The sequence below is a fragment of the Streptomyces sp. NPDC042259 genome (assembly GCF_055582085.1).
In genome coordinates, this window is the sequence record NZ_JBVJDW010000001.1 from 54372 (window position 1) to 109914 (window position 55543).

The following is a 55543-nucleotide window of genomic DNA, read 5'->3' on the forward strand; positions in this document are numbered from 1 at the left end:
GCGGCGGCCCGACACTTCGGACGGGCTGGAATGGTGGGGCCCAGCCGCGTCAAACCCTGGGGTCCTCCCAGCGGTAGCCGGGGAGGTGAGGGACGGCCCGCAGGGCGCCCCGCCGCCGCGAGCGACACGACGGCCAGATGCTCCGCACGGGCTGGAATGGCTGAGCCCAGCCACATCGAGATGAGGACGCGCCCGCAGGGCGCCCCACCGCCGGTCCCGGTCTACTCGCCCAGCCCCGCGAGGTCGCGCAGTCGGCGGGCCTGGGACGCCCGCTCCGCCGTGCGCTGCTCGTCGTAGGTGCGGCCGGCGGCGTCCCGCAGGAGTGCCTTGGTCTCGACGACCGCGTCACGCGGTGCCGCGAGGAGGGCCGCGGCCAGGTCCTGGGCCGCGGCGTCGAGGTCGGCGGCCGGGACGACGAGGTTGGCCAGGCCCGTGCGCTCGGCCTCTTCGGCGTGCACGAAGCGGCCCGTGGCACAGATCTCCAGGGCGCGGGCGTAGCCGACCAGCGACAGCAGCGGGTGCGTGCCGGTGAGGTCGGGCACCAGGCCCAGGCTGGTCTCGCGCATGGCGAACTGCGCGTCGTCCGCGCAGATCCGCAGGTCGCAGGCGAGGGCGAGCTGGAAGCCCGCACCGATGGCGTGGCCCTGCACGGCCGCGATGGAGACGATGTCGTTCCGCCGCCACCAGGTGAACGCCTCCTGGTAGGTGGCGATCTCGGCGTCCAGCGCCTCGTCCGAGCCGCGGGCCAGGTCGAGGAACGACGGCTCACCGTCGAAGCCCTCGGGCGTGAAGGCCTGCCGGTCGAGGCCCGCGGAGAAGGATTTGCCCTCACCGCGAAGCACCACGACCCGCACGCTGCCCGGCAGCAGCCGTCCCGCCTCGGCCAGTGCCCGCCACAGCGCGGGCGACTGGGCGTTGCGCTTGGCGGGATTGGCGAGCGTGACGGTGGCAACCGCGTCATCGACGGTGAGCTGTACGCCGTCTTGGTCGAGCAGAGTCTTGGGGGCAGTCATGGGGGCCTCCGAACCAGCCGCAGTCACATTTAAGTTGACTGCACAGTAACCACCCGGTCGACTGCTCGACCGACCGGGTGGCACTGCCCACAACGACGGTGCCCCATGGTGCGTGGCTCAGGCCGAGGCGGCCTTCTTGCCGCGCGTCGCTCCGCCGCGACCCCGCAGGATCACGCCGGACTCACTGAGCATCCGGTGCACGAACCCGTAGGAGCGACCGGTCTCTTCGGCCAGCGCCCTGATACTCGCACCGGAGTCGTACTTCTTCTTCAGGTCTGCCGCGAGCTTTTCGCGCGCGGCGCCGGTTACCCGGCTGCCCTTCTTCAGAGTCTCGGCCACCCGTGCCTCCTCATGGGAGATGCGCTCTTGTCTCTCATGATCACCCCTAGGCGGCGTCCTGGCCACCCATTCGGCAAGGTCGATGCCAGGAGGTTTGCGCGATTTCCGGCTCCGGCGGGCCTCGGAACAGCCAATTCCGAACATGTGCGCCCGTACGACCGTACGGGTGGTGCGAAGAACAGGCAGGTCAGAAGGGGCTTCATCACCACCGGCGCGAACGGCGCCCGACACCCGGCGCAGCGCGTGCGCCGGAGTGCCGGGCGCCGTGGTGGTACGAGCCCTACTCACTCAGATGAAGGATCACGTGTCGGCCGAATGATCCATACCAGTGGATCAGGCCAGCGCGACCAGGTCGCGGTAGTCCGGACCCCACAGGTCCTCGACGCCGTCCGGCAGGAGGATGATCCGCTCGGGCTCCAGGGCCTCGACGGCGCCCTCGTCGTGGGTGACGAGGATGACCGCGCCCTTGTAGGTGCGCAGGGCGCCGAGGATCTCCTCGCGGCTGGCGGGGTCGAGGTTGTTGGTCGGCTCGTCGAGGAGCAGCACGTTGGCGGACGAGACGACGAGGGTCGCCAGCGCGAGCCGGGTCTTCTCACCGCCGGAGAGCACCCCGGCCGGCTTGTCGACGTCGTCGCCGGAGAAGAGGAACGAACCGAGCGTCTTGCGGACCTCGACGAGATCCAGGTCGGGCGCGGAGGAACGCATGTTCTCCAGGACGGTGCGCTCCGGGTCGAGCGTCTCGTGCTCCTGGGCGTAGTAGCCCATCTTCAGGCCGTGGCCCTCGATGACCTGCCCGGTGTCGGGCTTCTCGGCGCGGGCCAGCAGCCGCAGCAGCGTGGTCTTGCCGGCGCCGTTGAGGCCGAGGATGACGACGCGGGAGCCCTTGTCGATGGCCAGGTCGACGTCGGTGAAGATCTCCAGGGAGCCGTAGGACTTGGAGAGGCCCTCGGCCATCAGCGGGGTCTTGCCGCAGGGCGCGGGCTCCGGGAAGCGCAGCTTGGCGACCTTGTCGGAGACCCGCACCGCCTCCAGGCCGGACAGCAGCCGCTCGGCGCGCTTGGCCATGTTCTGCGCGGCGACGGTCTTGGTGGCCTTGGCGCGCATCTTGTCGGCCTGCGAATTGAGGGCCGCGGCCTTCTTCTCGGCGTTCTGGCGCTCGCGCTTGCGGCGCTTCTCGTCGGCCTCGCGCTGCTGCTGGTAGAGCTTCCAGCCCATGTTGTAGACGTCGATCTGCGAGCGGTTCGCGTCCAGGTAGAAGACCTTGTTGACGACGGTCTCGACGAGGTCGACGTCGTGCGAGATGACGATGAAGCCACCGCGGTAGGTCTTGAGGTAGTCGCGCAGCCAGACGATGGAGTCGGCGTCGAGGTGGTTGGTCGGCTCGTCGAGGAGCAGGGTGTCGGCGTCCGAGAAGAGGATCCGGGCCAGCTCGACGCGGCGGCGCTGACCACCGGAGAGGGTGTGCAGCGGCTGGCCGAGCACCCGGTCGGGCAGCCCGAGCGCGGCAGCGATGGTCGCGGCCTCCGCCTCGGCGGCGTATCCGCCCTTGGTCAGGAACTCCGTCTCCAGGCGCTCGTACTTCTTCATCGCCTTCTCACGGGTGGCGCCCTTGCCGTTCGCCATCCGCTCCTCGTTCTCCCGCATCTTGCGCAGGACCGAGTCCAGCTCACGCGCCGAGAGGATGCGGTCGCGGGCCAGGACGTCGAGGTCACCGGTGCGCGGGTCCTGCGGGAGGTAGCCGACCTCGCCGGAGCGGGTGATGGTGCCGGCGGCGGGGATGCCCTCACCCGCGAGGCACTTGGTGAGGGTGGTCTTGCCGGCGCCGTTGCGGCCGACGAGGCCGATGCGGTCGCCCTTGGCGATACGGAAGGAGGCGGACTCGATGAGGATGCGTGCGCCGGCGCGCAGCTCGATGCCGGAGGCGGTGATCACGGGGGACTACTCCAGGGCAGATGGGACGGCGGTGGGGACGGGCTGGGTCGCTATGACGCCGTCTAATGCACGAGGAGGAAAGCCATACGACCAGTCTAGCGGTGTCGCGCAAGCCGATTTTCTCCGCCGACCGGGCTGCGTACCGCCGCACCCCCACGGGCCGTCTTGCCGCCTGCGGCGGCTTGGCGCCCTGCGGGCGCGTCCTCAATCGCCGGACGGGCTTGATGTGGCTGGGCTTAGCCAGAACCAGCCCGTTCGGCGATTGAGGACATAGCACAGCAGCCCGTCCGGCGCAGTGCGGGCCCCGCATAAGGCGCCGGACCGGCCTACGCCCCGCCCCGGTGGACCTGGAACGCGGCCCGGCGGACCGCCTTGGCGAGGGCGGGGTCCGGGTGGGCCGCGGCGAGGGCGACCAGCACCTGGACGGTGCGGGGGTGGCCGACGGCGCGGATCTCCTCCAGCAGGCCCGGCACGGTGCCCTGCACGGCCGAGTCCAGATGACGGACGAGCAGCCGGCTCTCGCCGTGGTCGGCGACGGCGGCGGCGGTGTCCACCCACAGCCAGGTCGCCTCCTCCCGGGTGAGGACCTCGGCGGCCGCCTCCTCCGGGTCGTGCCCCTCGTGCTCCGCGAGCCACAGCAGGGCGTACGGGCGGACACACGGCTCCAGGGCCGCCGCCCGCACCGCGGGCTCGGCGGGCGAGCCCACCGCGCGCAGCGCCTCGAAGGCGAGCCCGCGGACCAGCGCGTCGTCCCCGCGGGCCGCCTCCAGCAGCTCGTGGACGGCGCTGCGCACGGGCCGGGCGGCGAGCCAGGCCCGGTATTCGGTACGGGCGGGGCCGGGGGTGAGGTCGGCGCAGCCGCGCAGCATGGCCTCGGCGGACAGCTCGATGTTGCCGGCGGGGCTCTGGGCGGCGACGCAGATCCGTTCGAGCTTGACCCAGACCGCCCAGTTTCCGAGGGGGGTCAGGAGGGCCTCGCGGGTGTCGCCGACGACGGCACCGGCTCCTGGTCCGGCCGGTGTGTCGGGTCCGTCCCGCATGACCAGCGCGCCGACCGAGGCGAGCCCTTCGAGGGCCCAGTCGAGCAGCCCGGCCAGCGGGTCCGCCGCCCCCGGTGCGGGCGGGACCGACGGGACTGCCGGGACCGACGGGACTGCCGGGACTGCCGGGACGGCCGGGGCGGCGGCGTTGCCGTAGGGGACCTCGCAGCGCTCGGCGCGGATCTCGGCGACGCGCTGCTGGAGGATGTCGAGGAGCATCGCCACGGGGACCGGGCCCGCCGAGAGGTGCATGACGGACAGCAGCTGCGGCGCGGCCTCGACGACCTCGGCGGCGATGGTCGGGTCCGTGCCGGCGGGTTCGGGGTGGGCGAGGGACCAGGCGTCGAAGAGCGCGACCCAGCCGCGCAGCACGGCGCTGTCGTCGCGGTCCCAGGCCTGGAGCCGCCAGCCGGGGCGGGCGGTGTCGCCGTGGAGTTCGACGAGCCCGGCGAGGCGGGCCCGGTCCCAGTCGGCCCGCACCTGCCGGGCGGTGAGCCGTAGGGCGTCGGCGGCCCGTCGGGCCGTGTCGTCGCAGAGTCCGCCGGCCTCGCCGGGGCGCAGCGAGGTGCCGCGGCCGCATTCGGTGGCCACCCAGCGGGCCAGCCGGACGGCGCCGGTGAGGCCGCCTCTGGCCTGCCGGGCGAGTTCCGTCGCCGCGGGTGTGCCCGCGGGCGGGCGGGGCGCCGGTCGGGAGCCGCGATTCGCCACGGCCCGGCGGGCAGCGGCGATCGGCTGTCGGGGGACCAGTCTGAGCCGGGAGTCGCGCGGAGTACGGGACGTCACAGGAGCAGTCTTGCCGTTGACGCTCCGAAAACCCAATCGGGATCAACTATCCGGCCGTTCAGCGACGGTAACCGGCGGTACGGAATCCTTTCGTCCGGTCACGGCGGCCCCTCGGGGCGCTCGCGTACTCCCGGTTCACCTCCGGTTTCGGCCGGTTTTCGACCCCCTCTTTCGGCCTGTTCCCGGCCTGTTCCCGACCTGTTCCCCGCCTTGCCGGGCCGCGCGTCACGGGCCTCACATCAGCGGGGTCAGGAAGCGCCGCAGCGCTTCCTCGTAGCGTGCGGGGTCCGCGTTCCATATCGCGGCGTGCGGGGCGTGCGCGACGGTATACGGGTGGATCAGCTCCGGCCGGCGCGCGAGGAGCTTTCGGGAGTGCTCCCAGGGCGCCAGCGGGTCTCCGGGACCGTGTGCGAGCAGGGCCGGAACGGTCAGCCGGGCGGGGTCGGCGGCGGTCATGAGCCCGTCGGGAGCCAGGCCGGTGCGGCCCTCGGCGGCGCGTACGGCGAGCGGGAGCAGCGCGGCCGGGACCCGGCGGTCGGCGGCGCAGGAACGCACCAGCAGGGGCCAGTCGAGGACGGGCGAGTCCATGACGAGCCCCACGACGCGGTGGCACAGCGCGGAGTCCATGGCGGCCAGCAGGGCCATGGTGGCGCCGGTGGACCAGCCGTGCAGGACGACGCGGCGCGCGCCGTAGCGCAGGGCGTAGCGGATGGCCGCGTCGAGATCGCGCCATTCCGCGGCGCCGAATCGGCTGATTCCGTCCGTCGGCCGGGGGGCGCCGGGGTCGCCCCGGTAGGCGATGTCCAGGACGGGGAGCCGCAGGCTCCGCAGGAACGGCATGACGACCATGGGGTGTTCCCGGGTGGTGCCGATGCCGTGCACGGTGATCACCCAGGTGTCGCGGGCACCGGGCACGAACCAGGCGGGCAGCGGTCCCAGCTCGCCGGGCACCTCGACGTCGGCGTGGTCGAGGCCGAGGGCGTCCCGCGGATTGCCCGAGTAGACCTGCGGCGTGAGCCACACCCGGGCCCCCGGCAGCAGCATGCCGTGCGTGACGCGCTCCAGGCGGCGTACGACGCAGTCGGCGGGGTGCCCCTCGCCGGCGGCGCCCCCGACGACGGGGCCGACCACCGCGTGCAGCCCCGGCGCGATCAGCCCGTACGTCCCCGGGCGCTCGCTGGCGAGGCCGCGGGTGAGGGTGACCGTGCCGTCGCCGGTGGCGTGCACCGTGAGGCGTGGTTCGCCGGGCGGCGGACGGCCCGGCGCGGGCTTGAGGGCGGCGTCGCCCGCGTACCGTCCGGCCGCCAGGAGGGCCGCTCCGGCACCGAGTACGGTCGTGGCGGCCGTGACGAGAGGGGCCGCCGCTGTACGCGGGCGCATCCCCTCCAGTGTGGGCGGCCCCGGCGTCCGCGGCCAGTGGGCGGGCCCGGTCCCGGACGCCGGGGCCGGCTCAGCGCTGTCCGTAGCCGCGGAGTTTGCCGGCGACCTCGGCCACCTGGGCTTCGCTCAGGAGCGTCGGGGTACGGCCGGGGACGGCGGCGGCGGTCAGCCAGAGGCGGCACATCCATTCCAGCTGGGCGGTGCGGTCGTACGCCTGGTCGAGGGTGGTGCCGTAGGTGACGGTGCCGTGGTTGCGCAGCAGCGCGCCCGTGCGCCCGGCGAGGGCGTCCAGCAGATGGCCGGCCAGTTCCTCGGTGCCGTAGAGGGCGTAGGGGGCCACGCGGACCGGCCCGCCCAGGTCCGCCGCCATGTAATGCACCAGCGGTAGGGCATCCACGAGGGTGGAGACGGCGGTGGCGTGGACGGCGTGCGTATGCACGATCGCGCCGGCGTCCGTGGCGCGGTAGACGGCCAGGTGCATGGGCAGTTCGCTGGTAGGGGTCAGCCCGCCGAGGACGCGGCGGCCGTCGAGGTCGACGCCGACGGCGTCCTCGGGGCCGAGCCGGTCGTAGGGAACGCCCGAGGGAGTGACAAGGACGACATCGCCGACCCGGGCGGAGACATTGCCGGAGGTGCCCACGACCAGGCCCTCCGAGGTGGTGCGACGGGCCGTGGCGACCACGTCCGCCCATGTCCGCCTGATCTCCTCGGGTCCGGCTATCCGCTCTCCGGTCGCTGTCATCGTCGTCCGCCTCCGGTTCTCGTCACTGCTCGGTCCGGCCCAGTTCACCTTCCGTTCACCCGGGGTCCCTACGGTCGCCGCGTACTGACCATCGAGCTGATTGCCTGGGTGAATGGAAAACATCACGCTTCTCATCGGGATCGTGATCGTCACGGCCTTGGTGTTCGACTTCACGAACGGCTTCCACGACACGGCCAACGCCATGGCCACGACCATCTCCACCGGGGCTCTCAAGCCCAAGGTCGCGGTGGCCATGTCCGCCGCCTTGAACCTCGTCGGCGCGTTCCTGTCCGTGGAGGTCGCCAAGACGATCTCCGGGGGCATCATCGACGAGAGCGCGGGGATCCGGCCAGAGGTCATCTTCGCGGGTCTGGTCGGCGCGATCGTGTGGAACCTGCTGACCTGGCTGGCGGGCCTGCCCTCCAGTTCGTCGCACGCCCTGTTCGGCGGCCTGATCGGCGCGACCGTCGTGTCCGTCGGCTTCGACGCGGTCAACGCCGACAAGGTCGTCATGAAGGTCCTCATCCCGGCGGTCGCGGCCCCGCTGGTGGCCGGCGTCGCCGCCCTCGTCGCGACCCGGCTCACCTACCGGCTCGCCAAGGGCCGCGACGAGAAGGACACCGCCAAGGGCTACCGCGCCGGGCAGATCGCCTCGGCCGCCCTGGTCTCCCTCGCCCACGGCACCAACGACGCCCAGAAGACGATGGGTGTGATCACCCTCGCGCTCGTCACGGGCGGCGTCGTCGCCCCGCACGCCGACCCGCCGATGTGGGTCATCGTCTCCGCCGGTCTGGCCATCGCGCTCGGTACCTACCTGGGCGGCTGGCGCATCATCCGCACCATGGGCAAGGGCCTCACCGACATCCAGCCGCCGCAGGGCTTCGCCGCCCAGACCGGTGCCGCGACCGTCATCCTCGCCTCCTCCCACCTCGGCTTCGCGCTCTCCACCACCCAGGTCTGCTCCGGCTCGGTCATGGGCTCCGGCCTCGGCCGCAAGGGCGGCGTGGTGCGCTGGTCCACCGCCGGCCGCATGGTCGTCGCCTGGGGTCTGACGCTGCCGGCCGCCGGTCTCGTCGCCGGTGCCGCCGCCCTCCTCGCCGACCAGGGCGACTGGGGTGTCGCCACGGTCGCCGTGCTCGCCCTCGCCGCCTGTGGCGCGATCTGGCTGGCCTCGCGCCGCAAGCCCGTGACGCACGACAACGTCAACGAGCTCGACACCCCGGCCGCCGAGCCCGCCGGTGTCGTCACCACCGCCCTCCAGGCCGTCGCCCCGCCGCCGGCCGGGCTCGTCACGGCCCCGGCCGCCCTGGCTCCCCGCGAGCCCGAGCGGACCCCGGCCGCCGCGACCGGCTGACGCCGGACCAGCCAGCCTTAAGGAAGAACGCAATGAACATCGACTGGGCAGCTCTCGGCCAGGTCTTCGGCGTCAGCCTCGTCGTGACCGTCGCGCTGGTGGGCGTCTTCACCCTCGGCATCGTCGGCACGTCCCGCAAGCCACAGGGGCGGCCCGACGCCGCCGGCGCGGCGGCGGTCACCACGGCGCCGACCACGATGGCGCGCACCGGCGCGTACGCCTGCTTCGCGCTGTGCGCGGCGGCCGTCGCCTACGGCATCTACCTCATCGTCACCTGACCGTCCGCCGACGGCAGTCCACCGGCACGGCCCGGGCGGCTTCGGCCGCAGGTCAAACGTGAGTTGACGGCCGTTCCCGGGCCGTGGTGGACTTCCGGGGCCAAACGGCGACAGCAAGAGGAAGCCGGTGCGAGTCCGGCGCGGTCCCGCCACTGTCACCGGGGAGCGCTCCCCCACCCCGTGGGTCCACAGGGGTCACGGCTCACCACGAGCTGGAAGACCGGGGGCGGCGCCGATCCGGGAGCCAGGAGACTCTGGTCGCCGGTCACGTCGAACCAGGGCGCGGACCCTGAGTGAGGACACATCGCCATGCCCGGCTGCCGCCCCACGCCCCCACCCTCCGTCCGCTGTGCACCCCTTCGAGGCATGACGGCGGTCTGATCCGATGCGTGCCGATCACGTCGGTTTCGCGTCCGGTGCCGCACTCGGCTTCCTCGGCGACCTCCTGGTGGGCGACCCGCGCCGCGGTCACCCCGTGGCCGCCTTCGGGCGCGCCGCGCAGGGCGTCGAGAAGAGGCTGTGGCGCGACCACCGCGGTTACGGCGCCCTGCACACGCTGGTGTGCGCGGGCGGCACCGTCGCCGCCGCCGGGCTGCTGACCCGTGCCGTGCGAAGCTCCCCCCGCGCGCGTCTCGCGCTGACCGCCGCCGCCACCTGGGCGGTGCTCGGCGGCACGTCCCTGGGCCGCGAGGCCCGGGCCGTCGGCGGCGCCCTGGCCGCCGGGGACCTGGACGTCGCCCGGGAGCGGCTGCCGCACCTGTGCGGCCGTGACCCGCAGGCGCTGGACGCGCAGGCGATCGCGCGGGCCGTCGTCGAGTCCGTCGCCGAGAACACCTCCGACGCCGTGGTGGGCGCCCTCGTCTGGGGCGCCCTCGGCGGCGTGCCCGGGCTCGTCGGCTTCCGCGCGGTCAACACCCTGGACGCGATGGTCGGGCACAAGTCCGCGCGCTACCGGCGGTTCGGCTGGGCCTCGGCCCGGCTCGACGACGTCGTCGGCTGGCCCGGCGCCCGGCTCACCGCCGCCCTCGCCGTCCTGGCCGGCCCCGATCCGCGCGGCGCGTGGCGGGTGGCCCGGCGGGACGCCGCCCGGCACCCCAGCCCCAACGCCGGCCCGGTGGAGGCCGCCTTCGCCGGTGCGCTCGGCGTCCGTCTGGGCGGCACCCTCGCCTACGCGGGCCGCGTCGAACACCGTCCCGTCCTGGGCGCGGAGCTGCGCCCGGTCCGGGCCGCCGACATCGAGCGCGCGGTACGGCTCTCGCGCCGGGTGTCGCTGCTGGCCCTCGGGGTCGCGATCGCCGGGCGGTACGCCGTCACCGGCGCGCGGGCCGCGGCACGCTCCACGAGCGGTGCGCCGGCCGGCCGCGTCCTGGGCAGACTTCCGGCAACCGCCTGGGCCGTACGGACGGCACTACGGATCCCACGACGGACCATCGCTCCCACGCAGCACAGGAGGAACCGGTGACAGCGGACAGGAGCGGGCCCGGGGGCCCGCTGGGCGGGGGCCTGCTGGTGGCCGGGACCACCTCGGACGCGGGCAAGAGCGTGGTCACCGCCGGGATCTGCCGATGGCTGGTCCGCAAGGGCGTCAAGGTCGCGCCCTTCAAGGCGCAGAACATGTCGCTGAACTCGTTCGTGACGCGCGAGGGCGCCGAGATCGGCCGGGCGCAGGCCATGCAGGCGGCCGCCGCCCGCGTCGAGCCGACGGCGCTGATGAACCCGGTGCTCCTCAAGCCCGGCGGCGACCGCAGCAGTCAGATCGTCCTCATGGGCAAGCCGGTGGGTGAACTCAGCGCCCGCGGCTACCACTCCGGGCGTCAGGAGCAGCTGTTCGGTACGGTCACGGAGTGCCTGGAGGAGCTGCGGCGCACGCACGACGCGGTGATCTGCGAGGGGGCCGGCAGCCCGGCCGAGATCAATCTGCGGCGCACCGACATCGTCAACATGGGCATCGCGCGGGCGGCACGGCTGCCGGTCGTGGTGGTCGGCGACATCGACCGGGGCGGTGTGTTCGCGTCGTTCTTCGGGACGACCGCGCTGCTCTCCCCCGAGGACCAGGCGCACATAGCGGGCTATATCGTCAACAAGTTCCGGGGCGACGTGAGCCTTCTGGAGCCGGGCCTGGAGATGCTGCGCGGCCTCACCGGCCGCCCCACGGTGGGCGTCCTGCCGTTCGCGCACGGCCTCGGCATCGACGAGGAGGACGGGCTGCGGGTCTCGATGCGCGGCGCGGTGCGCGAGTCGGTGGTGGCCCCGCCGCACGGCGCGGACATCCTGCGGGTCGCGGTCTGCGCGGTGCCGCTGATGTCCAACTTCACGGATGTGGACGCGCTGGCGTCCGAGCCGGGGGTCGTGGTCCGTTTCGTCGACCGCCCCGAGGAACTGGCCGACGCCGACCTGGTGATCGTGCCGGGCACCCGGGGGACGGTGAAGGCGCTGGCGTGGCTGCGCGAGCGCGGGCTCGCGGACGCCCTCGCGCGCCGGGCGGCGGAGGGCAGGCCGGTGCTGGGCATCTGCGGCGGCTTCCAACTGCTGGGCGAGCGCGTGGAGGACGACGTCGAGTCCAAGGCGGGCATCGTCGAGGGGCTGGGACTGCTGCCGGTACGGGTGCGGTTCGCGGTGGAGAAGACCTTGGCGAGGCCGGTGGGCACCGCCCTGGACGAACGGGTGGAGGGCTACGAGATCCACCACGGCGTCGCGGACGTACGAGGCGGCGAACCGTTCCTGGACGGCTGCCGGGTGGGGCCGGTGTGGGGGACGCACTGGCACGGCTCGCTGGAGAGCGACGGCTTCCGCCGGGCGTTCCTGCGCGAGGTCGCGCGCGCGGCGGGGCGGGCGTTCGTCCCGGCGCCGGATACGTCGTTCGCGGCCCTGCGCGAGGAGCAATTGGACCGCCTCGGCGATCTGATCGAGGAGCACGCGGACACGGACGCGCTGCTGCGGCTCATCGAGGGCGGGGTGCCGGGCGGATACCCGTTCATACCGCCGGGGGCGCCGCCTCTGCCCGCGCAGCGCCACCAGGGCCCCCCTCCCGCGCGGGGCAGCGACACAGCGCCGGGTCCGGCGGCCGCCGACGTGCCCGGTCCGATCGATTCCCTCGAAGGGGGTACCACCTGATGGCCTCGGCCACCTATCCGTTCACCGCGATCGTCGGCATGGACGACATGCGGCTGGGCCTGTTGCTCAACGCCCTCTCGCCGTCGATCGGCGGCGTGCTCGTACGCGGCGAGAAGGGCACCGCGAAGACGACGACGGTCCGCGGTCTGACGGCCCTCCTGCCACGGGTCGCGACGGTGCCCGGCTGCCGGTTCTCCTGCGACCCGGCGTCCCCCGACCCCGACTGCCCGGACGGGCCGCACGAGGCCGCGCCCGGCGAGTCCCGCCCCGCCCGCATGGTCGAGCTGCCCGTCGGTGCCTCCGAGGACCGGCTCGTGGGGGCGCTCGACATCGAGCGGGCCCTCGGCGAGGGCGTCAAGGCGTTCGAGCCGGGCCTGCTGGCGGCCGCGCACCGCGGCGTGCTGTACGTCGACGAGGTCAATCTCCTGGGCGACCACCTGGTGGACTCACTCCTCGACGCGGCGGCCACCGGCTCCTCCTCCGTCGAGCGCGAGGGCGTCTCCGTCCGTCACGCGTCCCGCTTCCTCCTCGTCGGCACCATGAACCCCGAGGAGGGGGAGCTGCGCCCGCAGCTCCTCGACCGGTTCGGGCTGACCGTGGAGGTCGCCGCCTCCCGGGAGACCGAGGAGCGCGTCGAGGTCGTGCGCCGTCGGCTGGCCTACGACGAGGACCCGGCGGCGTTCGCCGCCAAGTGGGCCGCCGAGGAGGACGCGCTGCGGGAGCGCATCGCCGCCGCGCGCGCCCTCCTGCCCAGCGTGCGGCTCGGTGACGGTGCCCTGCGCCGGATCGCCGCGGTGTGCGCCGGGTTCGAGGTCGACGGCATGCGCGCGGACATCGTCACCGCGCGCGCCGCGTCCGCGCTGGCCGCGTGGGCGGGGCGTACGGACGTGACGACGGCGGACATCCGGCAGGCGGCGCTGCTGTCGCTGCCGCACCGGCGTCGCCGCAACCCGTTCGACGCCCCCGGCCTCGACGAGGACAAACTCGACGAGATCCTGCGGCGGTTCGAGGACGAGGAGCCGGAGCCCGACCCGGAACCGGAGGGCCCTCACGACGGCCCTGAGGGCCCCGGGGGCGACGGCGGCCCGGACGGCGGGGGCGGCGAGCCCCCGCACGATCCCGGGCTGCCCCCGCAGCGGGAGGAGAACGCGCCCGCCCCGCAGGACGCGCGGCAGGACTCCGGGGAGAGTTCGCGGGAGCCGGCCGGGGAGACCCCGGCGGAGAGCGCTCCCGAGGCCGCGCCCGGCGGCGCCGCGCCCGAGGCGCCGGCCGTCGCCGCCGCGGACCCCTTCCGCACCCGGAAGTTCGACGTCCCCGGCCTCGGCGAGGGCGCGGACGGGCGCCGCTCCCGCGCGCGCACCGCGCACGGCCGGACGACGGGGGCGCGCCGCCCCCGGGGCGCCCTGTCCAAGCTGCACCTGGCGGCGACCGTGCGGGCGGCGGCGCCGCACCAGCGGGCGCGCGGGCGCAGCGGCGCCGGTCTGCTGGTCCGGCGCGACGACCTGCGCGAGGCGGTGCGCGAGGGCCGCGAGGGCAATCTGGTGCTGTTCGTCGTGGACGCCTCCGGGTCGATGGCGGCCCGTAAACGGATGGGCGCGGTCAAGGGCGCGGTGCTGTCGCTGCTGCTCGACGCGTACCAGCGCCGCGACAAGATCGGCATGATCACCTTCCGGGGCTCGGACGCGGTACTGGCGCTGCCGCCGACGTCGTCGGTGGACACGGGCGCCGCCCGGCTGGAGCAGTTGCCGACGGGTGGCCGCACGCCACTGGCGGCGGGGCTGCTGCGGGCGCACGAGGTGCTGCGCGTGGAGCGGCTGCGTGACCCCTCGCGCCGCCCGCTGCTGGTCGTGGTGACCGACGGGCGGGCCACCGGTGGCCCCGAGCCGCTGGTGCGTGCGTCGCGGGCGGCCCGGTTGCTGGCGGCCGGGGGCACGGCGTCGGTGGTCGTCGACTGCGAGTCGGGGCCGGTGCGGCTCGGGCTGGCGGGCGAGCTGGGCCGTGAGCTGCGCGGACCGGTCGTCACCCTCGACGAGCTGCGCGCGGACAGCGTCTCCACGCTGGTCAGGACCGTAACCAACAAGAACTCCAGGAGGGCCGCCTAATGCCACAGGGACAGCCGAGCGTCGTACCCGATGACGGGCTCACCACGCGTCAGCGCCGCAACCGGCCGCTGGTCTTCGTCCACACCGGTATCGGCAAGGGCAAGTCGACGGCCGCGTTCGGGCTGGCGCTGCGGGCGTGGAACCAGGGCTGGCCCATCGGGGTGTTCCAGTTCGTGAAGTCGGCGAAGTGGAAGGTCGGCGAGGAGAACGCGCTGCGGGTGCTCGGTGCCTCGGGCGAGGGCGGCACCGTCGACTGGCACAAGATGGGCGAGGGCTGGTCGTGGATCCAGCGCGACGCCAAGGAAGGCGAACTCGGCAACGAGGAGAAGGCCCGCGAGGGCTGGGAGCAGGTCAAGCGGGACCTGGCGGCGGAGACCTACAAGCTGTACGTGCTGGACGAGTTCGCCTACCCGCTGCACTGGGGGTGGATCGACACCGACGAGGTGGTCTCGGTGCTGCGTGACCGCCCCGGCACCCAGCACGTCGTGATCACCGGCCGGAACGCTCCGCAGGCGCTGGTGGACTTCGCGGACCTGGTGACCGACATGTCGAAGGTCAAGCACCCGATGGACGCCGGTCAGAAGGGCCAGCGGGGCATCGAGTGGTGAGTACGCGCGTCCCCCGTCTGGTCATCGCCGCCCCGTCCTCCGGCAGCGGCAAGACGACCGTCGCCACCGGACTGATGCGGGCCTTCGCGGACGCCGGGCTGGCGGTGTCCGCGCACAAGGTCGGACCCGACTACATCGACCCCGGCTATCACACGCTCGCCACGGGCCGCCCGGGCCGCAACCTGGACGCCTATATGTGCGGTCCCCAGCGGGTGGAGCCGCTGTTCCTGCACGGGGCGGCGGGTTGTGACCTGGCGATCGTCGAGGGCGTGATGGGCCTGTACGACGGGGCCGCCGGGCAGGGCGAGCTGGCGTCGACGGCCCATGTGGCGAAGTTGCTGCGGGCACCGGTGGTGCTGGTCGTGGACGCGTCGTCGCAGTCGCGTTCGGTGGCGGCGCTGGTGCACGGCTTCGCGTCCTGGGACCCGCAGGTGCGGGTCGCGGGCGTGATCCTCAACAAGGTCGCCTCGGACCGTCACGAGCGGTTGCTGCGCGAGGCGCTGGAGGAGTCCGGCGTCCCGGTGCTGGGTGCGCTGCGGCGCGTCGCGACCGTGCACACCCCCAGCCGCCATCTGGGCCTGGTGCCGGTCGCCGAGCGCAGCGCGGAGGCCCTCGACGCGGTGGCCGCGCAGGCGGCCCAGGTCCGCGCGGGCTGTGACCTGGAAGGCTTGCTGGCACTGGCGCGCAGCGCGCCGGATCTGCGGGCGGAGGCGTGGGATCCGGGCGGGCCCGGCCCGGCCGCCGCCGCGCGTCCGGTCGTGGCCGTGGCGGGCGGCGCGGCGTTCACCTTCTCGTACGCGGAGCACACGGAGTTGCTGACCGCCGCGGGCGCGGACGTGGTGACGTTCGATCCCCTCCACGACGAGGCGCTCCCCGAGGGCACGGCGGGCATCGTCATCGGCGGTGGCTTTCCCGAGATGTACGCCCCGGAGCTGTCCGCGAACGAACCCTTGCGCAAGGCCGTGGCCGAGCTGGCGGCGAGCGGGGCGCCGGTGGCCGCCGAGTGCGCGGGGCTGCTGTACCTCTCCCGTTCCCTCGACGGCAGGCCCATGTGCGGGGTGCTCGCGGCGGAGGCACGGATGTCGGAGCGGCTGACCCTCGGCTACCGGGAGGCCGTGGCGATCGCGGACACCCCGCTGGCGGCGGCCGGGACGCGGGTGCGCGGGCACGAGTTCCACCGCACGGTGCTCGAGCCGGGCGCCGGCGCCACGCCCGCCTGGGGGTTCACCCACCCGGAGCGCCGCGTGGAGGGCTTCGTGCGGGGCGGGGTCCACGCCTCGTACCTGCATGTGCACTGGGCGGGCGCGCCCGGCACGGCCGAACGGTTCGTGGCGGGGCTGCCGCGCCCGTGACACCGGCGCGCGAGGGCCGTGCCGTACCCGCCCCCGGCCCGTTGTTCGTGGGTGTCGGGGCGCGCCGGGGGGCCGGTGCCGAGGAGGTGGTCGCGCTGATCGCGCGCACGCTGGCCGAGGCGGGGCGGGAGCCGGACGGTGTCGTCGCGCTGGCGACGGCGGACGCCAAGGCCGGCGAGGCGGGGCTGATCGCGGCGGCGGCGCGGCTGGGGGTGCCGCTGCTGACGTACGGGGCCGGGGAGTTGGCCGCCGTCCCGGTGCCGGATCCGTCGGCGGCGGTGCTCGCCGCCGTGGGGGCGCCGGGGGTGGCCGAGGCCGCCGCGCTGCTGGCCGCCGGCCCCGGCGGGGTGCTGGTCGTGGGCAAACGGAAGTCGGCGCGGGTCACGTGCGCGCTCGCCGGCCCGGGTGGCCGCGAGCACAGCCGTAGTGACCGGTAAGCGCTGGTCAGCGGGTGGCCGAGCGCGGACCGGCCGGCTCCTCCGGCACGGGCAGGCACTCGGCGAGCAGGTCGACGACGTCGCGCCAGGCTCGTTGCGCGTGCCGGGGGTGGTAGCCGACGCCGGGGACCGTGGGGTGGTCGACCGGCGGGTGGTGGAAGGCGTGCAAGGCGCCGCCGTAGACCGCGAGGCGCCAGTCGACGCCCGCGGCCTGCATCTCGGCGGTGAACGCGTCCCGTTGCGCGGGCGCCATGATCGGGTCTTCCGACCCGACCCCGGCCCACACCGGGCAGCCAATGCGCGCCGCCTCGCCCGGTCGGCCCGTGGTGGTCGCGTTGACCGTCCCGATCGCACGCAGGTCGACGCCGTCGCGCCCGAGTTCCAGCGCGATGGCGCCCCCGGTGCCATAGCCGACGGCGGCTATCCGGTCGGGGTCGGTCCGCGGTTCGGCGCACAGCACGTCGAGCGCCGCGTGGCCGATGCCCCGCATCCGGTCGGGGTCGGCGAGCAGCGGCAGGCAACGGGCCAGCATCTCCTCGGGGTCGCCCAAGTAGCGCCCCCCGTGCAGGTCGAAGGCCAGCGCTACGTATCCCAGCTCGGCGAGGGCATCGGCCCGGCGGCGCTCGACGTCGCTGAGCCCCATGCCCTCCGGCCCGAGCAGCACCGCGGGCCGGCGGTCGGCACCGGCCGGGAGCGCGAGGTGCCCGATCATCGTCAGACCGTCGGCCGGGTACGCGACCGTGCGCGTGGTGATCGTCGTCATGAGGCTGGACTGTAGTGATCGTCGAGCCCGGTCGGGCGGGCGTTCACCGCCGGCGGAACAGCGCGAGTGCCGCTCTGGGATATCCCGTTGCCCGGGCCGGGTGAGGGCGTTCGGCCGACGCCGGTAACGTTTTCGGACGGTAATGTTTTCGGACGGCCCGTACCAGTCGGTACCGGCCGGAGCCCCTCGCGTCTCCCTTACCGATCCGCACCCAGGCGAAAAGGTGGCCCAAGGCCATGCACACATCCACGGAACCCGATCTGCGGCACCACGGTGATGCCGAAGTGCGGGGCGGCGGGGCGGAACTGACGGACCTCGCGGTCAACGTGCGTTCCGGTACGCCCCCGTTGTGGCTGCGGGAGCACCTGGTCGCGTCGCTGGACGGGCTTGCCGCGTACCCGGACGGGCGGGCGGCGCGGCGCGCGGTGGCCGCGCGGCACGGGCTGCCGGAGGAGCGGGTGCTGCTGACGGCGGGTGCGGCGGAGGCGTTCGTGCTGCTCGCCCGGGCGCTGGAAGTGCGCCGACCCGTCGTGGTGCACCCGCAGTTCACCGAGCCGGAGGCCGCGCTGCGCGACGCCGGGCACACGGTCGAACGGGTACTGCTGGACCCGGACGACGGCTTCCGGCTCGATCCACGCGCGGTGCCGGGGGACGCGGACCTGGTGGTGGTCGGCAATCCCACCAATCCCACCTCCGTGCTGCACCCGGCGCAGGCCCTGGCCCAGCTCGCGCGTCCGGGGCGGACGCTGGTGGTGGACGAGGCGTTCATGGACGCGGTGCCCGACGAGGAGGAATCCCTGGCGTCCCGCACGGACCTGCCGGGGCTGATCGTGCTGCGCAGCCTCACCAAGACCTGGGGTCTGGCGGGGCTGCGCATCGGCTATGTACTGGCGTCGCCCGGCACCATAGCCAGGCTGGAGCGGGCACAGCCGCTGTGGCCGGTGTCGTCACCGGCGCTGGCGGCGGCGGAGGCGTGCAGTGCCGCTCCGGCGCTGGCCGAGGCGGCCCGGGCGGCACACCGGATCGCCACCGACCGCGCCTACCTGGAAGGGCGGCTGGCGAAGTTCACGGAGGTCTCCGTGTACGGCCCGGCGGCCGGCCCGTTCCTGCTGCTGCGACTGCCGGACGCGGCGGGCGTCCGGTCCCGGCTGCGGGGGCTGGGCTTCGCGGTCAGACGCGGCGACACGTTCCCCGGGCTGGGGCCGGACTATGTACGCCTGGCGGTCCGGGACCGCACGACCACGGACCGCTTCATGGAAGCGTTGTCGATGGCTCTGGCCGACGGATAGTGGGGCCCTTCCGCTGCGCGGGCTGGCGGTGGTGTTGTCCTCAAACGCCGGACAGGCTTGATGGGCTGAGCCCAGCCATATACAGCCCGTCCGGCGATTGAGGACGCGCCCGCAGGGCGCCCGCCGCCGCAGGCGGCACGACGGCCCGCAGCCGAAGGAGACGCCGGCCAGGCGAAAGGCACCACCGGCCCGTAGCCAAAGATCCGCCGGCCAGGCGAAAGGTCAGACCTCCCCGCGAGCAGCGGCCCGGCGTCGGGTGGCGATCAGCGTGCCGCCGCCCGCGACGACGAGGAGCCCCGCCGCGCCCGCGACATACGGCGTGGCGGAACTGCCCCCCGTCTCGGCCAGGTCATGCGCGGCCGGGACCGCCGCACCGGCCCCGGTCTGCGTCTTCGTGCCCGTACCGCCATGCCCCGCCCCCTTGGGCGTCCGGCACCCGGCCCGCGCCAGCGTCACCCGTCCTTCGACCTCGGCGACGTTCAGCTTCAGGGGGTTGACGGACACCTTCAGCTCCAAAGCCGTCGCGGCAGCCGTGCGAGACGTGGTCACGGTCCTGGACAGATCGAGCCGCACCTCGCCGACGCCCGGCACCACGACCTTGGTCGTACCGGCCGGGCGCACCGTGACCCGCTTGCCGAGGACCGTGACGCCGCCGAGCACGTTCGACGTGGCGACCGGCTTCTTCCCCGTCTCGCACACGGCCTTCGACGTGACCTGCTGGACCTCGACGAGGGAGAGCAGCGGCAGCCCCGGGACGTGTACCCGGGCGCGCAGGACGTTGGCGTAGCCCTGCGCGGCGCGCCCGTCGGCGGTGGCGCGGGCGGTGGCCACGTCGGCGCGCGCGATGTTGACGGGCCTGCCCTGCTCGATGCCGGCCAGGGTGACGTCGAGCGCGGTCTTCGACGCGTTGCCGGGTGCGCGGACCTCGTTGAGCGAGGCCGTCAGCGGCGCGTGGACCGTCTTGTCGAGCAGGGCCACGTCGAGCGCGGTACGCAAGACGGCCGCGTCGGCCGTGCCGTCGCCGGTGATGGTGCGGGTGAGCGCGGCCTCAGGGCCGGTGGCGTACGCGGGTGCCGCGCCGAGCAGGGCGGAGCCCACGGTCAGGGCGGTGGCGGCGACCGTCGCGGCGAGCCCGCGTGCGGGCACGCCGAAGGAGGAGCTGGTGGTGCTGGACACGTGTGTGGAACCCCCACGGGAGAATGGAGCCGTCGGCGCGCCAATGGGGGACATCGCGCGTCGACGGCCTCGACTCCGTCATGGTTGTCGCACCGGAGGGTGAACGGACAGTCACCAGACGTCAGTTCAACCGAACGAGTGCACTTCGCTATCGCGTTCGGTTCTGTGACGATCTGCGGGGCGTCATGCCGCCTGCGGCGGTGAGCGCCCTGCGGGCGCGTCCTCAAGCGCCGCGCAGCGGAGGCGCACAGACCTACCGGACCACGCGCCCCCGCAGGATCACCCGGCTCGGCGTTCCCAGCACCCGGACGTCCGCGCGCGGGTCCGCGTCGTAGACGACGAGGTCCGCCGGCGCGCCTTCCGTCAGCCCGGGCCTGCCCAGCCATTCGCGGGCGCCCCAGGAGGCCGCCGAGAGCGCGGCGGAGGCCGGGATGCCCGCCTTGACGAGTTCGGCGACCTCCCGGCCCACCAGGCCGTGGGCGAGCGAACCGCCCGCGTCCGTACCGACGTAGACGGGGATGCCCGCGTCGTAGGCCGCGCGGACCGTCTCGTAGCGGCGCGCGTGCAGTCGGCGCATGTGGTCGGCCCAGCGCGGGAACTTGCGCTCGCCGCCCTCGGCGAGACGCGGGAAGGTCGCGATGTTGACCAGGGTCGGCACGATCGCGACGCCCCGCTCGGCGAAGAGCGGGATCGTCTCCTCGGTCAGCCCGGTCGCGTGCTCGATACAGTCGATGCCCGCCTCCACCAGCGGGGCGAGCGACTCCTCGGCGAAGCAGTGCGCGGTGACCCGCGCTCCCAGCCGGTGCGCCTCGGCGATGGCGGCCTCGACCTCGCCGCGCGGCCAGCACGACGACAGATCGCCCGTCTCCCGGTCGATCCAGTCCCCGACGAGCTTGACCCAGCCGTCGCCGCGCCGCGCCTCGCGCGCCACGTACGCCACGAGGTCGGCGGGCTCGATCTCATGGGCGTAGTTGCGAATGTAACGGCGCGTACGGGCGATGTGGCGGCCCGCCCGGATGATGCGGGGCAGGTCCTCGCGGTCGTCGATCCAGCGGGTGTCGGACGGGGAGCCGGCGTCACGCAGCAGCAGGGCGCCCGCGTCGCGGTCGGTCAACGCCTGTTTCTCGCTGGTGGGTCCGTCGACCGGGCCGTGCGCGTCGAGCCCCACGTGGCAGTGCGCGTCCACGAGGCCGGGCAGCGCCCAGCCCCGCACCGTGGTGACGTCCCGCGCCCCCGCCGGCCGGTCGAAGGTGATCCTTCCGCCGACCACCCACAGCTCGTCGCGCACCCCGATCCCGGGGTCCGCTCCGACCAGCACCCGCCCCTTGATGTGCAGCACATCGCCGTCGCTCATGGACCGCACTGTACGAGCCGGGGGCCGCCCCACGCCGACCGGGGGCGGCCGGGCACGGGTATGGTGCCGCACCGCTTCCGGGGCGAGCCGCATAACGCTTCCCGAATTCTTGGATACATCTCGCGAATTCCCTTTACGCTATGTTCCCGCCATTCTCATGCCCGCTCTCGGCGACCCTAAACTCAGAGATTTAATTCGCATCTCCAACGCGAATGGGAGCGCACTCCGACATGACCCCAGCCGTTGTGACAGACCCCACAATCTGCCCGTCTTGTCCGGATACTTCGGGGCAAACAGGCCAGCTATCGGGGGTCTCGTGCGCGCCCGCGCCCCGCGCGATAACACGACCACCCCCTTTCGGGTAACCCCCTCCCCCGATGCATTTTTTGATTTACCTGGGTAAATTCGATCCCCATGACCGCCGCACATGCAGCCCCGCAAACAGCTCCCGCACACAGTCCCGGCGAATTCAGGGAAATGCCGGAGGGCCTGGTTCTCGACGCGCCGCGCCTCGAGGACGGAGCCGCGATCTGGCGCATCGCCCGCGACTCCGAGGCCCTGGACCTCAACTCCTCGTACAGCTATCTGCTGTGGTGCCGCGACTTCGCGGCCACCTCCGTCGTGGCGCGGGACCGGGGCGGCGAGCCCGTCGGCTTCATCACCGGCTATCTGCGCCCCGACCGCCCGCACACGCTGGTGGTCTGGCAGGTGGCGGTGGACGGGCCGTACCGGGGCAGGGGGCTGGCCGCCGCACTGCTGGACGGGCTCGTCGCCCGGGCCGCCACCCGGCTGAACGTGCGTGCCGTCGAGACCACGATCACGCCCGGCAACACCGCCTCGAACCGCTTGTTCGGCTCGTTCGCCGAGCGGCACGGCACGGGCATCGAGCGGGAGGTCCTCTTCGACGACGGCCTCTTCCCGGGCGCCGGGCACGAGCCCGAAGTGCTGCACCGCATCGGCCCGCTCGACGGCTCGTTCGCCGGTCCGCTCGCCGCCTGAGAAGCCCCGCCCGCACATCCCCTCACCCCCGCTTGGAGTACGCCGTGACCATCACCCCGCCCGCACTCAGTGTCTTCGAGACCCTGGAGTCGGAGGTCCGCAGCTATTGCCGCAGCTGGCCCGCCGTCTTCGACCGCGCCCAGGGCAGTTACCTGTTCGACGAGGACGGGCACCGGTACCTGGACTTCTTCGCCGGTGCCGGGGCACTGAACTACGGCCACAACAACCCCGTCCTGAAACGGGCGTTGATCGACTACCTGGAACGGGACGGCATCACCCACGGCCTCGACATGGGCACGACGGCGAAACGGGCCTTCCTGGAGTCGTTCCAGGACAACATCCTGCGACCGCGTGACCTGCCGTACAAGGTCATGTTCCCCGGCCCGACGGGCACCAACGCCGTGGAGGCGGCGCTGAAGCTGGCCCGGAAGGTCAAGGGCCGCGAGGCGATCGTGTCCTTCACCAACGCCTTCCACGGCATGTCCCTCGGCTCGCTGGCGGTGACCGGCAACGCCTTCAAGCGGGCGGGAGCGGGCATCCCGCTGGTGCACGGCACGCCGATGCCGTTCGACAACTACCTCGACGGCCAGGTCCCGGACTTCCTGTGGTTCGAACGCCTGCTGGAGGACCAGGGTTCGGGCCTGAACACCCCCGCCGCCGTGATCGTCGAGACCGTGCAGGGCGAGGGCGGCATCAACGTCGCCCGCCCGGAGTGGCTGCGCGCGCTGTCCGACCTGTGCAAGCGCCGCGACATGCTGCTGATCGTCGACGACATCCAGATGGGCTGCGGCCGCACCGGTGCCTTCTTCTCCTTCGAGGAGGCGGGCATCACCCCGGACATCGTGACCCTGTCGAAGTCGATCGGCGGCTACGGACTGCCGATGTCGCTCACCCTGTTCCGCCCGGAGCTGGACGTGTGGGAGCCGGGCGAGCACAACGGCACCTTCCGCGGCAACAACCCCGCCTTCGTCACCGCCGCCGCGGCCCTGGACACCTACTGGGCCGACGGGCAGCTGGAGAAGCAGACCCTCGTCCGGGGTGAGCAGATCGAGCAGGCGCTGATCGCGATCCGCGCCGAACACCCCGAACTTCCCACCGACCACCGCGGCCGCGGCCTGGTCTGGGGCCTGGAGTTCGGCGACCCCCAGCGCGCCTCGGCCGTCGCGGCCCGCGCCTTCGAGCTGGGGCTGCTCATCGAGACGTCCGGCCCCCGCAGCGAGGTCGTCAAGCTCCTGCCCGCCCTGACCGTCTCGCCCGACGAGCTGGACGAGGGGCTGCGCATCCTCGCCCGGGCGGTCCGCGAGACGGCCTGACCCCCTCCCTTCCCGTACACCGGGGAACCCCGCACACCCGAGAGAAAGGCAGCACCCACCGTGATCGTCCGATCCTTCAAGGACATCGAGGGCACCGACCGGCACGTCAAGGCCGCGTCCGGTACCTGGGAGAGCAAGCGCATCGTCCTCGCCAAGGAGCGCGTGGGCTTCTCCCTGCACGAGACCACGCTCTACGCGGGCACCGAGACGTCCATGTGGTACGCCAACCACATCGAGGCCGTGCTCTGTGTGGAGGGCGAAGCCGAACTCACCAACGACGAGACGGGTGAGCGGCACTGGATCACGCCGGGCACGATGTACCTGCTCGACGGCCACGAGCGGCACACGATGCGCCCGAAGACCGACTTCCGCTGCGTCTGTGTCTTCAACCCCCCGGTCACCGGGCGGGAGGACCACGACGAGAACGGCGTCTACCCGCTGCTGACGGAGGAGGGCTGAACCATGACGACGGTCACCGACCGCTACCCCACCCGCGGCGCCCGAGAGGTGTCGACCCCGCGTCTCGACCCGGTGGTGTGGTCCGCGCCCGACGCCCCCGGCCCGCTCCTCCCCGGCGAGCTGCGGGACTACGACCGCGACGGCTTCCTGACGATGGACCGGCTCGTCGAGCCCGACGAGGTGGCGGTCCTCCGCGCCGAACTCGACCGGCTCATCGCCGACCCGGCGATACGGGCCGATGAGCGGTCCATCGTCGAGCCGAAGTCCCAGGAGATCCGGTCGGTCTTCGAGGTCCACCGGATCAGCCAGGTCTTCGCCGATCTGGTGCGCGACCCCCGCGTGGTGGACAGAGCCCGACAGATCCTCGGTTCGGACGTCTACGTCCACCAGTCGCGGATCAACGTCAAGCCCGGCTTCGGTGCCTCCGGCTTCTACTGGCACTCGGACTTCGAGACCTGGCACGCCGAGGACGGACTGCCGGGCATGCGGACCGTGTCGGTGTCGATCGCGCTGACGGAGAACCACGACACCAACGGCGGGCTGATGATCATGCCCGGTTCGCACCGGACGTTCGTCGGCTGCGCGGGGGCGACGCCCGAGGACAACTACAAGCAGTCGCTGCGGATGCAGGAGGCGGGCACACCGTCCGACGAGGCCCTGACGGACCTCGCCGCGCGGCACGGCATCAAGCTCTTCACGGGCCCGGCCGGCTCGGCGACGTGGTTCGACTGCAACTGCATGCACGGCTCCGGCGACAACATCACGCCGTTCCCGCGCAGCAACGTCTTCATCGTCTTCAACAGCGTGGAGAACGCGGCGGGGCCGCCCTTCGCCGCACCGGCACCCCGGCCGGGGTTCATCGGGGCCCGGGAGTTCACGCCGGTGCGCTGAGCGAACGCGGGCATCTCGTGCGCACCACCGCTGCGCGGCGGCCGTCCTCAATCGCCGGACGGGCTCTTGAGCCCGTCCGGCGATTGAGGACGCGCCCTAATACCGGGCGAGTGCCTCCAGCAGCCGATCGACGTCCGCACCGGAGTTGTAGAGGTGGAAGGCGGCCCGGAGGTTGCCCGCCCGGTCGCTGACCGGGACACCCTCGTCGGTGAGGGGCTCGGCGGCGTGGCCGAGCCCGGGGACGGCGACGATCGCGGAGCCCTCGGCGTGCACGGCCCGGTGGCCGAGCGCGTCCAGCCCGGCGCGGAAACGGTCGGCGAGGGCCCGGTTGTGGCCGTGGATCCGCTCGACGCCCAGCTCCTCGATGAGAGCGAGGCTGCTGCCGGCGGCGACGTAGGAGAAGAGGCTGGGACTCTCGTCGTACCGCCGCGCGGAGTCGGCCAGCCGCTCCACCGGCCCGTAACAGCTGTTCCAGGGCTCCTCCCCCGCGACCCACCCGGCGAAGACGGGCGTGAGGCCGCCGAGGTCCTCGGGGACGGCGAGGAAGGCGACGCCGCGCGGGCACAGCAGCCACTTGAAGCCGACGCCGACGGTGAAGTCGTGCACGCTCGCGTCGTACGGCAGCCAGCCGAGTGCCTGGCTGACGTCGATGAGCGTCCGGGCCCCGTGCGCCCGGGCGGCCGCGCCGATCCCGTCGAGGTCGGCGATGCGCCCGTCCGCCGACTGGACCGCGCTGACGGCGACGAGCGCCGTATCCGGCCGGACCTCGGTGGCGAGCTTCTCCAGGGGCGCGGTGCGCAGCCGCAGGTCGCGGCGGACGTGGAAGGGATTGACGAGCGAAGCGAAGTCGCCCTCGGCGACGAGCACTTCGGCTCCGGACGGCAGGGACTGGGCGATCAGCCCGCAATAGACCGCGGCCGATCCGCCGGCCGCGACCTGCCGGGCGGGCACGCCGACGAGCCGGGCGAAGGAACCCCGGGCGTCCTCCACCGCCGCGAATCCCTCCCCGACGACGGGCCGCCCGATGGCGGCGGCCTCGACGGCGGAGGTCATGGCGGTGACGGCCCGGGCGGGGACGAGACCGGTGGACGCGGTGTTGAGATAGGTCGTCTCGGGTGAGAAGTGGGCACTTGCCAAGCTTTCCATCCACCCACTATGCGGCGTGCCGATCTGCCCGTCCATGGGCTGTACGCGGGGTTTGGCCACCGGATCCCCACACCCCCGCACATGTCAACTCCGCGCCCACACACGGCCGGTGGCCGCCCTGACGGGATCGCGGAGCCGGATCGCGGGTGCGGATGGCGGGCGGTTCTCGGCGCCCGCCATCCGCACCCGTCGTCCCTACAGGGCTTCGGCGGCGGGCTTGACCAGGTCGCGGACCGTGCGCGACTTCACGTACTCGCCGATGGCCGTCATCTCCCACTCGCCGGAGAACTGGCGGATGAACTTGCACATCAGCACACCGGTCTTCGGCTCCGCGCCGGTCAGGTCGAAGCGCACCAGTTCCTCGCCGGTCTGGGCGTCCATCAGCCGGCAGTAGGCCTTGGCGACCTGGGTGAACTTCTGGCCGTTGAAGGAGCTGACCGTGAAGACCAGACCGGAGACCTCGGCGGGCAGACCGCCCATGTGCACGGTGATGACCTCGTCGTCGCCCGAGCCCTCACCGGTGAGGTTGTCGCCGGAGTGCTGGATCGCGCCGTTGAGGATCTGGAGCTTGCCGAAGTAGCAGGCGTCGATCATGTTGCGGCTGGGGCCGTAGGCGATGACGGACGCGTCGAGGTCGATGGCCTTGCTGCCGTAGGCGGGCTCCCAGCCGAGGCCCATCTTGACGGACTGGGTGAGCGGGCGGCCGCCCTTGACGAGGGAGACCGTCTGGTTCTTCTGGAGACTGACCCGCCCCTTGTCGAGGTTGATCTTCCCCGAGGCCGCCGGGGCCGGGGGCGCGGCCGGAGGAGCCGGGGGGCGGACCGGCGGGGCGGCCTGCACCGGCGGGGCGGCGGGGGCGGCCGGGGCCTGGACGGGGGGCGCCGGGGCGGCCACGGGCGCGGGCTCCTCCACGCTCACACCGAAGTCGGTGGCGATGCCCGCCAGGCCGTTGGCATAGCCCTGACCGACCGCCCGCACCTTCCAGGCGCCCGCCCGCCGGTACACCTCGACGGTCACCAGCGCCGTCTCGGTGCCGAGCCGGGGCGGGGTGAACGTCGCGACGACGCTGCCGTTGTCCGCGTCGCGCACGGTCGCGGTGGGCTCGGTGCCCGCGAAGGTCGCGCCGGGGGCGTCCAGGCTGGCGGTCACCACGATCTTGTCGATGTCGGCGGGGACGGCCGTGGTATCCACGGTGATCGAGTCGCCGGCGCCGCCCGCCGCCGCGCGGTGGGTCACGCCCGGGCCGGCGGGCTGGTTGTAGAAGACGAAGTCGTCGTCGGAGCGCACCTTGCCGTCGACGGTGAGCAGCAGGCCCGACACGTCGAGCCGCACGGGGGCGGTGACGTCCACCGTCACACGCGCGACGGAGAGAGGGATGTTCGAGCCGGGTGTCATAGCGGTCATGTCCCGGGTAACGAGTGACCGCGCTTTGCGGTTCCATTACCCGTGGAGAGCCGCCCGCGGGGCCGTCCGCGAAGCCCGCCCGCCGACGGCCGCCCCCGCCTCACCGGGGCGTGACGAAGCCGCATTCGTAGGCGGCGATGACCGCCTGTGTGCGGTCGCGTACGCCCAGCTTGGCGAGCACCCCCGCCACGTGCGTCTTGACGGTCGCCGGTCCCACGGCGAGCCGGTCGGCGATCTCCGCGTTGGACAGGCCCGTCGTCATCAGGCGCAGCACCTCCGCCTCGCGCTCCGACAGCCGCGCGCGGAGCGCCGCGGCCGCCTCGCGCGCGGTCCGCTCCCCCGCGTACTGGGCGGCCAGGGCGCGTACGGCGGCGGGGAAGAGCAGCGAGTCGCTGCGGGCCACCAGCCGTACGGCCGAGACCAGCTCGTCCGCGCCCGAGCGCTTGAGGAGGAAGCCGCTGGCTCCCGCGCGCAGCGCGTCGTACACGTAGCTGTCGTTCTCGAAGGTGGTGACGACGATGACGCGCGGCGGCTCGGTCATGGTGGCCAGCACCTGTTCGGTGGCGCGGATGCCGTCGACCTGCGGCATCCGGACGTCCATCAGCACCACGTCGGGGCGCAGTTCGCGGATGACCGACACGGCCTCCGCGCCGGTCTCGGCCTCGCCGACGACCTCCAGGTCGGGTTCGGCGCCCAGGATCGCGCGCAGAGCGGTACGCACCATCCGTTCGTCGTCGGCGAGCACGACGCGCAGCGGGCGGGCGGGGGCGCTCATCGCACACCACCGCCCAGCGGCAGCCGTACGGCCAGCCGCCAGGTGCCGTCCGCCGCACCCGAGGTGCTGGCGCCGCGCAGCAGCCGGGCGCGTTCGGCGATGCCGGTCAGCCCCCGGCCGCCGCCGGAGCGGCCTCGGGTGGTGCCGGACTCCGGGGACACGGGATTTTCCAAGGCGACCTCCAGGTCGTCGTCGTGTACGGCGATCCGCAGCCGCACGGGGACCTGCCCCGCGTGGCGCAGGGCGTTGCCCAGCCCTTCCTGCACGATGCGGTACGCCTCGCGGGAGACGACCGGCGGCACCTTCTCCAGCGCGGTGGACGCGGTGAGGGTGACTTCGCAGCCCGCCGCGCGGGTCCGGGTCAGCAGGGCGTCGAGGTCGGCGAGGGTCGGCGCGGGCGCCGCGGAGGCGGGGCCGTCCTCGCGCAGCAGACCCAGCACGGTGTCGAGTTCACCGACGGCCGCACGCGTCGTCTCCTCGATCGCGGCCAGTGCCTGCCGCGCGAACTCCGGGTCGGCGTCGAGGACCCGGCGTGCGGCGCTCGCCTGCAGCGTCACCGCGCTCAGGGCGTGCCCGACCGAGTCGTGCAGTTCGCGCGCCAGCCGGTTGCGCTCGGCCAGCCGCAGGGCGTGCCGTTCGGCGGCGGCGAGCCGGTCCGCCGCCGTCGGCCCGAGCAGGACGGGCGCGCTGCGGGCCAGCAGCGTCCCGGCCGCCCAGGACGTGCCGACGAGAAGCGCGAGCAGCGCGAGACCGGCCAGCGGGGCCAGCAGCATTCCGGCGCCGTCGAAGTACCGGGCCCAGCCGATTTGCTCGACGCGGGAGGACCCCGACAGGGGCAGGGCGATCAGTACCAGGGCCGCCGGGGGCGCCGACAGCGACATGCCGCTGACGATGCCGCCGGCCGCCAGGTGCAGGGTGTACCACCCGGCCGTCCGCCCGCGCGCGGCCCAGGAATCGCTGGGCCGGCTCGCCAGCTCGGCGCCGCGCGCGGCGCACAACGCCCGTGCGGCGGTGGCCTCCAGCGGCCGTACGAGCGGGAACAGCGCGGTCACTGCGGCCGGCACGAGCGCCACGGCCAGGGTGACGAACTGCCAGGAGGGGGAGGTCAGGAGGACGGTGTCCTCGCCGGTGTGAACGAACGACAGGACCACGCCGGCCAGCAGGAAGTACGGCATCAACAGCGCGCCGCCGAGCAGCAGATGCACCCAGCGCAACCAGGCGCGGCGGCCCAGTGTCGCGCCCACCAGGCGCCGGAGGGCGGCCGTCATGCGGCACGGCCGTCGGCGGCGGGCGCCGGCAGTCCGATGATCATCCGTACAGAGTAGGTGACGGGTGTCGACGGCATGCCGCCCGTCGCCGACGGCGAGGGGCCTGTCAAGTGACTCATGGGGTCAAGGATGTTGCGCCCGGCCGTCCGCCACCTCGCCCGGTATGACGATTCGCCTCCGCCATTTGGCGGAAACGGCTCTCATCGGGGCCGGGGTTCCGGCGCGGGGGGGCAAGCCCCGGGGTCAGGCGCGACGGGTTGCGTGATCGTCCCGTCGCCCGCCGCACGCCAGGAGGGCGACCTGCGCCGGGAGGACGCGAATGCGTGCCGAGTGCTGTGCCGATCGCGGTGCGAAGAGCTGTTCCATGTGCTGTGCCAAGTGCTGTGCCAAGTGCTGTGCCAAGTGCGACATACGACCAGAATCGCGCGTCGCACACCCTCGCACGTCCGCCTGTACGGCGGACCGTTCAAGCCGTTCTCGGCCGGAGGGTGGAGAGCCTCCTCCTGCTCACGCCTCGGGCGCTCCCTTCCCTTCCCCTGCCCAGGGCGGAGCCCCGGCTCCTCCCCGGGGCAGGGGAATCAGCCCCTCGGCCCCCGCCCCGCCCGGTGCGCCAGCGCCGCACAGGCGACGGTCGTCGCCACCCCGGCCGCCAGGAATCCCCCGTGGGACCGCGCGGACAGCACCGACCACCGCGACTGGGCGGACAGCAACGAGCCGGTGCTCAGCCAGGACCCGACGGAGATCACCGACAGGGCCGAGCCGATGGAGCCGAACGACAGGGCGCTGCCGACCGAGCCGACGGACAGCACGGACCCGACCGAACCGATGGAGAGGACGGAGCCTCGCGAGCCGATCGACAGCACGGAATCCTGGGACCAGAGGGACAGTGAGTGAACGCGTTTGGCCATGCGCCGATCGTAGGACGCGTCTCGCCCGGCCGGCGGATCTTCGACTACGGGTGTCGTGCCGACGGCGGCGGCGAGGCGCCCCTGCGGGCGCTCAGCCCGATCCGGCACGGCGGGCGATCATCTGCACGCTCAGGTCCGTGTGCCCGTCGAGGGTCGGCGTCTGCCGCCGCTCCTCGGCCTCGACGGTGAAGCCGTGCCGGCCGAGCAGTGCGTGGAGGTTCTCCGTCGACTGATGCACGAACACCCCGCCGTCCTCGATCCGGAAGACACCGTAGACACCGGTCTCCTGCTCCTGCGCGCGATACCGGCCCACGCTGCGTTCGTCGGTCTGGAGGGGCACATCGCTGATGTACAGCACCCCACCGGGGCGCACGAGCCGTCCGACCTCAGCGACGGCCCGCTCCCGCTCCTCCGCGTCGGGAATGGACGTCAGCACGGCGAACAGCAGCGCCGCGTCGAACGCCCCGTCCGCGAACGGCAACGGCGGCTCCTCGAAGTGCGTGATCCGCAGCTCCGGATGCTCCTCGCGCCCCCGGTCGACGAGCGCCGCCGAAGGCTCCACCCCCCGCACATCGCGAAAGCCCCGCTCGGCCAGCTGCGCCAGCAGCCGCCCGTAGCCGCAGCCGTAGTCCAGGATCCGGTCGTCGAGGGAGAAGTACCGGGAGAGCAGCTCCGGGTCGAGCGGATGAGTGAAGGTACGCGCGGCCCCGGTGGTTTCCCAGTAGTCCTCTGAATCACGGGAAAGCGTCATGGGGGCACGCTAACCGGAACCGTGCGTGCGTGGTCCCGCTTGACACCATTCGGCGAAGCGCGTGAGGGACTCGGCGTCACCGCGCCGCTACGCGCCCCGCCTCGCCCAGTCGGTGACCGGTTCCGGGGTGGGGCCGGGGCGGTCCCGGAGGCCGGTCAGGTTTGCCAGGCGCTCGTAGGAGTCCAGTAGGGCCGCCCGGTCGTAGGAGCTGGTGGTGACGAGCAGCTCGTCCGCGCCACTGCGGGCGATCAGGGTGTCGAGGGCTGCGGCGACCTCGTCCTCCGTGCCGAAGACATGGCCGCGCAGGGCCGCCTCGTAGAAGCCGCGTTCCCTCCCGCTCGCCCCCGCGAGCAGCGTTTCGATCTCCTCGGCGGGGGCCAGGGGCGGGAAGACGCCGTGCGTGCGGGAGTGGGCCAGTGCCCAGGCCTCCGGGATCAGGAGCCGGCGGGCGGCCTCCGTGGTGGGGGCGACGGCGATGTTGCCCGCGATCACGACGTAGGGGTGGCGGCGCCAGGCCGACGGGCGGAAGGCGGTGCGGTAGCGGTCGACGGCGGCCAGCATCCGGTCCTCGCCGTGGAGGCCGCCGATGACCAGGGCCGCTCCCGCCGAGGCGGCCAGGTCGGCGCCCGAGTCGCCCGCGAGGACGAAGGCGGGGACGCGCAGGCCCTCGGCGGGGCGGGCGTGGACCTCGGGGTGGGGGCGCGGGCCGTCGGTGAAGTAGGCGGCCAGCTCCGCGAGCTGGCCGCCGAAGTCCGCCATCGCCTCCTTGTCGGTGCCCAGCGCCCGGCGGATGCCGTCGGTGAAGCCGACGGACCGGCCGAGGCCCATGTCGATCCGGCCGGGGAAGAGCGATTCCAGCACCCCGAACTGCTCGGCGACCACCAGGGTGCGGTGGTTGGGCAGCATCACACCGCCCGTACCGACCCGGATGCGGGAGGTGGCGGCGGCGACGGCCGCCGCCAGCACCGTGGGCGCCGAGCCCGCCACGCCGGGCACGCTGTGGTGCTCCGACACCCAGAAGCGGTGGTAGCCCAGCTCCTCGGCCCGCCGGGCGAACCGCACGGTCTCGCGCAGGGCCTCGCCCGGGTCGTGCCCCTGCCGGGTGCGGGAGCGGTCGAGGACGGAGAGCTTGAGGGTCACCTCCCTTTCAACAGCGGTGACCGCTCAGGATTCCCCGGGCCCGGCCGGCCGGGCCGGTCAGTCGCGGGTGCTCTGGCGGCGCCAGGGGCCGGTGATGGCGAACATGATGCCGGGCTCCTGGATGTTGGCGAAGAGCGTGCGGCCGTCGGGCGAGAAGGTCACCCCGGTGAACTCGCCGTATTCCGGCTTGTCCGCGCCGCCGCCCGCCGCGCCGGCGGCTGGTGTCAACGCGAGTTCGTTGCGCGCGATCGGGTAGGTGCGGCCGTCGTCGAGGGCGCCGAAGAGGTGCTGGACGCCGTTGCCGTCCTCGGCGACGACCAGGCCGCCGTGCGGCGAGACGGTGATGTTGTCGGGGCCGTCGAGGGCGCCGTCGCGGTCCGGGTCCTGATTGACGCCGAAGCGCACCTTCAGGGTCAGGGTGCGGCGGCGGGGGTGGTAGAACCACACCTGGCCGTCGTGCTGGACCGGGCTCTCCTCGCGGGCGAAGGAGGCGACGACGTACACGCCGCCGTCACCCCACCACATGCCTTCGAGCTTGCGGGCGCGGGTGACCTGGCCGTCCTTGAACTGCTTGCGCACCGAGACGCTCTTGGCGTCGCGGTCGGGCACCTCCACCCAGTCCACGCCGTAGACCGTGCCGGTCTCGGTGGCCCGGGAGAGGTCGTCGACGAACCGGCCGCCGGAGTCGAAGCACTTGAACGCCTCCAGGGCGCCCGCCTCGTCGGCGAGGGTGCGCAGCCGGCCGCGCCCGTGCCGGAAGCCCTGCGGCGGAGTCCAGCGGTAGAAGAGCCCGTTGGGGCCGGAGGCGTCCTCGGTGAGGTAGAGGTGACCGCGCTGGGGGTCGACGACGACGGCCTCGTGGGCGTAGCGGCCGAGCGCCTTGACCGGTCTCGGGTCGCGGCCCGCGCGCCGGTCCTTCGGGTCGACCTCGAAGACGTAGCCGTGGTCCTTGGTCATGCCGTTCTTGCCGGCCTTGTCCTCGGTCTCCTCGCAGGTGAGCCAGGTGTCCCAAGGGGTGCGCCCGCCCGCGCAGTTCGTGGAGGTACCGGCGATGCCGACCCACTCGGCCACGTGGCCCCCGCGCCCCGCGACCTCGACGACCGTGCAGCCGCCCGCCGCGGCGGGATCGTAGACGAGCCCCTCCGCGAGCGGCACCGGGTGCGGCCACTTGGCGCGCGCCCCGCCCAGTTCGTGGTTGTTGACCAGCAGGGTGCTGCCGCGCGAGCCTTCGAAGGCGGCGGTGCCGTCGTGGTTGGACGGCGTGTACTCGCCGGATTCCAGCTTGGTGACGCCCGTACGGGTGATGACGCGGTAGGAGAACCCGGCGGGCAGCGCGAGGAGGCCCTTCGGGTCGGACACGAGCGGGCCGTAGCCGAGCTTGCGGCGGCCGTGCCCGGCCGCGCCGTCCGTCCCGGCCTCCTCCGCCGTGTCCGCGGCCAGCGCGCCGGGTGCGGTGGCGAGCGCACCGACGCTGCCGACCAGGGCGACCCCCACGCCGGTGCCGGCGGAACGCTTCGCGAAGTCTCTGCGGCTGATGGTCATCTTCGTCTCCAGGGATGGCCGGATCGTCGCTCTGTGCCCTTCGGGACGCATGGGGCGCTTCCCGGGGGCGGCGCTTACGTTCCCTCTCCCCACCGAACGGGGGATGAACACGAGCCGTCGTCCATGGACCGATCCGATGCCGTACGGGCAGGGCCGTACGGCATCGGTGATTCCCTCCGGCTCACCCGGCCTTCATGAGTGAGCCTCCGCGGGGCGCTCAGCCGCGCGAACGCGCCTTGTAGGCCGCCTTGCGGGCCTCCTTGGCCACCTTCTTGTCCGGGTGGAGCCGTCCCATGGCCTCCAGCACGTCCGCCGTGGCGGGGTGGTCGACCCGCCAGGCCGAGTCGAAGAAGCCGCTGTGCCGGCCGACCAGGCTCTCCACCAGGCCGCGCAGTTCCTCCGAGTCGCCCTCGGCCGCGAGCTGGGCCGCGATGGTGTCCACGGTCAGCCAGAACACCATCGTCTCGCCCGGCTCGGGGATGTCCGCGGCGTCGTGCTCGGCCAGCCAGACCCGGGCGAGGCCGCCCAGTTCCGGGTCGTCGAGGACCTCGCGCAGCGCGGGTTCGGCGTCCGCGCCGACCAGCGAGAGCGTCTGCTGGCAGGCCAGCCGGCGCTGCGGGGCGTGCGGGTCGTCGCCGCGTGCGGCGGCGAGGAGTTCGCGGGCGGCGTCCCGGGGGGCCCGGCGGGCGAGCCAGGCCTCGGCCTCGGCGCGGGCGGCCTGCTCGGGGTGGCCGGGGAGCGCCGCGAGGAGCGCGTCCGCGCCCTTGTCGGCGAGGTCGCCGACGGCCGGGGCGTCGATGCCCGCGTCGAGCATCCGGGCCCGCACGGCGAAGACACCGAGCGGGGTGAGGGCGACCATGCCGTAGCGGGTGACGTCCTCCTCCTCGGGGACGTCGGAGGTCACCCCGTCGACGGACTCACGGATGTGCCCCTCCCCGTCGATCTCCTCGATGAGGGCCTCGTCGACGGGCTGGTAGTCCACCAGGCCGGCCGGCGCGAGCATCCGGAACTGGTCGTCCAGCCGCATCATCGCGTCGGAGACCTCTTCGAGGATGTCGTCGGTGGGCTCGTCCATGTCGTCCGGGACGATCATGGAGGCGGCGAGTGCCGGCAGCGGCACGGGCCGGTCGGGGCCGCCCTCGCCCAGCGCGGTCAGCAGGTACAGATTGCCGAGGACGCCGTCGAGGAAGTCGGCCTCCTCCTCGGGGTTCCAGTCGAGGGCGTCGAGGTCCAGCTCGCCGCCTTCGGAGATCTGGTCGACCAGGTCGCCCAGGTCGGGGGCGGCCGCGTCGGCCAGCACGGTCTCCAGACCGCCGAGCCAGAGGTCGAGGACGTCCTGGGGGCTGCCGCCGGTGAGCATGGCCAGCTCCTCGCCCGCGCTCGCGGTGGCGGACGGCTGGTCCGCGTCCGTCCCGTCGTCGGCGTCCGGGTCCTCGGTGAACTCCACGAGCCCGGTGTCCAGCGCCAGCTGCCAGGCCTCGGCGGCGTAGGCGGTGCCGTCCTCCTCGCCCTCCAGGCCGAGCAGCTTCGTGGCGGTGAGCAGCTGCTCGGCGAGCAGCTCGCCGCCCGCCCCGACCGGGGTGCCCTCGCCGGCCCAGCGGGCGAGCTTCGCGGCGCGGGCGAACAGCGGCGCGGAGAGCGCGTCACGCGCGAGTTCGGCGTCGGTGTGCAGCCGCACCGGCGGCATGGTCGGGCGGTCTCCGGACATCAGGGGGGTCATCTCCTCGTCGTGACGACCGCACCGGACCGGATCGGCCGGGCGCGGATCCCCAAGCCTATTGCCTGGCCGGCGGTTCCTTGGATACGGGCTTGTCATGCCGGTTGTCATGCCGACGGCGGGCCGTCGCGCCGCCTGCGGCGGCGGGCGCGTCTTGCCTGGGCGGCACTCCTTCGGCCTGCGAGCCGTCGTGCCGCCTGCGGCGGCGGGGCGCCCTGCGGGCGCGTCCTCAATCGCCGGACGGGCTTGAAGTCGCTGGGCTATGACAATCAAGCCCGGCCAAAACCAGCCCGTCCGGCGATTGAGGACAACCGCCGCGCAGCGGTGGTGCGCCCGAATGCGGCCCGCACGGGCTGAGGTACACACAACAGCCCAAACATCCGCCCCGCCGGGCGCAGCCCACTGGTTACCCGCGGAAACGTTGACAACTGGCCTGATCACACAAGACATTGACGCGCGTAGAGCTTGCCCTTCACGTCACACCCCCTCATCCTCCGGAGGCCCCCGTGCCCACCGCTCGTCTTCCGCGCAGAACCGCGACCGTCGGTTCCGTCATAGCCGCCGCGCTCGCGGCCGGGCTGCTCGCCGTTCCGCAGTCCGCGAGCGCCGCCGAGATCCGGATCCACGACATCCAGGGCAGCACCCGTGTCTCCCCTCTCGCGGGCCAGCAGGTGACGGACGTCCCCGGTGTCGTCACGGCCGTACGGGCCTTCGGTTCGGCGCGCGGCTTCTGGGTCCAGGACCCCAAGGCCGACAGCGACCCGGCGACCAGCGAGGCGATCTTCGTCTTCACCGGCAAGGACTCCCCGGCGCTCGCCGTCGGTGACGCGGTGACGGTCTCCGGCGCGGTCTCCGAGTACTACCCGGGCGGGGCGGCAGCCGGTTCGCAGTCGGTCACCCAGCTCTCCAAGGCGTCGTGGACGGTGCTCTCCTCCGGCAACGCGCTGCCCGCCGCCTTCGCGCTGCGGCCCTCCAGCGTGCCGGACCGGTACGCGCCGGACGCGGGCGGCGGCTCCATCGAGGGGCTGCGGCTGAAGCCGAACTCCTATGCCCTGGACCGCTACGAGTCGCTGGAGGGCATGCGGGTCGCGGTCAAGGACGCGCCCGTCGTGGCCGCGACCAACGAGCACAAGGAACTGTGGGTCACCGCCGAGACCCACCGCAACCGCACCGCGCGCGGTGGTTCGCTCTACGGCTCCTACCGCGATCCGGGCTCCGGCCGGGTCAAGGTGGCCTCGCTGATCCCGTACGCGCAGCGCCCGTTCCCGGTCGCGAACGTCGGTGACGCGCTGACCGGCACCACGGCCGGCCCGCTGGACTACGACAACTTCGGCGGCTACACCCTCCAGGCCACCGAGCTGGGAACGCTCGCCGACCACGGGCTCGTCCGCGAGACGACGCGCAAGCAGAAGAGCGACGAGCTGGCCGTCGCCACGTACAACGTGGAGAACCTCTCCCCCAAGACGCCGCAGGCGAAGTTCGACCGGCTGGCGGCCGCGCTCGTGCACAACCTGGCCGCGCCCGACATCGTCGCCCTCGAAGAGGTCCAGGACGACGACGGCACGACCGACGACGGCGTCGTGGACGCCGGGCTGACGCTGAAGAAGCTCACCGACGCCATCGCGGCGGCCGGTGGGCCCGCCTACCGCTGGCAGCAGATCAACCCGGTCAACGGCCAGGACGGTGGGCAGCCGGGCGGCAACATCCGTACCGCCTTCCTCTACAACCCCGCACGGGTCTCCTTCACCGAGATCCCCGGCGGGGACTCCACCACCGCGGTGACGGTCACCCGCGAGGGCGGCAAGGCGAAGCTCTCGGCCTCGCCCGGCCGGATCGACCCGGCCAACCAGGCGTGGAAGAACAGCCGCAAGCCGCTGGTCGGCGAGTTCTCCTTCCGGGGCGCCCCGGTCTTCGTCGTCGCCAACCACTTCAACTCCAAGGGCGGCGACCAGGGCCTCGACAGCCGCTTCCAGCCTCCGGCCCGTACCTCCGAGGTGCAGCGGGTCGAGCAGTCGAAGGCCGTGAACACCTTCGTCAAGCAGCTCCTCGCGGCCGACAAGCGGGCGAACGTGATCGTCGCGGGCGACCTCAACGACTACCAGTTCTCCCCCGCCCTGAAGGCCCTGACCTCCGGCGGCGCCCTCACCGACCTCGTCGGCCGGCTGCCGCGCAAGGAGCGCTACGGCTATGTCTTCCAGGGCAACTCCCAGGTGCTGGACCACATGCTGACCAGCCGCCACGTGCGGTCCGTCGACTACGACATCGTGCACATCAACGCGGAGTTCGCGGACCAGGCGAGCGACCACGACCCGCAGGTGCTGCGCTGGAAGCCGTGACAACATTCCGTAGGGATACTCAACGGTAACCGGCAGAACAATTAACTAGACCTGTACGGACGAGGGGGCTGAGAATCCGGCGGAGAACCCCTACCGCCTGGAGAGTGCCACCATGCCCACCAGCCCCTTCGGCCGTACCGTCTGCGCGATGGTCACCCCCTTCGATTCCGACGGCGGTCTCGATCTCGACGGGGCGCGGGAACTCGCCGACCATCTCGTCACGCGCGGCGGCTGCGACGGGCTGGTGCTGAGTGGCACCACGGGCGAGTCGCCGACGACCAGCGCCGCGGAGAAGACCGCGCTCGTGGCCGCGGTGGTGGAGGCCGTGGGCGACCGGGCCCGGATCACGGCGGGCGTGGGGTCCGCCGACACCCGGCAGACCGTGGAGCTGGCCCGTGCGGCCGAGGCGGCGGGGGCACACGGGGTGCTGGTGGTGACGCCGTACTACAGCCGGCCGCCGCAGGAGGACGTCGAGGCGCACTTCCGCACGGTGGCCGACGCGGTGGGGGTACCGGTGATGCTCTACGACATCCCGGCCCGCACGGGGACGCGCATCGAGCCCGACACGATGCTGCGGCTGGCGGAGCATCCGCGGATCGCGGGGGTCAAGGACTGCGCGAACGACCTGCTGGGCAGCGCGAAGGTCATCGCGGCGACCGATCTCGCCTATTACTCCGGTTCTGAGGAGCTGAACCTGCCGCTGCGGGCGGTGGGTGGCACGGGTTACGTCAGTACGGTCGCCAACGTCGCGGGGCCCGTCCTGGCGGCGGCCCTGGACGCCTTCGACCTCGGGCACACCGCCGAGGCCACGGCGCTGCACCAGCGGACGCTGCCGCTGATCGAGCTGATGATGGCCGCCGGCCTGCCCGGCACGGTCACCGCCAAGGCCCTGCTGGCGGATCTGGGCCTGCCGGGCGGACCGGTCAGGATGCCCCTGCGGCCGGCGGACGCGGCCCGCACGCGGGCGCTGCGCGCGGCGTACCGGGCGGCGACGGGCTCGCCGATCGGGACGGCGGTCGGGGGCTGAGGCCGAGCCCGGCGGATCTTCGGCTGCGGGCCGGTTGTGCCGCCCGCGGCGGCGAGCGCCCTGCGGGCGCGTCCTCAAGCGCCGGACGGGCTGGATTTGGCTGGGCTCAGTGCCGGCACCAGCCCGTCAAACCCGCCCGGCGCCTGGGGGCACGCTCAGTTGTGGGCGTGCAGGACCTCGTTGAGACCGCCCCACGTGCCCTTGTGCGGGCGGGCCTCCACCGCGCCGGTGGTGGAGTTGCGGCGGAAGAGGATGTTGCCGGCGCCGGAGAGCTCCAGCGCCTTGACGACCTGGCCGTCCGGCAGGGTGACCCGGGTGCCCGCGGTGACGTACAGGCCCGCCTCGACGACGCACTCGTCACCGAGGGCGATGCCGATGCCCGACTCGGCACCGAGCAGGCAGCGCTCACCGATGGAGATGATCTGCTTGCCGCCACCGGAGAGGGTGCCCATGGTGGACGCGCCGCCGCCGATGTCGGAGCCGTCGCCGACGACGACACCCGCGCTGATGCGGCCCTCGACCATGGAGGTACCGAGCGTGCCGGCGTTGAAGTTGACGAAGCCCTCGTGCATCACGGTGGTGCCGGGCGCGAGGTGCGCGCCGAGGCGGACCCGGTCGGCGTCGGCGATCCGCACGCCCGCGGGGGCGACGTAGTCGGTCATGCGCGGGAACTTGTCGATGCTGGTCACCTGGAGGTGCAGGCCCTCGGCCCGGGCGTTCAGCCGCACGGTCTCGACCCGGTCCACGGCGACGGGGCCGAGCGAGGTCCAGGCGACGTTGGCGAGCAGGCCGAAGAGGCCGTCCAGGTTCTGGCCGTGCGGCTTGACCAGGCGGTGCGAGAGCAGGTGCAGCCGCAGGTAGGCGTCGTGCGCGTCGATCGGCTTGTCGTCGAGCGAGGCGATGACCGTACGGACGGCGATCACCTCGACGCCGCGGCGCGGGTCCGGGCCGAGCGCCTTGGGGGCGCTCGCGCCCAGCAGCTCGGCGGCGCGCTCGGCGGTCAGCCGCTCGGTACCGGCCGGGCCGGGGTCGGCGACCAGCTCGGGGGCCGGGAACCAGGTGTCGAGGACGGTCCCGTCCTCGGTGATCGTGGCAAGGCCGGCGGCGACGGCGCCGGTGGTACGGGAAGCTACTGCGTCGGTCATGGTCGAAAACCTAACCGGACACGGCTGGTCAAGGCGAACCGGTCCGCCGATCCCTGGCCGGGAGCCGGCGGATCCTTCGCCTACCGGCCGGTGGTGCCGCCTGCGGCGGCGAGCGCCCTGCGGGCGCGTCCTCAAGCGCCGGACGGGCTGGATATGGCCGACCTCAGCCAAAACCAGCCCGTCAACCCGTCAGAGCCCGCAGCGCCGCCAGCACCCCGGACCGGTCGAACGGGCGGCCCGTGATCAGGATCTGGATCATCAGTCCGTCGAGGTAGGCGACGACGGCCCGCGCGGCCGGCTCGTCGGCCGTGCGGCGGCGGACCAGGGAGACCATCTCCTCCACGCACTCGGCGGCGAGCGGCCGCACGGCCGGGCGGCGCAGCGCGGCGAGGTACAGGTCGTACTCCAGCTCCAGGCGTGCGCGGTCGCCCGCGAGCCACTCCTCGATCAGTGCGAGCAGCCACTCGGCCGGCGGCAGGTCCCTCCCGAGGGCGCGCTCGCATTCCGCCATGCCGTCCAGCCAGGCTCTCGCCGTCCGGCGCAGCGCGGCGACCAGCAGGTCGTCGAGGGTCTTGAAGTGGTACGTGGTCGAGCCGAGCGGCACATCGGCCGCGGCGGCGACGGCCCGGTGGCTCAGCGCTCCGATGCCGCGCTCGGCGGCGACGTCGATCGCGGCGTCGACGATGCGGTCACGGCGCCCGGGGTCGTAGCGGCGGGCCATCAGTGGGCCCCGCCGAGGTTGAGCAGGACGACACCGGCGATGACCAGCAGGACTCCCCCGATACGGGCGGCGGTGACCGCCTCGCCGAGGAAGAGCATGCCGATGACGGCGACGACCGCGGTGCCCGCCCCGGCCCAGATGGCGTAGGCCGTGCCCATGTTCATGGCCTTGAGCGTCTGGGCGAGCAGCGCGAACGCGATCAGATAGCCCGCCACCGTGCCGACGGAGGGCCACAGCTTGCTGAAGCCGTCGCTGATCTTCATGGCGGTGGTGGCCAGGATCTCGGCGAGTATCGCTCCGGCAAGGGTCACGTACATCATGCGTACGAGTGTACACATCGATGCGTACGGCCGTACGCATCGATCCCCGAACGACCTGTGGTGCTACGCGACGAGCGACCGCTTCGGGGTCAGCACACAGAACTCGTTGCCCTCGGGATCGGCGAGGACGCGCCACGGGACGTCCCGGCCCTGCCCCACGTCCGCCGGGCGGGCACCGAGCGCGGTGATGCGCGCCACCTCGGCGTCGAGGTCGTCGGGGTTGAGGTCGATGTGCAGCCGGTTCTTGAGCACCTTGCCCTCCGTCACGGGTACGAAGGTGATGCCGGGAGTCGCGGATTCGTGGGCGCCGATGACGACTTCCGCGTCGTCCTCGTAGAGCACCTTCCAGTCGAGGACACCGCACCAGAAGCGTGCCAGGGCGGTCGGGTCGTGTGCGTCAATGACGAGGGTGTAGAGCGAGGAAGTCATGCCCGCAGTCTGTCCGAGCGACCCCGAGGAAGCCCGACGATGTATCAGATGTCCGCCGAATCACAGCCCCGGCTGCGCACCTTCATGGGCTGGCCGCCGGCCGGCCCCGTCTGGGGCCCGTACACCGCCGCCGTCCGCGAGGACATCGCCGCCGTCGCCCGGACGATCGCGGAGTACGAGCCCGTGGTGCTGCTCGCGGCGCCCGAGGACGCCGGGGCGGCGCGGAAGGTGTGCGGCGGGGGCGTCGAGGTCGTGCCGCTGCCCGTCGACGACCTCTGGCTGCGCGACTGCGGTCCCGTCTTCGTCACGGCTCCCGACGGGACGGCCGCGGGCATCGACTTCGGCTTCAACGGCTGGGGCGGCAAGCAGGCGCACCCCCGGGACGGCCTGGTCGCGCGCCGGCTCCTGGCGGCGTTCGGTGTGCCGCGCGTCGAGGCGCCGATCGTGGCCGAGGGCGGCTCACTGGAAACCGACGGCGAGGGCACCCTGCTGGTCACGGAGAGTTCGCTGGTCAACGACAACCGCAACCCGGGCCGCTCGCGCGACGACATCGAGAAGACCCTCAAGGCGCTGCTCGGCATCCGCCAGGTGATCTGGCTGGAGGGCGTGCGCGGCGAGGACATCACCGACTGCCACATCGACGCCCTCGCCCGCTTCACCGCCCCCGGCACCGTCGTCCTCAGCAGCCCGCCGGCGGGCGCCCGGCCCGACGTCTGGACGCGGGTGTACGAGCAGGCCCGAACGGCCCTGGAGACGGCCACGGACGCGCGCGGCAGGGCGCTGGAGATCGTCGAACTCCCGGAGGCCGATCCGGCGGAGCTGGGCGCGCGCGGCGCGGATTTCCTGGGCGGCTACGTCAACTACTTCGTGGCCGAGGGCGCGGTCGTCCTGCCGCGCTTCGGCGACCGGCGCGCCGACGAGCGGGCGGCGGCGATCCTGCGCGACCTGCACCCCGGCCGCGAGATCCGCCCCGTGGAGATCCCCACCCTCGCCGAGGGCGGCGGCGGCATCCACTGCGCCACACAGCAGCAGCCCGCCACCTGACGGGTCAGGTGGCGGGCTGCTGAGGAACGGCGATCGGAGGCCTGGCTGCAGCCGTGCCGTCGGTCAGACGTTGAAGCCGAGCGCCCGGAGCTGCTCCCGGCCCTCGTCGGTGATCTTGTCCGGGCCCCACGGCGGCATCCAGACCCAGTTGATCCGGAGCTCGTTGACGATGCCCTCCGTCGCCGACTTCGCCTGGTCCTCGATGACGTCGGTCAGCGGGCAGGCCGCGGACGTCAGCGTCATGTCGAGGGTGGCGATGTTGGCGTCGTCGACGTGGATGCCGTAGATGAGGCCGAGGTTGACGACGTCGATGCCCAGCTCGGGGTCGACCACGTCGTACAGCGCCTCGCGCACCTCCTCCTCGGAGGCCGGCTTCGTCGTCGTCTCTACGTTGTCGGTCATGCGGTCTTCCCTTCAGCGCCTTCGTTCAGTGCCTGCGCCGTGGCGTCTTTCCACGCCATCCAGCTCAGCAAAGCGCACTTCACGCGCGCCGGGTACTTGGAGACACCGGCGAACGCGACCGCGTCCTCCAGCACCTCCTCCATCGCGTCGTCCGGCTCGAGCTTGCCCTTGGACTGCATCAGCTCCAGGAAGGCCTCCTGGATCCGACGCGCCTCGGCGAGTTCCTTGCCCACCAGCAGCTCGTTGAGCACGGACGCGCTGGCCTGGCTGATCGAGCAGCCCTGCCCCTCGTACGAGACGTCTTCGATGGTCTCGCCGGAGAGCCGCACGCGCAGCGTGATCTCGTCGCCGCACGTCGGGTTGACGTGGTGCACCTCGGCGTCGCCGTCCCGCAAGCCCCGCCCGTGCGGATGCTTGTAGTGGTCCAGGATGACGTCCTGGTACATCGAATCAAGCTTCACGAATCAGCCCTCAGCCGCAGAGTCCATTAACCGAAAAAGTTCCGGACGTGCTCCAGGCCCTCGATCAGTGCGTCGACCTCACCGGGGGTGGAGTACAGGTAGAAAGACGCTCGCGTGGTCGCGGGAATTCCGTACCGGAGGCAGACGGGCCGCGCGCAGTGGTGGCCGACCCGGACGGCGATGCCCTGCTCGTCGAGGACCTGGCCCACGTCGTGCGGGTGGATGTCACCGAGCGTGAAGGAGATCGCCGCGCCGCGGTCCTCGGCCGTGGTGGGGCCGATGAGGCGCAGGTCGGGGACCTCCTGGAGCCTGCGGACCGCGTACTCGGTGATCGCGTGCTCGTGCCGGGCGATGTTGTCCATGCCGATCGCGGTCAGGTAGTCCACCGCGGCACCGAGGCCGACGGCCTGGGCGATCGGGGGCGTACCGGCCTCGAACTTGTGCGGCGCGGGGGCGTACGTGGAGGAGTGCATCGAGACGGTCTCGATCATCTCGCCGCCACCGAGGAACGGCGGGAGGTCCTCCAGCAGCTCCTGGCGGCCCCACAGCACGCCGATGCCCGTCGGGCCGCACATCTTGTGGCCGGTGAAGGCCACGAAGTCGGCCTGGAGCGCCTGGACGTCCAGCACCATGTGCGGGGCGGCCTGGGAGGCGTCGACGACGACCAGCGCGCCGACCTCCTGGGCGCGGCGGACGATCGCCTCGACCGGGTTGATCGTGCCCATGATGTTCGAGACCAGCACGAACGAGACGACCTTGGTCTTCTCGGTGATGATCTCGTCGATGTTCGACAGGTCGAGACGGCCGTCGTCGGTGAGGCCGAACCACTTCAGCTTCGCACCGGTGCGCTGCGAGAGCAGCTGCCACGGCACGATGTTGGAGTGGTGCTCCATCTCCGTGATGACGATCTCGGTGTCGTGGTCGACGCGGTAGGGCTCGTCCGCCCAGCCCAGCATGTTGGCCACGAGGTTGAGCGACTCGGAGGCGTTCTTGGTGAAGATCACCTCGTCGCGGCTGGGCGCGTTGACGAAGGCGGCGACCTTGTCGCGGGCGCCCTCGTACAGCTCCGTGGCCTCCTCGGCGATCGTGTAGACACCGCGGTGGACGTTGGCGTTGTGCCGCTCGTAGTACGTGTTCAGGGCGTCGAGCACCTGGCGCGGCTTCTGCGAGGTCGCCGCGGAGTCCAGGTACACGATCTTCTTCCCGTCGTGGACCGTGCGGTCCAGGATGGGGAAGTCCTTGCGAATCGCCTCGGTGTCGAGGAGGCCCGGCAGTATCGTCACGCGGTTACGCCCTTCGTGCTGTACGCCTCGTAGCCCTCGGACTCCAGCTTGTCGGCGAGTTCGGCGCCGCCGGACTCGACGATGCGGCCGTTCGAGAAGACGTGGACGAAGTCGGGCTTGATGTAACGCAGGATGCGCGTGTAGTGGGTGATCAGCAGGGTGCCGACCTCACCGGTCTCGCGGACGCGGTTGACGCCCTCGGAGACCTGGCGCAGCGCGTCGACGTCCAGGCCGGAGTCGGTCTCGTCGAGGATCGCGATCTTCGGCTTGAGCAGTTCGAGCTGGAGGATCTCGTGGCGCTTCTTCTCACCGCCGGAGAAGCCCTCGTTGACGTTGCGCTCGGCGAAGGCCGGGTCCATCTGGAGCTGCTCCATGGCGGACTTGACCTCCTTCACCCAGGTGCGCAGCTTGGGCGCCTCGCCGCGGATCGCGGTGGCGGAGGTGCGCAGGAAGTTGGAGACCGAGACACCGGGGACCTCGACCGGGTACTGCATGGCGAGGAAGACGCCGGCGCGGGCGCGCTCGTCGACGCTCATCTCCAGGACGTCCTCACCGTCGAGGGTGACGGTGCCGCCGGTGATCGTGTACTTGGGGTGGCCGGCCAGCGAGTAGGCGAGGGTCGACTTGCCGGAGCCGTTGGGGCCCATGATGGCGTGGGTCTCGCCCTGCTTCACAGTCAGGTCGACGCCCTTGAGGATGTCCCGGGGGCCGTTCTCGGCCTCGACGGAGACGTGCAGGTCGTGGATCTCAAGCGTTGCCATGGGGAACTCAGGACTCCTGGGTGACGGAGACGAGCACGTCGTCCCCTTGGATCTTTACGGGGTATACGGGGACGGGGCGCGTGGCGGGCAGGCCGGACGGCTGACCGGTGCGCAGATCGAAGCTGGAGCCGTGCAGCCAGCACTCGATGGCGCAGTCCTCCACCTCGCCCTCCGACAGCGAGACGTTCGCGTGGCTGCAGATGTCGTTGATCGCGAACACCTCGCCCTCGGTGCGCACGATGGAGACCGCCGTGCCGTCGAGCTCGACCCGCTTGGGCGTGTCCTGCTCCAGCTCGCTCAGCCCGCAGGCTCGTACGAAGGTGGCTTCGGTGGTCATGCGACGGACGCCCCCAGCTCGGCCTCGATCTTGGTGAGGAGGCGCTCCTCGACGTCCGGGACGCCGATCTGCTGGACCAGCTCGGCGAAGAAGCCGCGGACGACCAGGCGGCGGGCCTCGTCGGCCGGGATGCCGCGCGCCATCAGGTAGAACAGCTGCTCGTCGTCGAAGCGGCCGGTCGCCGAGGCGTGGCCGGCGCCGACGATCTCACCGGTCTCGATCTCCAGGTTGGGGACCGAGTCGACGCGGGCGCCGTCGGTAAGGACGAGGTTGCGGTTCAGCTCGTAGGTGTCGGTGCCCTCGGCGGCGGCGCGGATGAGCACGTCACCGATCCAGACCGCGTGCGCGTCCTTGCCCTGCAGCGCGCCCTTGTAGGCGACGTTGCTGCGGCAGTGCGGGGTGTCGTGGTCGACGAAGAGCCGGTGCTCCTGGTGCTGGCCCGCGTCGGTGAAGTACAGGCCGTACAGCTCGGCCTCGCCGCCGGGGGCGCCGTAGACGACCCGGGGGTGCAGCCGGACCAGGTCGCCGCCGAAGGTGACGATCACGGACTTGAAGGAGGCGTCGCGGCCGACCACCGCGGTGTGCTGGGCGACGTGCACCGCGGCGTCGTCCCAGTCCTGGACGGAGACGACGGTCAGCTTGGCGCCGTCGCCGATCAGGTACTCGACGTTGGCGGCGAGGGTGGCGTCACCGGTGTGGTCGATGACGACGACGGCCTCGGCGAAGGCGCCGACCTCGACGACCTGGTGGCCGAAGGCCACCCCGCCCGCACCGTGCACGGTGATCCGGACGGGCTCGGTGAGCACCGTCTCCTTGGGGACGGAGACGACCGAGGCCTTCTCGAAGGAGCTGTACGCCTGGGCGGCGACGCGGTCGACCGGCTTGCCGGACTTGCCGATACGGGCGTCGTCCCGGCCGACGGTCTCGACGGTGACGCCCTCGGGGGCCGACACCTCGACCTTGACGCCGCCGCCGTCCGCCACCGCCGTGCCGTCGTGCAGACCGCGCAGGCGCTCCAGCGGGGTGAACCGCCATTCCTCCTCGCGGCCGTGCGGCACGGGGAAGTCCGCCACGTCGTACGAGGCGGGGGCGCTGACCCGGGCGTCGATGGGCTGCTTCGGCCCGCCCACCTGGATGGCGCCGTCGGTGGTGCTGCCGGCGGGAGTGTTCTCAGCCATGGCTGTCGTCGTGCTCTCTTCCTGTCACAAAGGGTTCGCTGCGGTCGGGGGCGGTGCGGGCGTCAGCCGACCGCGCCCTCCATCTGCAGCTCGATCAGCCGGTTGAGTTCCAGGGCGTACTCCATGGGCAGCTCCCGGGCGATCGGCTCGACGAAGCCGCGCACGATCATGGCCATGGCCTCGAACTCGGTCAGGCCGCGGCTCATCAGGTAGAAGAGCTGGTCGTCGCTGACCTTGGAGACGGTCGCCTCGTGGCCCATGGAGACGTCGTCCTCGCGGACGTCGACGTAGGGGTAGGTGTCCGAGCGGGAGATGGTGTCCACCAGCAGGGCGTCACAGAGCACGTTCGACTTGGAGCCGTGGGCACCCTCGCCGATCTCGATGAGACCGCGGTAGGAGGTGCGGCCGCCGCCTCGCGCCACCGACTTGGAGACGATGTTGGAGGAGGTGTTCGGCGCCATGTGGACCATCTTCGCGCCGGCGTCCTGGTGCTGGCCCTCGCCGGAGAAGGCGATGGAGAGGGTCTCGCCCTTGGCGTGCTCGCCCATCAGGTAGACGGCCGGGTACTTCATCGTCACCTTGGAGCCGATGTTGCCGTCGACCCACTCCATGGTCGCGCCCTCGTAGGCCACGGCGCGCTTGGTGACCAGGTTGTAGACGTTGTTCGACCAGTTCTGGATCGTCGTGTAGCGGCAGCGGCCGCCCTTCTTGACGATGATCTCCACGACGGCGCTGTGCAGCGAGTCGGAGGAGTAGATCGGGGCGGTGCAGCCCTCGACGTAGTGCACGTAGGCGTTCTCGTCGACGATGATCAGCGTCCGCTCGAACTGGCCCATGTTCTCCGTGTTGATACGGAAGTAGGCCTGGAGCGGGATGTCGACGTGGACGCCCGGCGGGACGTAGATGAAGGAGCCGCCGGACCACACGGCCGTGTTCAGCGAGGCGAACTTGTTGTCACCGACGGGGATGACCGTGCCGAAGTACTCCTGGAAGATCTCCGGGTGCTCCTTGAGCGCGGTGTCGGTGTCCAGGAAGAGAACGCCCTGCTCCTCCAGGTCCTCGCGGATCTGGTGGTAGACGACCTCCGACTCGTACTGGGCGGCGACACCGGCGACGAGGCGCTGCTTCTCGGCCTCCGGGATGCCCAGCTTGTCGTAGGTGTTCTTGATGTCCTCGGGCAGGTCCTCCCAGGAAGCGGCCTGCTTCTCGGTGGAGCGCACGAAGTACTTGATGTTGTCGAAGTCGATGCCGGTGAGGTCCGAGCCCCAGGTCGGCATGGGCTTCTTGTCGAAGAGCCGCAGGCCCTTGAGGCGGAGCTTCAACATCCACTCCGGCTCGGACTTCTTGGCCGAGATGTCGCGGACGACCTCCTCGGAGAGGCCGCGCTTGGCCGCGGCACCGGCCGCGTCGGAGTCGGCCCAGCCGTATTCGTACGTGCCCAGACCCTCGAGCTCAGGGTGAGCAGTCTCCGTGGGGAGTGTCATGCGGGGTTCCTCCCGGCCGTGCTGGTGGATGCTGTGGTGGTCTTGGGGATGAACGTCGTGCACACACCGTCGCCGTGGGCGATGGTGGCCAGACGCTGCACATGAGTCCCGAGCAGGCGGGAGAAGACCTCGGTCTCCGCCTCGCACAGCTGGGGGAACTGCTCGGCGACATGGGCGACCGGGCAGTGGTGCTGGCAAAGCTGTTCGCCGACCGGTGCGCTTCGCGCCGTAGCAGCGTACCCGTCCGCGGTCAATGCCCTGGCGAGGGCCTCGGTCCGCTCCTCGGGGGCGACGGCCTCGAGCGCGGTGCGGTATCCCTCGGCCTGGGCGGCCATCCGGGCACGGGCGAAGGCGGCCACGGCCGCCTCGCCCATCTGGCCGCCGCCGGCGGCCTGCGCGATCCAGCGCAGGGCGTCCTGGGCGAGCTTGTCGTACGCCTGGTCGAAGGCGTCCCGGCCGCAGTCGGTGAGGGCGAACGCCTTCGCGGGGCGCCCGCGCGTACGCGCGCCGTAGACGCGCTTCTCACGGGGCTCCACGACGCCCTCGGCGACGAGCGTGTCGAGGTGGCGGCGCACGGCCGCCTGGGTGAGCTCCAGCCGCAGGGCCAGCTCGGCCGCGGTGGACGGACCGTGATCGAGGATGGACCGGGCGACGCGATTGCGGGTGCCCCGCTGATCGTCGTGGGCGCGCTGGTCCTCCCGCGCGGGGATGTGCGCAGGCGTCTCGGCCCCGGCGGCCGCCTCGGCCGCGGGGTCCTGGGGAGCCTCGCCTGCGTATTTCACAACACCATTGTTGCGTAATTACCGGAGAGGCGACAAGCCTTGCCCTCGGCGCGCGGCGGTGGCTTTGATCACTAAGGGTTACCTAACCGTCGCCCGGTCAGGCATTCCACGGCCCCCGCCGGGGTCCGGACCCGTGCGGAGTTCGTAGACTTCCCGGCATGCGCAGCGCCTTTCCGGGGGACGATCCCCGGCCCCCCGGCCGAGAGCTCGCGGTCGAGATCCACTCCCTGGTCAAGCGGTACGGCCCGAAGACGGCGGTGGACGGGCTCGACCTGTCCGTCGCCACCGGCACCCTCACCGCCGTGCTCGGCCCCAACGGGGCCGGGAAGACCACCACCATCGAGACCTGCGAGGGCTACCGCCGTCCCGACGCCGGCACGGTCCGGGTGCTCGGTCTCGACCCGGTCGCCGACTCGGCCGCGCTGCGGCCCCGGATCGGCGTGATGCTGCAGAGCGGCGGCGTCTACCCCGGGGCGCGGGCGGAGGAGATGCTGCGGCACACCGCCTCCCTGCACGCCCATCCCGTGGACGTCGACGTGCTCATCGACCGCCTGGGCCTCGGCTCCTGCGGGCGCACGGCCTACCGGCGGCTGTCCGGCGGCCAGCAGCAGCGTCTGGCGCTCGCCATGGCCGTGGTCGGCCGCCCGGAGCTGGTCTTCCTCGACGAGCCGACCGCGGGCCTCGACCCGCAGGCCCGCCGCGCGACCTGGGACCTGGTGCGCGAGCTGCGCGCGGACGGCGTCACCGTCGTGCTCACCACGCACCACATGGACGAGGCCGAGCAGCTGGCGGACGACGTGGCCATCGTCGACGGCGGCAAGGTCATCGCCCAGGGCAGCCCGGAGGCGCTGTGCCGGGGCGGCGCCGAGAACACCCTGCGCTTCAGCGGCCGGCCCGGCCTGGACCTGGCCTCGCTCCTCAAGGCCCTGCCCGCCGGCTCCACCGCCGTGGAGCCGACGTCCGGCACCTACCGGGTCACCGGCGAGGTCGACCCGCAGCTGCTCGCGACGGTCACCGTCTGGTGCGCGCAGAACGGGGTCATGCCGGACCGCATAGCGGTCGAGCGGCACACCCTGGAGGACGTCTTTCTGGAGCTGACCGGCAAGGAGTTGCGGGCATGAGCGGGTACCCACACACCGGCCGGGGGCCCGGGGGTTGCCCCCCGGAGGACAACAGCCTGGAACTGACCGGCAAGGAGCTGCGGGCATGAGCACCGACACGACCCCGGGCACGGGCACCGGCACCTTCGCCCCCAGGCCCGGCGCGGCGCCGCTCGGCCGGATGATCCGGGCGCAGGCCGCGCTGGAGACCCGGATGCTGCTGCGCAACGGTGAGCAGCTGCTGCTGACCGTCGTCATCCCCACCCTCCTGCTGGTGCTCTTCAGCGCCGTCGACATCATCGACACCGGCGAGGGCGAGGCCGTCGACTTCCTGGCGCCCGGCGTCCTCGCGCTCGCGGTGATGTCCACGGCCTTCACCGGGCAGGCCATCGCGACGGGCTTCGAGCGCCGCTACGGGGTGCTCAAGCGGCTGGGCGCGTCCCCGCTGCCGCGTTGGGGGCTGATGACCGCCAAGACCTGCTCGGTGCTGGTCACGGAGATCCTCCAGGTCGCCCTGCTGACGGTCATCGCGTTCGCACTCGGCTGGTCGCCGCACGGCGACCCGCTCTCCGTGGTCGCGCTGCTCGTCCTCGGCACGGCGGCGTTCTCGGGCCTCGGCCTGCTGATGGCCGGCACCCTCAAGGCCGAGGCGACCCTGGCCGCGGCCAATCTGGTCTTCCTTCTGCTGCTGGTCGGCGGCGGGGTGATCGTGCCGCTGGACAAGTTCCCCGCGGGTGCCCGGTCCGTGCTCGAACTGCTGCCGATCTCCGCCCTGTCCGACGGGCTGCGGGACGTCCTCCAGCACGGCGCGGGCCTGCCCTGGGGCGACCTGGGGATCCTCGCGGCATGGGCGGTCCTCGGGCTCGGCGCGGCGGCCCGCTTCTTCCGCTGGGAGTAGCCCACCTGGGCGGAAGTGACCCCGGGCAACCCCCTCACCAGGGCCGTTCACCAGGCGATTCACCGGGGGACAATCCGCCACGCACCCCCCTCGTGAATCCGTGCACAAGCGGGCCCTTACGATGACTCCCGTGCCGAAAACGCTGAACCCCCTCCAGCTCGTCGCCGACCGCTGGCAGCCGTCCGACCGCTTCGTCCGGCGGGCCGCCCTCGCCTGCGTCGTGATGGCCGTGATCATCGTCGTGACGGGCGGCGCGGTCCGGCTCACCCAGTCCGGGCTCGGCTGCCCGACCTGGCCGACCTGCACCGACGAGAGCCTGACGCCGACGCCCGCGATGGGCATCAACGGCGTCATCGAGTTCACCAACCGCATGCTCACCTACGTGCTGAGCGCCGTCGTGGGCCTGGCCATCGTGGCGGCACGCGCGCGTGCCCCGCGCCGCCGCGAGCTGACCCGGCTGGGCTGGGCGCAGTTCTGGCTCGTGGCGAGCAACGGCATCATCGGTGGCATCACGGTGCTGACGGGGCTGAACCCCTACATCGTCGCCGCGCACTTCCTGGCGGCCACCGCGCTGCTGACGGTCGCGGTGGTGATGTGGCACCGCGCGGGCGAGGGCGACGAGGAGCCGCGCGACCTGGTGGCCCGCCCGGTGCGGCAGCTCAGCTGGGTGCTGGCCGTCGCGACCGCCCTGCTGATCGTGGTCGGCACGGTGGTGACGGGGTCGGGGCGGCACGCGGGCGACGCGGAGAAGGACGTCCACCGGATCCCGCTGGACATCCGTGAGATCACCCAGCTGCACGTGGACCTCGTCTGTGTCGTGTTCGGCCTGACCGTCGCCCTGTGGTTCGTCCTGCGGGCCGTGAAGGCGCCGGCCGTCACGCACCGCCGCGTGGTGGAGCTGTTCGGCGTGCTGGTGCTCCAGGGCGCCATCGGCTTCGTGCAGTACCTCAACGACTCCCCCGAGTTCCTCGTGGGCACCCACATGCTCGGCTCCTGCCTGGTGTGGATCGCCGTGCTGCGGGTCTTCCTGTCGCTGCGCGACCGCGGTGAGCCGCACGCCGGCATCCCCGCGCCCTCGGGCGCGCACGACGCGCTTCAGCCGGCCGCCGCGTCCAGCCGGTAGACCCGGCGGGCGGTGCCGGCCGCGACGAGCGAGACGATCCGCGCCGCCTCCGCGCGCCGGCACCAGCCGTCGGCGACCCAGTCGCCCATGACCCGCTCCATGGCCCGGACGAACAGCCGGGCGCCCACCACGTACAGCTCCGCCAGCGCCCGGGCCCCGGTGGAGAACAGCAGCTTGCCGAACGGCGCCTCGCGCAGCGTTTCCTCCGGGTGCGCCCCGACGTCCGCGTAGACGTGCGGGAAGACCGCGGCGAGCTGCGCCGCCTGCCGGTGGTGCCAGGGGTCGGGCAGCAGCACCAGATCCGTCCCCAGACCGGCCGTGGCGCGCAGGAAGGGTACGAGCCGCCGGGGGTCGGGGCAGTGCAGCTGGACGGGCAGCCCGGTGGCGGCGGCACTCCACAGCAGATGACGGTCGAGTACGGGCCCGCCGGGCGCGGAGCCCCTGCGGCGGGTGCGCAGCCAGCGGTCGGCGGCCCTGCGGACCTCGTCCGGGCCGGGCGGGCTCTCCTCGCACGAGGTGACCCCGGAGGCGAACGCCGTGGCGTTCTGGGCGGCGGTGTAGAGCGCCTCGGCGAGGTAGGCGGCGAAGGAGTCGGCGCTGCCGGAGGTGTCCGCGACCTGTGCGGCGAGCGGTTCGAGGCGGACGACCTCATGGGCGCGGCCCTCGGCGGCGCGGGCCAGCTCCCCGGGCGAGGTGAGATCGCTGGGCACCCCGGCCTCCAGCAGGAACGTGCCGATGCCCGCGCCGCGCAGCAGCAGATGGCCGGCCCGGTAGGCGCCCAGTTCGCGGCGTCTGGCGAGATAGCGGACCGGGGCGCAGTGCGGTTCGAGGCCGAGCAGGGGCGGGCACCAGCGGCGCACGGCGAGGCCGGCGCGGCTGTCGAAGAAGGTCGTCCCCGGGGGTGCGGCGCCGGTGGACCCGGCGGCCGCCGCCAGATGCCGCTCGAACGCCCCGAGGCCCAGTTCGCCGTGGACGGCGCCGTGGCTGTACTGATCGACGAGCGGCGGCATGCCGTATACCATCCGCGCCCACCCCGTCCCGCTCGCCCTGCCCCGCCCGCGCGGCGCCCGGGGGGCCGCTTCCGGGGGGTTTAACGGGCGAGTCGCCCGTCAGTTATGACGGGCCGTGAACGGCCTGGTGGGCGGCGTGCGACGGGTGGGGCGGGCGGCGCCGGGGGCGCTCAGCCGTTGGCGGGGCCGCCGAGCTGGAGGCCGGCCATGCGCGACCACTCGTAGGGGCCCGTGCGGACCTTGGCCGCCATCTCCCCGTCGAAGTCGTCCCGAAGGGTGATCCCGGCGATCTCGGCGGCCTGCCGGGCGATCTCGAAAGAGGGAGCGACGAGGTTGCCCCACTCGCCGTTGGTGCCGACGAGGGCGATCCGGGTGCTGCCCCGGGCGATGTGCGCGAGCTGGCCCTCGGCGCCGCCGCCGTGGGTCTTGGCGAACGCGCTGATCTGCCGGGCCAGCCGGGCGGCCTTGCGGGCCGCCTTGGCGTCGGTCGGGGTCTCTTCGGCCTGCGTGAGGGTGTCTGCCATGAGCAGGATGCTACCCGTGGGTAATTAATGCAGGAAGGGATCCACGGCCACGGCGGCGAAGAGGAGGGAGACATAGGTGATGGACCAGTGGAACAGCCGCATCTCCTTGAGCTTCGCCCCCGTGATCCCCGCCTTGGCCCGGGCCTGGAGCCCGTGCGCCTCCTTGAGCCAGAAAGCCCCGAGCGCGGCCGCGACGGCCGAGTAGAACCAGCTGGTGTAGCCGAGCGGCTGGAGCGAGAGGGAGACGGCGACCATCACCCAGCTGTAGAGGACGATCTGCCGGGCCACCACCTTGTTGCCCGCGGTGACGGGCAGCATCGGGACGCCCACCCGCTCGTAGTCGTCCTTGACCTTCATCGACAGCGGCCAGTAGTGCGGCGGCGTCCAGAAGAAGATGACCAGGAAGAGGACGAGCGCGGCCCAGGAGACGGAGTTCGTGACCGCGGACCAGCCGATGAAGACCGGCATGCAGCCCGCGATACCGCCCCAGACGATGTTCTGCGCGGTACGCCGCTTGAGGATCATCGTGTAGACGACGACGTAGAACAGGGAGGCACCGAGCGAGAGCATTGCCGACAGCGGGTTGACCAGGTACCAGAACCACAGCGTCGACCCGACGGTCAGCGCGGAGGCGAAGACCAGGCACTCGCGCGGCGAGACCATGCCGGTGACCAGCGGCCGCTGCGAGGTGCGGTCCATCATCGCGTCGATGTCCCGGTCGATGTACATGTTGAACGCGCCCGCGCCGCCCGCCGACAGATAGCCGCCGACGCAGGTCGCCAGGACCAGCCACAGGTCGGGCACGCCCTCCGCGGCGAGGAACATCACCGGCACGGTCGTCATGAGCAGCAGCTCGATGACGCGGGGCTTGGTCAATGCGACGAACGCCTTGACACGGGCTCCGAACGGCCGGTGGCTGGGCCTCTCGACGAGGACCCCCGCAGGACGGGATTCGACGGCCGTCACGCACACCCCTGACAGAGATAAGGCCAGCAAGCACATCCGGGCGTGCAGACCCGGGAAAGACTTGCGCGTACCACGCCACTCTAGACGCAGGGGGTACTCCGCCCTTCGCCGGGGTGGGTCGTGTTGGCGGCCCCTCTCGCCACCACGGCCCCGGCCCCGCAACCGATCTTGAGGCTGCGCCCGTCCTGCCGCGGGCCGCGCCCGAAAGCCGCGGAGGCCCGTCGAAAACCTCTCGAACGCCACCGGGAATTCCCCGGGACACGACGGAACGGAAGCGTTCGGGAGGCGGCCGGGCGCACTCCCCGGCAGGCTGGTGCCATGGCCGTCGCACCCGTTCCGGGAATCTTTGCCATCCCGATCGGGTTGCCCGGGCACACGGTCGGGCAGCCGACTGTACGTCGAAAAAATGCGCGTCCCAGCGGGGGTAGGCTCGACAGCGCCGCGTCGTGGCGGAATACCGCCCCCGGCAATCGCACATGTGGAGAGGAGCCCTGACCGAGGGTGAGCAACAAGCCGACCACCACAGACCTCGAGTGGACCGAACTGGACCAGCGGGCCGTCGATACCGCTCGCGTCCTGGCCATGGATTCCGTACAGAAGGTCGGTAACGGCCATCCCGGCACGGCCATGAGCCTGGCGCCCGCCGCCTATCTGCTGTTCCAGAAGCTGATGCGGCACGACCCGAGCGACGCCGACTGGACCGGACGCGACCGGTTCGTCCTCTCCCCCGGGCACACGAGCCTGACGCTCTACATCCAGCTCTTCATGGCCGGCTACGGCCTGGAGCTCGCGGACCTGAAGTCGTTCCGCACCTGGGACAGCAAGACCCCGGGCCACCCGGAG

The 55543-nt window shown here is 72.6% G+C and carries 54 protein-coding genes and 1 riboswitch (1 of these 55 running past the window's edge); of the genes, 20 read left to right on the plus strand and 34 right to left on the minus strand.

The annotated features are described in order from the left end of the window. Window positions 1–221: 221 nt before the first annotated feature. The 6 genes from ACZ6MA_RS00310 to ACZ6MA_RS00335 all read right to left on the minus strand — a co-directional run bounded on the left by ACZ6MA_RS00310 (window position 222) and on the right by ACZ6MA_RS00335 (window position 7229). On the minus strand, window positions 222–1013 hold the full coding sequence (locus tag ACZ6MA_RS00310; protein ID WP_469429817.1) for an enoyl-CoA hydratase/isomerase family protein: 792 nt from the start codon (window positions 1011–1013) through the stop codon (window positions 222–224). Window positions 1014–1130: 117 nt separating this feature from the next. Continuing rightward, window positions 1131–1352, minus strand: a complete 222-nt coding sequence (locus ACZ6MA_RS00315) for a helix-turn-helix domain-containing protein (protein ID WP_030366669.1) — start codon at window positions 1350–1352, stop codon at window positions 1131–1133. Window positions 1353–1685: 333 nt separating this feature from the next. Beyond that, the gene (locus tag ACZ6MA_RS00320; RefSeq protein WP_469429819.1) at window positions 1686–3284 is read right to left on the minus strand and encodes an ABC-F family ATP-binding cassette domain-containing protein; all 1599 of its coding nucleotides are present in this window, start codon (window positions 3282–3284) and stop codon (window positions 1686–1688) included. A 326-nt stretch (window positions 3285–3610) separates the two neighbouring features. Next, on the minus strand, window positions 3611–5107 hold the full coding sequence (locus ACZ6MA_RS00325; protein ID WP_469429821.1) for a hypothetical protein: 1497 nt from the start codon (window positions 5105–5107) through the stop codon (window positions 3611–3613). 234 nt (window positions 5108–5341) lie between these two features. Continuing rightward, window positions 5342–6487: an alpha/beta hydrolase family protein gene (locus ACZ6MA_RS00330; RefSeq protein WP_469429823.1), complete on the minus strand. Its 1146-nt coding sequence runs from the start codon at window positions 6485–6487 to the stop codon at window positions 5342–5344. 70 nt (window positions 6488–6557) lie between these two features. Continuing rightward, window positions 6558–7229 carry a class II aldolase/adducin family protein gene (locus ACZ6MA_RS00335; protein WP_469429824.1) on the minus strand — a complete coding sequence of 224 codons (672 nt, stop codon included), beginning with the start codon at window positions 7227–7229 and terminating at the stop codon, window positions 6558–6560. Between the two features lie 112 nt (window positions 7230–7341). On the opposite strand from ACZ6MA_RS00335, the gene ACZ6MA_RS00340 reads away from it, so the two are divergent. The 8 genes from ACZ6MA_RS00340 to ACZ6MA_RS00375 all read left to right on the plus strand — a co-directional run bounded on the left by ACZ6MA_RS00340 (window position 7342) and on the right by ACZ6MA_RS00375 (window position 16474). Continuing rightward, entirely contained in the window at window positions 7342–8583 is a 1242-nt protein-coding gene (locus ACZ6MA_RS00340; RefSeq protein ID WP_469429825.1) for an inorganic phosphate transporter, read from the plus strand. 32 nt (window positions 8584–8615) lie between these two features. Next, window positions 8616–8861 (plus strand): hypothetical protein, encoded by a 246-nt coding sequence (locus tag ACZ6MA_RS00345; RefSeq protein ID WP_469429827.1) that lies wholly within the window; start codon window positions 8616–8618, stop codon window positions 8859–8861. 118 nt (window positions 8862–8979) lie between these two features. Then, window positions 8980–9115, plus strand: a riboswitch (cobalamin riboswitch). 131 nt (window positions 9116–9246) lie between these two features. Beyond that, window positions 9247–10323 (plus strand): cobalamin biosynthesis protein, encoded by a 1077-nt coding sequence (locus tag ACZ6MA_RS00350; protein ID WP_469429829.1) that lies wholly within the window; start codon window positions 9247–9249, stop codon window positions 10321–10323. A gap of 29 nt (window positions 10324–10352) precedes the next feature. Beyond that, window positions 10353–11975 (plus strand): cobyric acid synthase, encoded by a 1623-nt coding sequence (locus ACZ6MA_RS00355; RefSeq protein WP_469431133.1) that lies wholly within the window; start codon window positions 10353–10355, stop codon window positions 11973–11975. Next, the gene (locus tag ACZ6MA_RS00360; protein WP_469429831.1) at window positions 11975–14077 is read left to right on the plus strand and encodes a putative cobaltochelatase; all 2103 of its coding nucleotides are present in this window, start codon (window positions 11975–11977) and stop codon (window positions 14075–14077) included. The genes ACZ6MA_RS00355 and ACZ6MA_RS00360 overlap by 1 nt, the downstream gene beginning before the upstream one ends. Next, window positions 14077–14685 carry a cob(I)yrinic acid a,c-diamide adenosyltransferase gene (gene cobO / locus ACZ6MA_RS00365; protein WP_469429834.1) on the plus strand — a complete coding sequence of 203 codons (609 nt, stop codon included), beginning with the start codon at window positions 14077–14079 and terminating at the stop codon, window positions 14683–14685. Before ACZ6MA_RS00360 ends, cobO begins: the two co-directional genes overlap by 1 nt. Beyond that, entirely contained in the window at window positions 14682–16037 is a 1356-nt protein-coding gene (locus ACZ6MA_RS00370; RefSeq protein ID WP_469429835.1) for a cobyrinate a,c-diamide synthase, read from the plus strand. Before cobO ends, ACZ6MA_RS00370 begins: the two co-directional genes overlap by 4 nt. Beyond that, window positions 16034–16474: a cobalamin biosynthesis protein gene (locus ACZ6MA_RS00375; protein ID WP_469429837.1), complete on the plus strand. Its 441-nt coding sequence runs from the start codon at window positions 16034–16036 to the stop codon at window positions 16472–16474. Before ACZ6MA_RS00370 ends, ACZ6MA_RS00375 begins: the two co-directional genes overlap by 4 nt. Window positions 16475–16481: 7 nt before the next feature. On the opposite strand, the gene ACZ6MA_RS00380 is transcribed toward ACZ6MA_RS00375, so the two are convergent. Beyond that, window positions 16482–17237 (minus strand): dienelactone hydrolase family protein, encoded by a 756-nt coding sequence (locus ACZ6MA_RS00380; RefSeq protein ID WP_469429839.1) that lies wholly within the window; start codon window positions 17235–17237, stop codon window positions 16482–16484. Window positions 17238–17473: 236 nt separating this feature from the next. Here ACZ6MA_RS00380 and cobC point away from each other — a divergent pair, with 236 nt between their 5' ends. Next, the gene (gene cobC / locus ACZ6MA_RS00385; protein ID WP_469429841.1) at window positions 17474–18526 is read left to right on the plus strand and encodes an Rv2231c family pyridoxal phosphate-dependent protein CobC; all 1053 of its coding nucleotides are present in this window, start codon (window positions 17474–17476) and stop codon (window positions 18524–18526) included. 222 nt (window positions 18527–18748) lie between these two features. On the opposite strand, the gene ACZ6MA_RS00390 is transcribed toward cobC, so the two are convergent. Together ACZ6MA_RS00390 and ACZ6MA_RS00395 are read right to left on the minus strand one after the other, a co-directional pair. Then, window positions 18749–19702 (minus strand): SCO1860 family LAETG-anchored protein, encoded by a 954-nt coding sequence (locus ACZ6MA_RS00390; protein ID WP_469429842.1) that lies wholly within the window; start codon window positions 19700–19702, stop codon window positions 18749–18751. 253 nt (window positions 19703–19955) lie between these two features. After that, entirely contained in the window at window positions 19956–21056 is a 1101-nt protein-coding gene (locus ACZ6MA_RS00395; protein ID WP_469429844.1) for an amidohydrolase family protein, read from the minus strand. A 414-nt stretch (window positions 21057–21470) separates the two neighbouring features. On the opposite strand from ACZ6MA_RS00395, the gene ectA reads away from it, so the two are divergent. From ectA to thpD, 4 genes are read left to right on the plus strand one after another with little or no spacing between them, the layout of a single operon-like run. Then, window positions 21471–22055, plus strand: coding sequence for a diaminobutyrate acetyltransferase (ectA, locus tag ACZ6MA_RS00400; protein ID WP_469429846.1), 585 nt, complete (start codon window positions 21471–21473; stop codon window positions 22053–22055). 44 nt (window positions 22056–22099) lie between these two features. Further along, window positions 22100–23368: a diaminobutyrate--2-oxoglutarate transaminase gene (ectB, locus tag ACZ6MA_RS00405; protein ID WP_469429847.1), complete on the plus strand. Its 1269-nt coding sequence runs from the start codon at window positions 22100–22102 to the stop codon at window positions 23366–23368. Between the two features lie 60 nt (window positions 23369–23428). Next, entirely contained in the window at window positions 23429–23827 is a 399-nt protein-coding gene (locus tag ACZ6MA_RS00410) for an ectoine synthase (protein WP_469429849.1), read from the plus strand. A 3-nt stretch (window positions 23828–23830) separates the two neighbouring features. Next, on the plus strand, window positions 23831–24718 hold the full coding sequence (gene thpD / locus ACZ6MA_RS00415) for an ectoine hydroxylase (protein WP_469429851.1): 888 nt from the start codon (window positions 23831–23833) through the stop codon (window positions 24716–24718). 96 nt (window positions 24719–24814) lie between these two features. On the opposite strand, the gene ACZ6MA_RS00420 is transcribed toward thpD, so the two are convergent. The 10 genes from ACZ6MA_RS00420 to ACZ6MA_RS00465 form a co-directional block, all read right to left on the minus strand. After that, window positions 24815–25900, minus strand: coding sequence for an aminotransferase class V-fold PLP-dependent enzyme (locus tag ACZ6MA_RS00420; protein WP_469431135.1), 1086 nt, complete (start codon window positions 25898–25900; stop codon window positions 24815–24817). A gap of 159 nt (window positions 25901–26059) precedes the next feature. Then, complete coding sequence (locus ACZ6MA_RS00425) at window positions 26060–27259, minus strand: TerD family protein (RefSeq protein WP_469431136.1); 1200 nt, start codon at window positions 27257–27259, stop codon at window positions 26060–26062. A 109-nt stretch (window positions 27260–27368) separates the two neighbouring features. Further along, window positions 27369–28043, minus strand: coding sequence for a response regulator transcription factor (locus tag ACZ6MA_RS00430; RefSeq protein ID WP_469429853.1), 675 nt, complete (start codon window positions 28041–28043; stop codon window positions 27369–27371). After that, window positions 28040–29311, minus strand: a complete 1272-nt coding sequence (locus tag ACZ6MA_RS00435) for a sensor histidine kinase (protein WP_469429854.1) — start codon at window positions 29309–29311, stop codon at window positions 28040–28042. Before ACZ6MA_RS00435 ends, ACZ6MA_RS00430 begins: the two co-directional genes overlap by 4 nt. Then, complete coding sequence (locus ACZ6MA_RS00440) at window positions 29308–29430, minus strand: hypothetical protein (RefSeq protein ID WP_469429856.1); 123 nt, start codon at window positions 29428–29430, stop codon at window positions 29308–29310. The genes ACZ6MA_RS00435 and ACZ6MA_RS00440 overlap by 4 nt, the downstream gene beginning before the upstream one ends. Before the next feature lie 459 nt (window positions 29431–29889). Further along, entirely contained in the window at window positions 29890–30219 is a 330-nt protein-coding gene (locus ACZ6MA_RS00445) for a hypothetical protein (protein ID WP_469429858.1), read from the minus strand. Between the two features lie 91 nt (window positions 30220–30310). Beyond that, the gene (locus tag ACZ6MA_RS00450) at window positions 30311–30970 is read right to left on the minus strand and encodes a class I SAM-dependent methyltransferase (RefSeq protein ID WP_469429859.1); all 660 of its coding nucleotides are present in this window, start codon (window positions 30968–30970) and stop codon (window positions 30311–30313) included. An 87-nt stretch (window positions 30971–31057) separates the two neighbouring features. Further along, on the minus strand, window positions 31058–32110 hold the full coding sequence (locus ACZ6MA_RS00455; RefSeq protein WP_469429861.1) for an MsnO8 family LLM class oxidoreductase: 1053 nt from the start codon (window positions 32108–32110) through the stop codon (window positions 31058–31060). Between the two features lie 57 nt (window positions 32111–32167). Continuing rightward, a complete protein-coding gene (locus ACZ6MA_RS00460; protein WP_469429862.1) occupies window positions 32168–33652 on the minus strand; it encodes an alkaline phosphatase PhoX in 1485 nt (494 codons plus the stop codon). Between the two features lie 217 nt (window positions 33653–33869). Beyond that, window positions 33870–35360, minus strand: coding sequence for a hypothetical protein (locus tag ACZ6MA_RS00465; RefSeq protein WP_469429863.1), 1491 nt, complete (start codon window positions 35358–35360; stop codon window positions 33870–33872). A gap of 515 nt (window positions 35361–35875) precedes the next feature. Between ACZ6MA_RS00465 and ACZ6MA_RS00470 the strand changes: the two genes are divergently transcribed. Both ACZ6MA_RS00470 and dapA read left to right on the plus strand, forming a co-directional pair. Next, complete coding sequence (locus tag ACZ6MA_RS00470; RefSeq protein WP_469429865.1) at window positions 35876–37705, plus strand: endonuclease/exonuclease/phosphatase family protein; 1830 nt, start codon at window positions 35876–35878, stop codon at window positions 37703–37705. 112 nt (window positions 37706–37817) lie between these two features. Then, on the plus strand, window positions 37818–38732 hold the full coding sequence (gene dapA / locus ACZ6MA_RS00475; protein ID WP_469429867.1) for a 4-hydroxy-tetrahydrodipicolinate synthase: 915 nt from the start codon (window positions 37818–37820) through the stop codon (window positions 38730–38732). A 155-nt stretch (window positions 38733–38887) separates the two neighbouring features. Here the strand turns inward: dapA and dapD are convergent, their stop codons facing one another. The 4 genes from dapD to ACZ6MA_RS00495 form a co-directional block, all read right to left on the minus strand. After that, on the minus strand, window positions 38888–39877 hold the full coding sequence (gene dapD / locus ACZ6MA_RS00480; protein ID WP_469429869.1) for a 2,3,4,5-tetrahydropyridine-2,6-dicarboxylate N-succinyltransferase: 990 nt from the start codon (window positions 39875–39877) through the stop codon (window positions 38888–38890). 181 nt (window positions 39878–40058) lie between these two features. Next, window positions 40059–40598 (minus strand): TetR/AcrR family transcriptional regulator, encoded by a 540-nt coding sequence (locus tag ACZ6MA_RS00485; RefSeq protein ID WP_469429870.1) that lies wholly within the window; start codon window positions 40596–40598, stop codon window positions 40059–40061. Then, window positions 40598–40918 (minus strand): DMT family transporter, encoded by a 321-nt coding sequence (locus ACZ6MA_RS00490; protein WP_469429872.1) that lies wholly within the window; start codon window positions 40916–40918, stop codon window positions 40598–40600. The genes ACZ6MA_RS00485 and ACZ6MA_RS00490 overlap by 1 nt, the downstream gene beginning before the upstream one ends. A gap of 63 nt (window positions 40919–40981) precedes the next feature. Then, a complete protein-coding gene (locus tag ACZ6MA_RS00495) occupies window positions 40982–41347 on the minus strand; it encodes a VOC family protein (protein WP_469429874.1) in 366 nt (121 codons plus the stop codon). A gap of 39 nt (window positions 41348–41386) precedes the next feature. Between ACZ6MA_RS00495 and ACZ6MA_RS00500 the strand changes: the two genes are divergently transcribed. Beyond that, window positions 41387–42391 (plus strand): agmatine deiminase family protein, encoded by a 1005-nt coding sequence (locus ACZ6MA_RS00500; RefSeq protein ID WP_469429875.1) that lies wholly within the window; start codon window positions 41387–41389, stop codon window positions 42389–42391. 63 nt (window positions 42392–42454) lie between these two features. Here ACZ6MA_RS00500 and ACZ6MA_RS00505 read toward each other — a convergent pair whose 3' ends face one another. From ACZ6MA_RS00505 to ACZ6MA_RS00540, 8 genes are all read right to left on the minus strand, one after another. Further along, window positions 42455–42793, minus strand: a complete 339-nt coding sequence (locus tag ACZ6MA_RS00505; RefSeq protein WP_184730813.1) for a metal-sulfur cluster assembly factor — start codon at window positions 42791–42793, stop codon at window positions 42455–42457. Beyond that, window positions 42790–43254, minus strand: coding sequence for a Fe-S cluster assembly sulfur transfer protein SufU (gene sufU / locus ACZ6MA_RS00510; RefSeq protein WP_469429877.1), 465 nt, complete (start codon window positions 43252–43254; stop codon window positions 42790–42792). The genes ACZ6MA_RS00505 and sufU overlap by 4 nt, the downstream gene beginning before the upstream one ends. Before the next feature lie 26 nt (window positions 43255–43280). Next, window positions 43281–44537 (minus strand): cysteine desulfurase, encoded by a 1257-nt coding sequence (locus ACZ6MA_RS00515; protein ID WP_469429879.1) that lies wholly within the window; start codon window positions 44535–44537, stop codon window positions 43281–43283. After that, complete coding sequence (gene sufC / locus ACZ6MA_RS00520) at window positions 44534–45298, minus strand: Fe-S cluster assembly ATPase SufC (protein WP_365374206.1); 765 nt, start codon at window positions 45296–45298, stop codon at window positions 44534–44536. Before sufC ends, ACZ6MA_RS00515 begins: the two co-directional genes overlap by 4 nt. 7 nt (window positions 45299–45305) lie before the next feature. Then, the gene (locus tag ACZ6MA_RS00525) at window positions 45306–45635 is read right to left on the minus strand and encodes a non-heme iron oxygenase ferredoxin subunit (RefSeq protein ID WP_469429881.1); all 330 of its coding nucleotides are present in this window, start codon (window positions 45633–45635) and stop codon (window positions 45306–45308) included. Further along, complete coding sequence (gene sufD / locus ACZ6MA_RS00530) at window positions 45632–46813, minus strand: Fe-S cluster assembly protein SufD (RefSeq protein WP_469429882.1); 1182 nt, start codon at window positions 46811–46813, stop codon at window positions 45632–45634. Before sufD ends, ACZ6MA_RS00525 begins: the two co-directional genes overlap by 4 nt. A gap of 62 nt (window positions 46814–46875) precedes the next feature. Beyond that, window positions 46876–48297, minus strand: coding sequence for a Fe-S cluster assembly protein SufB (sufB, locus tag ACZ6MA_RS00535; RefSeq protein ID WP_469429883.1), 1422 nt, complete (start codon window positions 48295–48297; stop codon window positions 46876–46878). Continuing rightward, on the minus strand, window positions 48294–49079 hold the full coding sequence (locus tag ACZ6MA_RS00540) for a helix-turn-helix transcriptional regulator (RefSeq protein WP_469429885.1): 786 nt from the start codon (window positions 49077–49079) through the stop codon (window positions 48294–48296). The genes sufB and ACZ6MA_RS00540 overlap by 4 nt, the downstream gene beginning before the upstream one ends. A gap of 158 nt (window positions 49080–49237) precedes the next feature. On the opposite strand from ACZ6MA_RS00540, the gene ACZ6MA_RS00545 reads away from it, so the two are divergent. From ACZ6MA_RS00545 to ACZ6MA_RS00555, 3 genes are all read left to right on the plus strand, one after another. Beyond that, window positions 49238–50200 carry an ABC transporter ATP-binding protein gene (locus tag ACZ6MA_RS00545; protein WP_469429886.1) on the plus strand — a complete coding sequence of 321 codons (963 nt, stop codon included), beginning with the start codon at window positions 49238–49240 and terminating at the stop codon, window positions 50198–50200. A gap of 85 nt (window positions 50201–50285) precedes the next feature. Beyond that, window positions 50286–51077: an ABC transporter permease gene (locus ACZ6MA_RS00550; RefSeq protein WP_469429888.1), complete on the plus strand. Its 792-nt coding sequence runs from the start codon at window positions 50286–50288 to the stop codon at window positions 51075–51077. A gap of 130 nt (window positions 51078–51207) precedes the next feature. After that, window positions 51208–52200: a COX15/CtaA family protein gene (locus tag ACZ6MA_RS00555; protein WP_469429890.1), complete on the plus strand. Its 993-nt coding sequence runs from the start codon at window positions 51208–51210 to the stop codon at window positions 52198–52200. Here ACZ6MA_RS00555 and ACZ6MA_RS00560 read toward each other — a convergent pair. From ACZ6MA_RS00560 to ACZ6MA_RS00570, 3 genes are all read right to left on the minus strand, one after another. After that, window positions 52173–53210, minus strand: coding sequence for an amidohydrolase family protein (locus ACZ6MA_RS00560; protein WP_469429892.1), 1038 nt, complete (start codon window positions 53208–53210; stop codon window positions 52173–52175). The two genes, ACZ6MA_RS00555 and ACZ6MA_RS00560, sit on opposite strands and share 28 nt — an antisense overlap. A gap of 170 nt (window positions 53211–53380) precedes the next feature. Further along, the gene (locus tag ACZ6MA_RS00565; RefSeq protein WP_469429894.1) at window positions 53381–53734 is read right to left on the minus strand and encodes a hypothetical protein; all 354 of its coding nucleotides are present in this window, start codon (window positions 53732–53734) and stop codon (window positions 53381–53383) included. A 24-nt stretch (window positions 53735–53758) separates the two neighbouring features. After that, window positions 53759–54700 carry a heme o synthase gene (locus tag ACZ6MA_RS00570; protein WP_469429896.1) on the minus strand — a complete coding sequence of 314 codons (942 nt, stop codon included), beginning with the start codon at window positions 54698–54700 and terminating at the stop codon, window positions 53759–53761. 501 nt (window positions 54701–55201) lie between these two features. Here ACZ6MA_RS00570 and tkt point away from each other — a divergent pair. Beyond that, window positions 55202–55543, plus strand: the 5' end (the start) of a protein-coding gene (gene tkt, locus ACZ6MA_RS00575) for a transketolase (protein WP_469429898.1). Its footprint extends 1746 nt past the window's final position; 342 of the gene's 2088 nt are visible here — the first part of the coding sequence; the start codon lies at window positions 55202–55204; its stop codon lies beyond the right edge, outside the window.

Bases quoted from the DNA above. Each gene is read 5' to 3' on its own strand.
- ACZ6MA_RS00440 (WP_469429856.1), bottom strand. From the start codon at position 29,430: ATGAGTCACTTGACAGGCCCCTCGCCGTCGGCGACGGGCGGCATGCCG.
- ACZ6MA_RS00525 (WP_469429881.1), bottom strand. From the start codon at position 45,635: ATGACCACCGAAGCCACCTTCGTACGAGCCTGCGGGCTGAGCGAGCTG.
- ACZ6MA_RS00420 (WP_469431135.1), bottom strand. From the start codon at position 25,900: ATGGACGGGCAGATCGGCACGCCGCATAGTGGGTGGATGGAAAGCTTG.
- ACZ6MA_RS00560 (WP_469429892.1), bottom strand. From the start codon at position 53,210: ATGCCGCCGCTCGTCGATCAGTACAGCCACGGCGCCGTCCACGGCGAA.
- ectA (WP_469429846.1), top strand. From the start codon at position 21,471: ATGACCGCCGCACATGCAGCCCCGCAAACAGCTCCCGCACACAGTCCC.
- ACZ6MA_RS00395 (WP_469429844.1), bottom strand. From the start codon at position 21,056: ATGAGCGACGGCGATGTGCTGCACATCAAGGGGCGGGTGCTGGTCGGA.
- dapD (WP_469429869.1), bottom strand. From the start codon at position 39,877: ATGACCGACGCAGTAGCTTCCCGTACCACCGGCGCCGTCGCCGCCGGC.
- cobO (WP_469429834.1), top strand. From the start codon at position 14,077: ATGCCACAGGGACAGCCGAGCGTCGTACCCGATGACGGGCTCACCACG.
- ACZ6MA_RS00310 (WP_469429817.1), bottom strand. From the start codon at position 1,013: ATGACTGCCCCCAAGACTCTGCTCGACCAAGACGGCGTACAGCTCACC.
- ACZ6MA_RS00445 (WP_469429858.1), bottom strand. From the start codon at position 30,219: ATGGCCAAACGCGTTCACTCACTGTCCCTCTGGTCCCAGGATTCCGTG.
- ACZ6MA_RS00380 (WP_469429839.1), bottom strand. From the start codon at position 17,237: ATGACGACGATCACCACGCGCACGGTCGCGTACCCGGCCGACGGTCTG.
- cobC (WP_469429841.1), top strand. From the start codon at position 17,474: ATGCACACATCCACGGAACCCGATCTGCGGCACCACGGTGATGCCGAA.
- ACZ6MA_RS00430 (WP_469429853.1), bottom strand. From the start codon at position 28,043: ATGAGCGCCCCCGCCCGCCCGCTGCGCGTCGTGCTCGCCGACGACGAA.
- sufC (WP_365374206.1), bottom strand. From the start codon at position 45,298: ATGGCAACGCTTGAGATCCACGACCTGCACGTCTCCGTCGAGGCCGAG.
- dapA (WP_469429867.1), top strand. From the start codon at position 37,818: ATGCCCACCAGCCCCTTCGGCCGTACCGTCTGCGCGATGGTCACCCCC.
- ACZ6MA_RS00505 (WP_184730813.1), bottom strand. From the start codon at position 42,793: ATGACCGACAACGTAGAGACGACGACGAAGCCGGCCTCCGAGGAGGAG.
- sufD (WP_469429882.1), bottom strand. From the start codon at position 46,813: ATGGCTGAGAACACTCCCGCCGGCAGCACCACCGACGGCGCCATCCAG.
- ACZ6MA_RS00450 (WP_469429859.1), bottom strand. From the start codon at position 30,970: ATGACGCTTTCCCGTGATTCAGAGGACTACTGGGAAACCACCGGGGCC.
- ACZ6MA_RS00545 (WP_469429886.1), top strand. From the start codon at position 49,238: ATGCGCAGCGCCTTTCCGGGGGACGATCCCCGGCCCCCCGGCCGAGAG.
- ACZ6MA_RS00500 (WP_469429875.1), top strand. From the start codon at position 41,387: ATGTATCAGATGTCCGCCGAATCACAGCCCCGGCTGCGCACCTTCATG.
- ACZ6MA_RS00350 (WP_469429829.1), top strand. From the start codon at position 9,247: ATGCGTGCCGATCACGTCGGTTTCGCGTCCGGTGCCGCACTCGGCTTC.
- ACZ6MA_RS00465 (WP_469429863.1), bottom strand. From the start codon at position 35,360: ATGTCCGGAGACCGCCCGACCATGCCGCCGGTGCGGCTGCACACCGAC.
- sufB (WP_469429883.1), bottom strand. From the start codon at position 48,297: ATGACACTCCCCACGGAGACTGCTCACCCTGAGCTCGAGGGTCTGGGC.
- ACZ6MA_RS00360 (WP_469429831.1), top strand. From the start codon at position 11,975: ATGGCCTCGGCCACCTATCCGTTCACCGCGATCGTCGGCATGGACGAC.
- ACZ6MA_RS00550 (WP_469429888.1), top strand. From the start codon at position 50,286: ATGAGCACCGACACGACCCCGGGCACGGGCACCGGCACCTTCGCCCCC.
- ACZ6MA_RS00435 (WP_469429854.1), bottom strand. From the start codon at position 29,311: ATGACGGCCGCCCTCCGGCGCCTGGTGGGCGCGACACTGGGCCGCCGC.
- ACZ6MA_RS00490 (WP_469429872.1), bottom strand. From the start codon at position 40,918: ATGATGTACGTGACCCTTGCCGGAGCGATACTCGCCGAGATCCTGGCC.
- thpD (WP_469429851.1), top strand. From the start codon at position 23,831: ATGACGACGGTCACCGACCGCTACCCCACCCGCGGCGCCCGAGAGGTG.
- ACZ6MA_RS00485 (WP_469429870.1), bottom strand. From the start codon at position 40,598: ATGGCCCGCCGCTACGACCCCGGGCGCCGTGACCGCATCGTCGACGCC.
- ACZ6MA_RS00495 (WP_469429874.1), bottom strand. From the start codon at position 41,347: ATGACTTCCTCGCTCTACACCCTCGTCATTGACGCACACGACCCGACC.
- ACZ6MA_RS00565 (WP_469429894.1), bottom strand. From the start codon at position 53,734: ATGGCAGACACCCTCACGCAGGCCGAAGAGACCCCGACCGACGCCAAG.
- ACZ6MA_RS00335 (WP_469429824.1), bottom strand. From the start codon at position 7,229: ATGACAGCGACCGGAGAGCGGATAGCCGGACCCGAGGAGATCAGGCGG.
- ACZ6MA_RS00340 (WP_469429825.1), top strand. From the start codon at position 7,342: ATGGAAAACATCACGCTTCTCATCGGGATCGTGATCGTCACGGCCTTG.
- ACZ6MA_RS00345 (WP_469429827.1), top strand. From the start codon at position 8,616: ATGAACATCGACTGGGCAGCTCTCGGCCAGGTCTTCGGCGTCAGCCTC.
- ACZ6MA_RS00330 (WP_469429823.1), bottom strand. From the start codon at position 6,487: ATGCGCCCGCGTACAGCGGCGGCCCCTCTCGTCACGGCCGCCACGACC.
- ACZ6MA_RS00425 (WP_469431136.1), bottom strand. From the start codon at position 27,259: ATGACACCCGGCTCGAACATCCCTCTCTCCGTCGCGCGTGTGACGGTG.
- ACZ6MA_RS00460 (WP_469429862.1), bottom strand. From the start codon at position 33,652: ATGACCATCAGCCGCAGAGACTTCGCGAAGCGTTCCGCCGGCACCGGC.